We start from the raw sequence: 56,463 nt of genomic DNA, 5'->3' as shown, positions 1-56,463 counted from the left end.
GCCACCGTGCTCGGGGGACGGTCGGGGCTGGTCTGGGGACCGGTCAGGCCCGACGGGAGCAGGCGCGCCGGACGGGACCGCAGCGCCGTCAGGCAGGCGTTGGTCGCGATGGTGTGCAGCCAGGTGCGCACCGACGACCGGCCCTCGAACCCGGCGTACGAGCGCCACGCCCGCAGGTAGGTCTCCTGCACGAGGTCCTCGGCGTCGTGCGCCGAGCCGGTCATGCGGTAGCAGTGCGCGACCAGCTCGCGGCGGAACGGCTCGGTGTCGGCCGCGAACCGCTCCTGCTCGGACGCCGCGTGCGAGGTCACTCCCGGAGGCTAGGACGGCAGCAGGGCCAGCTTGCCGACGGTGGCCCTGGCCTCCAGCTCGGCGAGGACCTTCGGCCCGTCGGCCAGCGGGTGCGTGGCCGGCCGGCCGGGCGCGATGACCCCGGCCGCGATCAGGCCGACCATCTCCCCGATCAGAGCACCGAACATCTGCGGGGCGGCCTGCGCGAGGACGCCGATGTTCAGGCCGACGACCTGGACCTGGTGCCGGTAGACCAGCTCCCAGGCGCTGATCGACGCGTCTCCGGCCGCCGTGCCGAGGACGACGACCCGCCCGGTCACCCGCCGGGTCGCGGCCAGGCTGGCGGCGAGCCCCGCACCGCCGACCGACTCCAGGACCAGGTCGGCGCCGACGTCCCCGGTCCGGCGCCGGACCTCGGTGGCCAGGTCGTCGGCGCGGGCGTCGAGCACGTGGTCGGCCCCGAGCGCCCGGACGGCGTCGTGCTTGGCGGCCGAGGCGGCGGCGATCACCGTCGCGCCGCGGTGCTTCGCGAGGGTGACCGCAGCCTGTCCGGTGGCGCCGGCGGCGGCGTGGACGAGGACGGTCTGCCCGGCCCGGAGCTGTCCGAGGGGTCCGAGCGCCGCGAGCGCGGGCGGCCAGTTCACGACCAGGCCCAGCGCCTGCTCGTCGGTCCAGCCGGCGGGCACGGGGAGCGCGCCGGCCGCGGGCAGCACCAGGTACTCGGCGAAGGCGCCGCCCGCGATGCCGACGCCGACGACGTGGGCGCCCGGCCCCACGCCGCTCACGGCGTCTCCGACCGCGACGACCTCGCCCGCGCCCTCGATGCCCGCCAGGTACGGGGGCCGCGGGCCGCCGGCGAAGGTGCCGCGCGCCTGCGCGACGTCGACGAAGTTGACGCCCGCGGCCGTGACGCGGACGAGCACCTCGTCGGGGCCGGGTTCCGGCACCGGGGCGTCGTCGACCGACCGCAGGTCGCACGGGCCGTTCAGGGACGTCTGCTGCAGGGCGCGCATGGTCGGCGGAACGCTCACGGCTCGGACTCCTCGGCGGATGTGGCGCCGCCTCCTGGCGAGGGGCGCCGGTGAGGAGGTAGACCCGCGCCGGGGCCGAGAGGAATCGCTACCTGCCGCGTAGCCGGTCGATCACGGCCCGGGGTGTACCGCGGCGGACGGTGGTGACCGCGTCACCGGTCCTGGACGCTGGAGTGCGTGACCGCCGAGCTGGGCCCCTACCGCGTGGGCCCGTCGCTGGGCAGCGGCGGCATGGGCGAGGTGTTCCGGGCGTGGGACACCCGCCGCTCGCGGTGGGTCGCCCTCAAGCTGCTGCACCCGCGGTTCAGCGCCGACGCGGGCTACCGGGAGCGGTTCCGGCGCGAGGCCGAGGCCGCCGCCGACCTCCGCGAGCCGCACATCGTGCCCGTGCACGACTTCGGCGAGATCGACGGCCAGCTCTACCTCGACATGCGGCTGATCGACGGCACCGACCTCGGCACGGTGCTCCGGGCCGGCGCGCTCGAGCCCCGCCGGGCGGTCGGGCTGATCACGCAGATCGCCGCCGCGCTGGACGCCGCCCACGCGGCCGGGCTCGTGCACCGCGACGTCAAGCCCTCGAACGTCCTGCTCGGGCCGGGCGACTTCGCCTACCTCGCCGACTTCGGCATCGCCCGCCCCGCGGGGTCGGTGACCGTCTCCGAGGACGGCGCGGTGATCGGCACGCTCGCCTACATGGCGCCCGAGCGCCTGCGCGCCGAGCCCAGCGACGGTCGGTCCGACGTGTACTCGCTCGCCTGCCTGCTGCACGAGTGCCTCAGCGGGCGGCCGCCGTTCGGCGACGACGACGCGGCGGGGCTGATCGGCGCGCACCTGCACCGCGCGCCCCCCGACCTGGGCGAGGACGACGTCCCCGTCGCGCTCGCCGACGTCGTCGTGCGCGGCCTGGCGAAGGACCCCGAGGATCGCTACGCCACCGCGGGGGCGCTCGCCGCCGCGGCGGCCGCGGCTCTGCGCCACCGCCCGACCGCGCGCCTCGCGCCGGACCCGGAGCCCCCCGAGCGGATCGTGGCGGTCCACCGGTGGCGGTGGTCGCCGAGCCGGTGGGTCCGGCGGACGCTGGTCGTCGGGCTCGTCGCGCTCGTGCTCGTCGCGGGCGTCGTCGCCGTGCGCCGCTACGTGGGCGACGGGATCTCGATCGGGATCAGCCCGGTCGCGGTGGCCTTCACCGCGGGCGGTGACGCCGTCATCGCCAACGCGGGCGCCCGCACGGTCTCGGTGTTCGACACCCGCGGGCGCACGGTGATCAGGGAGATCCCGCTCGGCGGCGGCCGGGTCGTCGGCGCCATGACCGACGCGGCGGGCGAACGGCTGTTCGTCGCCACCACCCGCGGCTCGCAGGACGCCCTGGTCGTCGTCGACCTCGCCCGGTCGGCGCTCGCCGCCACCGTCCTGCTCCCCGAGCCCCCGGTCGCGGCACCGGCCGTCGACCCGCGGGGCACCCGGGTGTTCGTGCCGGTCGCCCGGGGCCTGCTGGTCATCGACGCGGCGGCCGCGCAGATCGTCGGCAGGCTCGACCGCGGCGGGGTCGGGCTGGCCGCGACCGCCGACGGCACGCGGCTGCTCACCGTGGACGACCGCCGGCCCGGCGCGGAGGTCGTCGACGTCCGCACCGGCGGGGTCGCGACCTCGATCCGGCTCGGGGCGCCCGCCCGTCTCGCGGTCGCCGGCCCGGACGGCGACGCGGTCTACCTCGGCGGCTCCGACCCGGAGCACGCCCTGACCGTCGTCGACCCCGACCGCACCACCCCGACCGCCACGGTGGCGCTGCCCGGGCCGGTCTCGGGCCTCGCCGTCTCGCGCGACGGCGCCCGGGTGTTCGTCGCGCTCGCCACCGACCCGCCGGTCCTCGCCGCCGTCGACGCCCGCACGCACGCGGTCCGCACCGGCTGGTTCATGGAGGAGTTCACCGGCGACGTCGCCCTCGCCGTCTCGCCGGACGGCGGCGAGGTCTACATCGCCAACACCGACCTGGGCACGCTGACCATCGACGACGTCTCCCGCGACCCGGCGTAGGTGCTCAGGGCGCCGTGCGGGGACCGTCCGGCGGGGCGGGACGCTCGGGCGACGGCGCCGGGACGTCGTACACCGCGGCGGCCACGGTCGGGTCCGCCAGCGCCGCCCACTTCTCCGCGCGATGGCTCGCGTCCACCATCGCCTGGTGGGTCTGGTCCTGGTTCGCCGAGCCCGCCTGGATGCCGAAGTAGGCGCCCGTGATCGTGCCGATGGCGGCGACGAAGGGGGCCGTCGCCGTCGCCGCGTCGGCGGCGACCGGGTAGCGGATCAGGGCGACGACCGCGATCAACGTGATCAGCAGGGCGCCGCCGAGCACGGCGTAGAGCCCGAGCCGCCACCGGTCCGAGCCCGAGCCGCCGGGGTCGCTGGGTGGAGGATCGGTGGGACCCGTTGCGGCCACAGGGGACTCCTCGTGCCGGGACGACAGGGAGCCCGAGTATCCCCCGCCTACCGGCGCCGCAGGGCGTACCGCGCGCCCGCGAGCAGCCCCGGGAGCACCGAGGAGCGCAGCGCCGATCCGGGTCGGCGCGCGTAGCGCGGCGGGAGCCCGAGCAGCACGAAGCGGTCGACGAACGACGCATGCCCCCGGCCCGCGACGAGCGCCTCGAAGTCCTCGCCGTCGAGGCGCTCCCCCGGCGAGGTGTAGCCGAGCATCGCCGCGTTCTCGAACGCGTACCAGGTCGACGGGAACGAGAAGGCGAGCACGACGTCGTCGCCGTCGCGGCGCACCGCGTAGACCGGGTTCACCCCCAGGGCGCCGGCGGCGTGGGGCGGCGCGGCGAACGTGCCGTGGTCGACGAACAGGCTCTGGTCGCGGCTCGAGAACAGCGCGAGCCACTTGCTGCGTCGGAGCTCGCCGGGGTGGCGGCGCGCGGCGAGGCGGGGCCCGTGGCCGTCGTGGTAGTCGCCGACCACCTCGTCCTCGCTGGTCAGACGCCACGGCGCGCCCCGGAGGAGCGCGACGTAGCCGGCGGCGTCCTGCTCCCCCGCGGCGTCGCGGGGCTCCACGGCGCGGTTGCCGACGCGGTCGACGAGGACGGTGTCCGCGCGGGCCACGCGGCGCAGCTCGTCCATGGCGCCCTGCTGGTCGTCGAAGTAGTGGAACGCGTCGGTGCAGGTGGACGCGGCGAAGACGTCGTCGGGGAACGGGAGCGCGTCGACCCGGTCGGCGCACACGAACGTCTGCCCGGGTGCGATGTAGCGGCGACCGACCCAGAGCTGGAAGAAGTTGCGGTCGACGCCGACCGTGGGCAGCGGGCGCTTCCGCGCGCCGAGGTGGTACATCGTGTGCCCGAACCCGCAGGCGAGGTCGAGCACCGGCGCGTCCGACGCGGGCAGCGCTCGCAGCAGCGAGATCGACGCCAGGTAGCGGGGCTGGCCGTACCGGACGAAGAAGTAGCCGAACATCTCCTGGTCGATCCGGTCGGACGAGCGCAGGTAGGCGAGCTCCATCCAGTCCTGCGCGGTCAGCGCGTCGACGTCGTCGAGCATCGCGCGGACCTCGGCGCGGCGGGCCGCGAGCGCGAGGCGCGCCGCAGGACCCCGGCGGGCCGGGAACCGGCGCGGGAGCCGGGGCGGGAACGCGAGCATCGCGACGAGCGCGTCGACGCCGCGGCCGTCGCGCAGCAACTCGACGAGCCGGCCGACGGTGGGCCCGTCGACCTCGGTGCGGCCGGTCGCGTGCTCCTGGACGTCGACGCGGCCACGGCGCAGGACCGGGATGCCGTCGAGCACCGGGTACTCGTCGCACCCGCAGGACAGCACGCCGAACTCGCCGTCGAAGGATTCCACGGGCGTCGGGGTGTAGGCGAGCGCGCCGCGGCAGCGGGGGCAGATCAGGGGCACCGGGCCGTCGAGCCGGGGCAGGTCGGGAGCGGAGACAGGGAAGGACAGGGTCACGCGGCAGCCTTCGGGGTGGTCGAGCGGTGTCGTGGGCGCTGCGGGCCGTGCCGGTGCGGGATCCCCCGCCGGGCGGGCGGGTGGGTCAGACGACGGGCACGGCGGCCGGCGGCGGACCCCGGTGGGGACGGCACCGCACGAGATCGACCCGGTGCACCACCGCGTCCGCGGGCGCCGGCGCACGCCGGTCGGGCCCGCTCGAGGAGGGGACCGGCGGGAGCCCGAGCACCACGCGCAGCAGCTGCAGGTGGGCGTGCCCGCCCGCGACGAGGAGCGGCTCGCTGCTCGCGACCACGACGACGAGCAGCGTGATCGCGAGCTGGAGGGCCAGCGCGGTCAGCTCCTCGGGGACGACGTGGTCGTGCTGCAGGCGCGCGGCACCCGCCTGGGTCACCGTCGTCAGCGCGTGCGCGGCGGGCTGCACGAGCACCGCCAGGTTGATCACGACGAAGAGGCTCTGGAGACGACCGCGCAGCGCGAGGCGGACGGCGCCGACGGCCGCGGCGACCAGCGCGACCCCGAGGACGTGCAGGAGCGTCTCGTCGGCGAGGAGGTCGAAACCACCGGCGGTGAGCACGACCGCGAGCACCGAGACGACCCGTGAGGAGGACGGCCGGAGGCCCGCACGCAGCGGGTACCGCACGGCTCCGATCACTGCCACGACGCTATCAGCCGGTCCGTCCCGGTCATCACACTCGTGTCATTCGCCGGGTTCCCTGCTCGCGAGGACGGCGTCGACCGCCATCCCCAGGACCTCGGTCTCGGCCTCCAGGACCGACGCCTCGCCGGGCATCGCCCGCTCGACCGACAGGCCGCCGACGACCGTGTTGAGGAACCGCGCCCGGCGGGTGTTGTCCCCCGCGGCCAGCGCACCCTCCTCGACGAGGACGGACAGCCAGTACTCGACGCGGCGCAGGCCCTCGCGCGCGGTGGCGAGGTAGGTCGCGCGCAGCTCCTCGGTGGGCTCCGGGGCGATGAACCGCTCGTATACGGTGCTCCACGCCTCGCGGGAGGGCTTCCCGGGGGCCGCGGGCGCCAGCACGAGGCGCAGGCAGGCGATCAGGCGGTCGCGCGCCGGGAGCGACGTGTCGTGGATGACGTGGTCGTCCGGGATCACGAGGTCGTAGATCGCGGTGAGCACGGCCTCCTGGAGCGCGCGCTGCGTCGGGAAGTGGTGTCGCAGCGAGCCCGTGCTCACGCCGGCCCGCGCCGCCACCGCCCGCACGCTGAGCCCGGCGCCCAGGTTCTCGCCCGTCATCGCCACGGCCGCCTCGAGGATGCGGTCCTTCGAGCTCTTCGCCTGCTGCGTCACACCCGTCATCGTACTAGCACGCTGTGCTAGTACGCCGTGCTAGCTTCACTGGTACAGCGTGTTGGTGACGACGTCGGGGAGTGGGCGGGGATGTTCCAGGAGCAGCGGAGACGGTGGGCCGAGAAGCGTCTGCAGCCGGGCGACGGGAGCGCACTCGAGCGTTTCCGCTGGTGGCAGACGGGCGGCCGGTCGCTCTTCTACCTCCGTGCGCCCGACGCCGAGTACGCCGTCGACGTCCGGCACTGGAAGAACCAGAACGCCGGCGTGAACAAGGCGCAGTTCTACGTCGACGGGCGCCAGCAGGTCGAGTCGAAGCTCCCGGCGGCGTTCCCGGTGCCGGGCGGCACCATCGAGGTCGCGGTGAGCACCTTCGGGATCCAGCGCGCCCACTTCGTGACCCCGGACGGCGCGGAGCACGTGCTCACGCCGGACGCGCGGTCGGCCGAGGCCCGCCGCGCCCGGCTCGACCGCCGGCACCCGGCCCTGAGCAGGGGCATCGGCGTGCTGTCGGTGCTCCTGCTCGTCGTCGGCGTGGGGCTGATGCTCCTGCAGGTCGCCGAGCCGATCTCACGGATCCCCCCGATCGCGATGAACCTGGGGATCTTCCACTCGCCGGTCGACCTCCCGCTGTGGCTCAACGTCGCGCTCGGTGTCGGGGCCGCGCTGGGCAGCATGGAACGGGCTCTCCGGATGCGCTACCACTGGCTGCTCGACGCCCTCGGGAACTAGGCCCGGACGGCCGACAGGACGAGATCGATCCCGCCGCCCGCCACCTCCTGGAACGACCCCAGCGCGTCCGGGTCGCGGACCCAGCGGAAGACCACGCCCATGTACACGTCGGACAGGGTCCGCGCGGCCTCGGCGACGTCGACCGTCGCCGCGACCTCCCCGCGCTCCTGCCCCTCGCGCAGCAGCGGCCGCAGGTCGGCCAGCAGCTGGGACTCGTAGCGGATCGGGCCGGTGGCCGCGGTCCAGCCCAGCATCATCTGTCGGGTCAGCTCGGGTTCCGCCTCGACCAGGCCGCTGATCAACCGGAAGTAGGCGCGGATGCGTTCCGGGGCCGGGTCGCCGGCGGACCGAGTGATCACCTCGACGGCGACGTCGGCCATCCGCCGCGTCCACAGCATCGGGATGTCGCCCTTGCTGGGGAAGTGGTTGAACGCCGTGCGCCGCGACGTACCGGCCCGCGCCGCGATGTCGGCCATCGTCGTGTCCTCGTAGCCGCGCTCGACGAACAGCGCCGCCGCCGCCCCGTAGAGGACGTCCCGTGTCGACGACCCGCGACCGGTCCCGACGCCGCTCACCACCGCTCCTCCTGCGTGACGCTTGACACCCACTGCACTCGGGTGCAACTGTTTCGACACCGCCACCTGCACCCGAGTGCAACCCTCTCACCAGGGAGAAGTATGTCCAACGTAGCTGCGTCGCTGCGGCCCGGCGATCTCGACCTGTACCGCCCCGAGGCCCTGCACGACCCCTACCCGCTCTACGCCGAACTGCGCGGCCGCGGGCCCGCGCTCCACGAACCGGAGCGCGACATCTGGCTCGTGCCCGGCTACGCCGAGGCCGCCGCGGTCCTGCGCAACCACCGCGAGTTCGTCTCCGGCGACGGCGCGACGTACGAGAGCGCCCTCGGCCGGGCCGAGCGCTACCCGCTGATCGAGACCGATCCCCCGGAGCACACCCGCATCCGCCGTGCCGTCCAGCCGCCGTTCGCCCGCGCCGAGATCGAACAGCTGCGCCCGGGGATCGAGTCCGCGGCCACGGCGATCGTCGAGCAGGCGCTCGCGCTCGGCGAGGTCGACGCCGTCCCGAGCCTCGCCCAGCCGATGCCGGACCGGGCCATGGCGCTGCTGACGGGTCTCGTCCCGCCGAGCTGCGCGAAGCTCGTCGACTGGAGCGACGCCGTCGTGCGCGCCCAGGAGCCCGCCGCGGACCCCCTCCACACCGAGCTGCTCCTCGAGGCGCTGACCTGGCTCGGCCAGGACGGCATCCCCGGCCTGCCCGCCCACTGCCTCGGCCGCCTGATCATGGAGTCGGGCGGCACGACGGGCGGGCTCGCGGCCGACGGCCCGGAGCGGCTGATGACGCTCGCGTCCATCTGGCTGGCCGGCGTCGACTCCACCGGCGCCCTGCTGGGCAACGCGATCGACGCGTTGATCGAGCAGCCCGAGCAGTGGGAGCTCCTGCGCGCCCGCCCGGACCTCGTCCCGAACGCGGTCGAGGAGCTGCTGCGCTTCGAGGCGCCGTTCCGCGTCTTCTACCGCCGCACGCGGGCCGAGGCCGAGATCGGCGGCGTGACGATCCCGGCCGGCGCCACCGTGTGCGCGGTGCTCGGGTCGACGGGCCGCGATCCCCGTCAGTTCCCCGACCCGGACCGCCTCGACGTGACCCGCGAGAACGCCCGGACGCACCTGGCGCTCGGCACCTCGATCCACCTCTGCCTCGGCGCCCCGCTGGCGCGGATGGAGGCCACGTCGATGCTCACCGAGCTCACCCGCCGCGTGGCGCGCTTCGAGCGCACCGGCGACCCCGTCCGCAGCCCCAGCGGGACCATGCGCAAGTTCGACGCCCTGCCCGTGCGACTGGTGGGCGCGTGATGGCGGGCTACGCGAAGGGTCCGCACGACCTCGGCGGCGACTGCCACGCGTGGCTGGTCCCGGAGGGCCGGTGGGGCGAGAGCAACACCGGGCTGGTGCGCGGCGCGGGGACGTCCCTGCTGGTCGACACCCTCTACGACCTCCCGCACACCGCGGAGATGCTCGACGGGTACGCCCCGCTCACCGCGCAGCACCCGATCCGGACCCTGGTCAACACCCACTCCGACGGCGACCACTGGCACGGCAACCAGCTGGTCGCCGGGCCCGGTGTGGAGATCGTCGCCTCGGAGGCGGCCGCCGCGCTGATGACGCCGGCGGCGGTGTCGGAGATGGCGGGGCTGTCCGACCGGCAGGACCGGGTCGGCGAGTTCATCCGCGCGATCTCCGGCCACTTCGACCTCGCCGGGATCGTCGCCACCCCGCCCACCCGCACGTTCGCCGGCGAGCTCGACCTCGACGTCGGCGGCCGGCAGGTGCGGCTGATCCAGGTCGGCCCGGCACACACCCCCGGCGACGTGATCGTGCACGTGCCGGACGCCCGGGTCGTCTACACCGGCGACATCCTGTTCATCGGCGGGGCGCCGCTGGTGTGGACCGGCCCGGTCGCGCGCTGCATCGCCGCCTGCGACCGCATCCTCGACCTCGACCTCGCCGCCATCGTCCCCGGCCACGGCCCGCTCACCGACAAGGACGGCGTCGGGTGGGTCCGCGACTACCTCGTGTTCGTCGAGGCGGAGGCGACCAAGCGGTTCGAGGCGGGCCTGGACGTCGACGAGGCCGTCGCCTCGATCGACCTCGGCCGGTTCGCCGCGATGTCCGAGCAGGGCCGGATCGCCGCCAACGTGCTCAACGTCTACGAGGAGCTCGACCCGTCGCGACCGCGGTCGGACCGCCTGGAGCAGTTCGGCCGCATCGCCGCCTTCGAGCTGGGAGAGCCCGCGTGAAGATCGCCCGCATCGAGGTCGACGGCGAGACCCGGGTGGGGATCGTCGACGGTGACCAGGTCCAGCCGCTCTCGGTCGGGGTCGACGAGGTGCTCGCCGCGGACGACCGCCCGGCGCTCGTCGCCCGGACCGCCGACGGCGACCCGCGCCCGCTGTCGGCGGTGCACCTGCTCGCGCCGGTGCAGCCGGGCACGCTGCGCGACTACATCACCTTCGAGGAGCACCTCGAGGGCAGCCTCAAGCTGCTCGGCCGCACGGCGCCTCCGCCGGAGTGGTACGAGCAGCCCGTCTTCTACTTCTCCAACACGAACGCGGTGATCGGGCCGGACGAGCCGGTGGCGGTGCCGCCCGGGTGCCGGCGGCTCGACTTCGAGCTCGAGCTCGCGGCTGTGATCGGCAAGCCTGGTCGCGACCTGACCCCGGAGCAGGCCGCCGACCACATCGCCGGGTACACGCTGTTCAACGACTGGTCGGCCCGGGACCTCATGCCGCCGGTGATCCCGGTCGGCCTGGGCCCGGTGAAGGGCAAGGACTTCGCCAACACCCTCGGCCCGTGGATCGTCACCGCCGACGAGCTGGCGGCCCACCGCCGCGACGGCCGCCTGGCGCTGGAGATGCACGCGGAGGTCAACGGCGTCCCGCTGCCGGGCGGCGGCGACACCTCGGCGAGCATGTCGTGGTCGTTCGAGGAGATCGTCGCCTACGCCTCGCGCGGCGCGGAGCTGCGCACCGGCGACGTCCTCGCCTCCGGGACCTGCGGCGCGGGGTGCCTGCTCGAGTACTGGGCGCACCTGGGCGACGACGCTCCCCCGCCGCTGGTGCCGGGCGACGTCGTGACGCTGGTGGTCGAGGGCATCGGGTCGGTGTCGAACCGCGTCGTCGCCGGCGTGGAGCCGGTGGACCTGCCGACGGCGCGCGTGGGGACGGCGCGGCGGCCACGGCCGTGGACGGCGGCGGGCGCCGTTCCCCGGTGATCACGGGCGACGTGGTGCACCAGTCGATGCCGATGCGGTGCCTGACGTCGCCCGTGATCTCCACAGATCGGGCCACGTTCAGCGCAGCAGCGCCCGCACCGCCGCGGCGTCGGGGCACGCCAGCGCAGCGGCGGCGAGCTCGCGGGCCTTCGCCAGGTCCACGTCGCGCACCGCCTGCTTCACCGTCGCCACCGACCCCGGCGCGACGCTGAGCTCGCGCACGCCGAGCCCGACCAGCAGCGCCGCGGCCTGCTCGTCGCCGGCGAGCTCGCCGCAAACCGCGACGAGCACGTGGTCGCCGGCGCCGTCGGCGGTGGCCTTGATCAGCGCGAGCACACCGGGATCGAGGGCGTCGGCGAGCGCGGCGACGGCGTCGTTGCCGCGCTCGGCGGCCAGCGTGTACTGGGTGAGGTCGTTGGTGCCGATCGAGAAGAAGTCGACGTCCGGGGCGAACGCGGCGGCTTTGAGCGCGGCCGCCGGGACCTCGACCATGATCCCGACCCGGAGGTCGGCGGGGCGGCCCCGGCCCACGGTCTCCACCGCCTCGTCGAGGGCGCGACGGGCGGCGGCGAGCTCGTCGACGCCGGCGACCATCGGGAACATGACGTCGACCGGGTGGTCGTGGGCGACGCGCACGATCGCCTGGAGCTGGTCGGCGAGCAGCTGCGGGCGGGCGAGCGCGAGGCGGATGCCGCGGACCCCGAGGAACGGGTTCGCCTCGACGGGCATCGGCAGGTAGTCGAGGGGCTTGTCGCCGCCGACGTCGAGGGTGCGCAGGGTGATGCGCCGCCCGTCCATCGCCTTACCGATCGCCCGGTAAGCAGCCTCCTGCTCGTCGACGGAGGGCGCCTCGCGGCGGTCGAGGAAGCCGAACTCGGTGCGCACCAGCCCGGCGAGGTCGGCCCCGACACCGGCCGTCGCGTCGGCGGGCGAGCCGACGTTGACGCCGACGAGCACCGTGGTCCCGTCCCGGGTGACCGCCGGCTCGTGGACGAGACGCGACGCCTCCTCGCGGTGGCGGCCCAGCGCCTCGGCACGAGCCCGGAAGTCAGCGAGCGTCGCCGGGTCGGGGTCCACGACGACTTCACCGGCGCTCCCGTCGACGGCGAGGACGGCGGCCTCGCGGGCCCGCCCCGCCAGCGCCGCGCCGACCCCCACCACCGCCGGCACGCCCCGCGCCCGCAGCAGGATCGCCGCGTGCGCGGTGGGGCTGCTGCCGGCGAGGACGACGGCCGGCGTGCTCGCGGGGTCGAGCACCGCCGCCTCGGCGGGCGTGAGCTCGTCGGCGACGAGGATCCCCTCGCCGGCTCCCTGAGCAGCGGCCACCCCGCCCAGCGCCCGCAGCACCTGGTCGCGCACGTCGCGCACGTCCGCCGCGCGGGCGCGCAGGTACTCGTCGGCGGCACCCGCCAGCCCGCCCGCGACGTCGTCGAGCGCATCCGCCCAGGCCCGCGCGGCGTCGGTGCCCGCGTCGAGGCGGGTGCCGACGTCCGCGAGCACCTCGGGGTCGTCGAGCAGCAGCACCTGCGCGTCGAAGATCGCCGCCTCCGCCGCGCCGATCTCGCGGGCCGCCCGGTCGCGCACGGCCCGCAGGTGATCGCGGACGCTCGACCGCGCGTCGTCGAGGCGACCGTGCTGGTCCCCCGGCACGGGCTCCGGCACGGTCACGGACACCGTGCCCGTCGCCCGCACCGGGCCGATCCCGATCCCGGGCGACGCCGGGATCGGGTGGCCCACCGGTACGGGCGAGGGGACGGCCACGGGAAGAGCGGACTCCCCGAAGTCGTCCGCCGCGAGCGCGAGCAGGCGGCGCACGGCCTCGGCGGCGTCGGTGCCGGCGGCCCGGACGGCGATCTCGTGGCCCTGGAGCGCGCCGAGCGTCGCGACCCGCGACAGGCTCGCGCCCGACACCTCGGGCCCGTCGAGCGAGACGTTGCGCAGCCGCACGTCGGCGTCGAGGCCGCGCAGCGCGCCCACGAGCTGCGCAGCCGGGCGCGCGTGCAGCCCGTGCGGCATCCCGACGGTGAAGGTGCCGGTCTCCTCGGTGTCCGTGACGACCTGCTCGGGCGCCGCCTCGTCGGGAGCTGCACCGAGGTGCCCCGACTTCGCCAGCAGTGCGTCCGACGCCTCCTGGGCCACCTCGGTGGCCGGGGCGCCGCCCGCCGCGCTGACGACGGCGACGATCAGGCCCTCGACCAGCGGCGCGGGGCAGAGCACGACGCGCCCGCGGACGTCGTCGTCGACCATCTCGAGCGCGAGCTCGGCCGAGAGGACGGCGCTGCCGAGGTCCATCAGCACGACCACGCCGTCGCCCGCGTCGGCGGCGGCCACGGCCTCGCTGATGGCCACGGCGTCGGTGCCGAAGCCGCCGCCGTCGAGTCCGGCGGCGACCTCGAGCGGCCCGCCCCCGCCGTGGAGCATCTCCCCGGCCAGGGCCACCGCCGCGTCGGCGAGGGCCCGGCTGTGGGAGACGACCACGATCCCGACCGTCACGCGGCCCCCTGCTCCGCGACGGCCGTGGCCGCCGCGGCGACGAGGAGGGCGGCCGACGTGGCGCCCGGGTCCTGGTGCCCGGCGCTGCGCTCGCCGAGGTAGCTCGCACGGCCCTTGCGGGCGACGATCGGCGTCGTGCCGTCGCGGCCCTCGTCGGCGGCCGCCGACGCCGCGCGCAGCGCGTCCGCCAGCGACTGCCCGGAACCCAGGGCGGCGTCGAGCGCGTCGAGCGCCGGGGTGAGGGCGTCGACCATGGTCTTCTCACCGACCTCGGCCTTGCCGCGCGCGACCACACCCTCGAGCCCCGCCCGCAGCGCCTTCGCGAACGTCTCGGGGTCGAGGCTCGCCGCCCCGCCGGTCGCCGGGGCCATGCGCAGGAACAACGTGCCGTACAGCGGCCCGCTCGCGCCCCCGACCGACTTGACCAGCGTCATCCCGGTCTGCTTGAACAGCGCGGCCGGGTCCGCGGGCGTCGCGGCCAGACCGTCGACGACGGCCTGCATCCCGCGGTCCATGTTCGCGCCGTGGTCGGCGTCGCCGATCGCGGCGTCGAGGGCGGTCAGCTCGTCCTTGTGCTCGGCCACGGACGCGGCGAAGACCCGCAGCCAGCGCTGGAGGGTGTCGGTGTCGACATCTGCCATCACATGCCCCACCGCAGGCCGGAGGTGGCGACCGGAGCGTCCCAGAGGCGGAGCATCTCGTCGTCGAAGCGGGTGATCGACACCAGGCAGCCCGCCATGTCGAGGCTGGTGACGTAGGGCCCGACGAGCGTGCGGACCGGGACGATGCCCGCCTTGTCCAGCAGGGCGGCGATCTCGTTGTACATCAGGTACAGCTCGAGGTTCGGCGTGGCGCCCATGCCGTTGACGAAGACGAACACGCCCTCGCCGCCGGTGAAGTCGCGGTCGGCCAGGATCGGGTCGACGAGCATCTCGGCGATGTCGTGGGCGGAGGCGAGCGGGACCCGGCGCCGGCCCGGCTCGCCGTGGATGCCGATGCCGATCTCGATCTCGTCGTCGGGCAGGTCGAATGTCGGGCTGCCCTTGGCCGGGACGGTGCACGACGTCAGCGCCATGCCCATGCTGCGCGAGCTGTCGTTCACGCGGCGGGCCAGGTCGGCCAGCTCGGAGAGGCTGCGGCCCTGCTCGGCGGCGGCGCCGACGATCTTCTCGACGGCGATCGCCGCACCGGTCCCGCGACGGCCCGCGGTGAACAGACTGTCCTCGACGGCGACGTCGTCGTTCATGACGACGGCCTGGACCTCGGTGTCGGTCTCGGCCGCGGCGAGCTCGGCGGCCATGTCGAAGTTCATGACGTCGCCGGTGTAGTTCCAGACGAGGTGCAGGACGCCCGCGCCGCCGTCGATCTTCTTGGTGGCCTCGGTCATCTGGTCCGGGACGGGCGAGGTGAAGACCTCGCCGGCACAGACCGCGTCGAGCATCCCGGGGCCGACGAACCCGGCGTGGGCCGGCTCGTGGCCGCTGCCGCCGCCGGAGAGCAGGCCGACCTTGCCGGACACCGGCGCGTCGGCGCGGTAGACGATGCGGTTCTCGTGATCGACCCGCAGCTCGGGGTGGGCACGCTCCACCCCGCGCAACGACTCCGCGACGAGGTTGGCGGGGTCGTTGAGAAGCTTCTTCATGGATCCGCTCCAGGACTCTCGGACAGGGCGATGGCGGATCCCGATTCTCGCCCCGCCGGACCGAAGTCGGTCAAGGGAATGCTCACCGGGTGTCACCCGTGCTGCGCATCATTGGACCGAACGGGTCAGCCGAGCGCCACCTCGGCCGAGCCGGTGATGACCGGACCGTCGTCGTCGATCTCGACCCACAGCGCGAGGCGTGCCCTCCGTTCGCCGTCGACCTCGACGATCTCCTCGACGCGACCGTGGCAGCGCGGTCGTGCGTGCACCGGGGTGATCCGCCGGAACCGTCCGCCCAGCGAGCGGACCTGCTCCTGCGGGAACCACGCGACGAGCGCGCGCCCCAGGTAGCCCATCGCGACCATGCCGTGCGCGAAGACGTCGTCGAACCCCGCGGCGCGCGCGACGTCGGTGTCGATGTGGATCGGGTTGTGGTCGCCGGACGCGCCGGCGAACAGCGACAGCATCGCCCGGGTGATCGGACCCGCCTCGACCGGCGGGAGCTCGGTGCCCACCGCGGTCACGCCGACACCTCGGCGTTGACCACGACGACGGTGTTCCGCAGCTCCGCCACCGGCTCGCCGGAGCGCGTCACCGCCGTCTCGCGCACGAGGAACTCGAGACGCCCCTCGCCGCGGGCGTAGACGTCGGCGACCCGGGTGGTGAAGACGATCTCGTCGCCCGCGTGCAGCGTGCAGTGGTACGTGAAGTGCTGCTCGCCGTTGAGGACGGTGGCGAGGTCGACGCCGACGTCGTCGAGGGTCCGGTAGATCGCCCCGGTCTCGGTCTCGAGGCCCGCGAGGTAGGTCGGCGGGACGACGAGGTCCGGGTGGCCCGCCGCGCGCGCCGCCGCGAGGTCGCGGTGCACGCCGTCGCGCGGGTAGCCCAGGAGCTGGGCGAACAGGCGCACCCGGCTCCGCTCGACCGTGACCACCTCGCTTGCTGTCTCGCGCCCGACGACCGATCTGTCGATCATGTGACCTCCACACCCAGCAGCGTGCGGGCGGCGACGGCCGACATCAAGGGTCCGGCGCGCTCGTGCGCCAGACTCGTGCCGTGAGCTCCTTCGCCGATCTCCACCACGGCCCTTCCCCGCTGCTGCTGCCCAACGCCTGGGACGTCACGTCCGCGCTGGCGTTCGCCCGGGCCGGGCACCCGGCGGTGGGGACGACGAGCTTCGGGGTCGCCGCGTCGCTGGCCCGGCCCGACGGCGACCGCGCGAGCGCCGAGGCCAACGTCGCGCTCGCCCGGGCGCTGCACGCCCTGCCGGTCCCGCTGAGCGTCGACGTCGAGGACGGGTACGCCGACGACCCGGGCGCGGTCGCCGACTACGTCGCCCGGCTCGCGGACGCCGGCGCCGCCGGGATCAACATCGAGGACAGCACGGCCGAGGCCCTGATCGACCCCGAGGCCCACGCGGCCAAGGTCGCGGCGATCAAGCAGCGCAGCCCCGCGGTGTTCGTCAACGCGCGGGTCGACACCTACTGGCTCGGCCAGGAGGCGACCGCCGACGCCACCCTCGCCCGCGCCGAGCGCTACGTCCGCGCCGGCGCCGACGGCATCTTCCTGCCCGGTCTGCGCGACCGCGACGTCCTGCGCGCGGCGACCGACGCGCTCCCGGTGCCGGTCAACGCGCTGATCTCCCCCGACCTCGGCCTCGCGGACCTCGCCGGGCTCGGCGTCCGGCGCGTCAGCACCGGCTCGCTGCCCTACCGCGCCGCGCTCCACGCGGCCCTCGACGTCGCCGCGGCCGTGCGCGACGGCGCACCCCTGCCCGCCGGCATCCCCTACCCGGAGCTCCAGGCAGTGCTGCGGGGCTGAGTCAGCCCGCGTCAGCCCGCGTGGTGGTAGGCGTGCACCACCGCGTGGCCCCGCCCGCGCCCGATCATCCAGCGGTTGACCGGCACGGTGACGACGAACGCGATCGCCAGCGAGACCGCGAGCGAGCCCCAGAACAGGACGCTGGACAGGCCCGCGTCCATGGCACCGGGGATGCCGACCATCAGCCCGTTGTCGACGATCTCCATGACGGCGATCGACACGGTGTCCGCGGCGAGCGCCACGCGCAGGGCCTGCCGGAACCCGACCCCGGCGCGCAGCACGCCGCGCATGGTCAGGGCGTAGCCGAACACGAAGGCCAGCGCCACGGACAGCGCGACGGTGGCCGCCCCGTGCAACCCGAGCGCCGTGCCGACGACCATGCCGAGCACCTCGCCGATCGCACACCCGGTGAGGCAGTGCAGCGTGGCCTGCGCGGCGACCGGCCAGGGCACGGACGCCCAGCCGCGGGTCCCGCTCGTCGAGTGGTCCATGGCTCGCAAGATACCCCCAGGGGGTATGAGGTCAAGGGCGGATGGGCGCCCCGATCCCCGGGCTGGGAGGCTTGACGGATCCCGTCGTCGACGGTCAGGAGACCGCGTGCAGAAAGACGCCAACGCCGACTGGGTGCACGTGCGGATGAAGATGATGGACTTCAAGGCGCCGCACGCCGCACCCCTGATCGCCTACGCCGACGAGGTCGCCGAGGCCCTGGAGCTCGGACCCGGCGGCATCCCGTACCCCGACCCGGTCCACGGCGGCACGGGGGCCGAGGTGCTGTTCCTGTTCTCGCACCCCGGCGACCAGGCGATCCGCGACCGCGGCGGCTCCGGGCTGCTCTCGCTCGAGAACAAGGACGTCGCCTCGCGCAACTGCCTCGACGAGTGCGTGCGCATCGGGCTCGACGTCGACCGGGTCACCCTATGGAACGCGGTCCCCCAGCCGCTCCCGAAGGGGAAGAACCCGGGCGTCGAGGACCTCCGCGGCGGTGCCCGCTGGCTGCCCGGCCTCCTCGACCTGCTCCCGAAGGTGCAGGTGGTCGCCCTGCTCAGCCGCAACGCCGAGACGACGTGGGACGCGGCGCTCCCGAACCCCTCGCTCGACCACTTCGACCCGGTGCGCGGCCCGGGACCCGGTCAGCAGGGCACGGCCACCCGCGGCGCGCGCCAGCGGCTCACCGACGTCTTCGACGAGATCGCCAAGCGCCTGGACACCACCCCGCCGACGTAGGTCACCGGGCGCCGCGGGGCGGCGAGGAGGATGATGGTTGTACCGACAACCATTCGGAAGGACGTCGCACCCATGACGCAGGCCGACCGTCGCCCCCTGCTGCAGATCATCGTCGCGAGCACCCGCCCCGGGCGCGTCGGCGAGCCGATCGCGCGCTGGTTCGCCGAGTACGCCCGGGAGCACGGCGCGTTCGACGTCGAGATCGTCGACCTCGCCGAGGTCGACCTGCCGATGTTCGCCGAGCCCCACCACCCGCGCCTCGCCACGTACACGCTCGACTCGACGAAGGCGTTCAGCGCGACGATCGCCCGCGCCGACGCGTTCGCGATCGTCCACCCCGAGTACAACCACAGCTACAACGCCGCACTGAAGAACGCCCTCGACCACCTCAATCAGGAGTGGGCGGACAAGCCCGTCGCACTGATCGGGTACGGCGGCGTCGCCGCGGGGGCCCGGGCCGCCGAGGCGCTCCTGCCGGTGCTGGTCGCCCTGGGCATGTCGCCGGTGCGGGCCACCGTGCCGATCCCGTTCGCGATGAAGAACATCTCCGGCGAGGGTGAGGACCGCACGTTCAGCCCGGCCGCCGAGACCGAGGCGGGCGGCAAGGCGGCCCTCGACGGCATCGGCGCGTGGCTCGACGTGCTGGGGCTGAATGGCGCGCGCGCCACGTGAGTGATCTGGGTCGCCCTGGCGACCCAGATCACTCACGTGGGCGGCAGCCCCTCACCAGGTGTCGATGTTCGGCCGGGTCGGCTCCGGCTGCGCGCCGACCGCGCGCGGCACGAACGACGCGGTGATCCAGCGGCGGGTGTCGGCGGGGTCGATGACGTCGTCGATCTCGTACACGCCGGCGACGGCGAGCGCCTTGCCCTTCTCGTACTCGGCGGCGACGTAGCGCTCGAAGAGTGCCTCGCGCTCGTCCGGGTCCTCCACGGCCTCGAGCTCCTTGCGGTAGCCGAGGCGCACGGCGCCCTCGAGGCCCATGCCGCCGAACTCCCCGGTCGGCCAGGAGACGGCGAACGCCGGCGCCTTGAGGCTGCCGCCCATCATCGCCTGCGCGCCGAGGCCGTAGCATTTGCGTGTCACGATCAGCCCGAGCGGCACCGAGAGGTTGCCGCCGACCGAGAACATGCGGCTGAAGTGGCGCACGGTCGCGTGGGTCTCGGACTCGGTGCCCACCATGAAGCCCGGGGTGTCGCACAGCGAGACGATCGGCAGGCCGAAGGCGTCGCAGAGCTGGAGGAACCGGGCCGCCTTGTCGGCGGCGTCGTGGTCGATGGCGCCGCCGAGGTGGGCCGGGTTGTTGGCGATCAGCCCCATCGGCCGGCCCTCGACGCGCACGAGCGCGGTGACGATCCCCGGCGCGAAGTCCCGGCGCAGCTCCAGCACCGACCCGACGTCCGCGAGGCCCTCGACGACCGCGCGGACGTCGTAGACGCGCACCCGGTTCTCGGGCACGACGTGGCGCAGCAGGCGCTGGTCGGGCGCCTCCCAGTCGGCCACCGGGCCCTGGAAGTACGACAGGTACTGCCGCGCGACCCGCGTGGCCTCCTCCTCGTCGGCGACCAGGATGTCGACCACCCCGTTGGCGACCTGCACGTCCATCGGACCGACGTCGTCGGGCGCGACGACGCCGAGCCCGCCGCCCTCGATCATCGCCGGCCCGCCCATGCCGAGGCTGGCGCCCTCGACGGCGATGATCACGTCGCAGAGCCCGGCGAGCGCGGCGTTGCCCGCGAAGCAGCGCCCGGCCACGACCGACACCAGCGGCACCCGCGCCGAGAGCCGCGAGAAGATCTCGAAGGTCGGGACGTCGAGCATCGAGGCCCAGCTGCCGTCGGTGTCGCCGGGCCGCCCGCCCCCGCCCTCGGCGAAGACGACGAGCGGCCAGCGGCGCTCCGCGGCGATCTGGACCGCGCGGTCCTTCTTGCGGTGGTTGGTGAACCCCTGGGTGCCCGCGAGGACCGTGTAGTCGTAGACGAGCACGACGGCGTTCGCGTGCTCGGCGCCGACGAGGTCCGCGTTGATCGTCGCCGTGCCCGCGAGCATCCCGTCGGCGGGCGTGCGCTCGACGAGGTCCTCCAGCGAGCGCCGCGCCCGCTGCGCCGCGATCGCGAGCGGGCCGTACTCGACGAAGCTGTCGGTGTCGCAGAGCTGGGCGACGTTCTCCCGCGCGGTGCGCAGGCCGGTGCGGCGGCGCTTCTCCACGGCGGCCGGACGGCGCTCGTCGGTGCCGATCGCGTGGCGCTCGATGACCTCGGCGAGGTCGGGGCGGATGTGGTCGGGGTCGACGGTCGCGGCGTCCTCGGCGTGGTCGTCCGCGCCCTCGTCCGGCGCCACGACCAGCAGCGCGTCGCCGGCCGCGACGGTGTCGCCCGCCGCCACCGCGACCGTCCCGACGGTGCCCGAGGCCGGCGCGGCGACGACGTGCTCCATCTTCATCGCCTCCAGCACGAGCAGGGTCTGCCCGGCGCGCACGACGTCGCCCTCGGCGACCTCGACGCCGACGACGGTGCCCGGCGCGGTGGCGTGGACGGCGTCCTGGCCAGGGTCGGGTCGCCGGGTCGGCTCCGTGGGCGCCTCCTCGGCCGCGACGAACCGGTGCGGGCGCACGGCGGCGAGGATCGCGGCGCGGTGGTCGTCGAGGAAGTCGGTGGTCAGCGCGCCCGCGGCGAAGGCGGGATGGGAGACGATGCCGGCGAGGACGTCGACGTTCGTCCCGACGCCCGCGATGTTGACCTCGGAGAGCGCGCGGGCGGTCCGTGCGGCGACGACAGCGAGGTCGGCGTCGGGGTCCGAGACGATCAGCTTCGCGAGCAGCGGGTCGTAGCGCAGGCTCGTCCGGAGGCCGACGTGGCCGGCGCCGTCAACGCGGATGCCGCGGCCGGAGGGCAGCTCGTAGGCGGTGAGGGTGCCGGCGGTCGGGGTGGTGGTGCCGTCGGGCCCGGTGTCCTCGAGGGTGATGCGCGCCTGGATCGCGGTGCCGCGCGGGGCCGGCGGGTCGTCGAGCCCGAGGTCGGCGAGCGTCGCGCCGGCCGCGAGGCGGAACTGCGCGCGGACGAGGTCGACGCCGGTGACCTCCTCGGTGATCGTGTGCTCGACCTGGAGGCGCGGGTTGACCTCGATGAACGCGAAGCGGTCACCGCTGACGAGGAACTCGACGGTGCCGAGGCCCCGGTAGCGCACCGACGCGCCGAGCCGCACCGCCGCCGCGTGGAGCCCGGCGCGCACGTCCGCGTCGAGCCCCGGTGCGGGTGCCACCTCGACGACCTTCTGGTGGCGGCGCTGCACCGAGCAGTCGCGCTCGCCGAGCTGGACGACCGCGCCGGTGCCGTCGCCGACGATCTGGACCTCGACGTGCCGGGCGGGAGCGAGCAGCTCCTCGGCGTAGACGCGGTCGTCGCCGAACGCAGCGCCCGCCTCGGAGGCGCAGCGGGCCAGGGCGTCGTCGAGCGCCGCGGGGTCGGTGACCCGGCGCATGCCGCGCCCGCCCCCGCCCGCGACCGCCTTGACCATCACCGCGCCGGTCTTCTCGAGCAGGCCCGCCGCCCCGTCGCGGTCGGCCGCGGCGAGCACCGGCAGCCCGGCGGCCTCGGCGAGCGCGCGGGCGCGGGTCTTGTCGCCGAGGTCGCCCAGCACCTCCGGCGACGGCCCGACGAACACGATGCCGCGCCCGGCGCACGCCCGCGCGAACGCCGGGCTCTCGCTGAGGAAGCCGTAGCCGGGGTGGATCGCGTCCGCGCCGACCTCGGCCGCGGCGCGGAGCACGTCCTCGGCGTCGAGGTACGCGGCGACGCCCGAGCCCGCGAGCGCCACCGCGGCGTCGGCCTTGGCGACGTGCGGGGCGTCGGGCTCGTCGGTCGCGTGGACCGCGACCGACGCGATCCCGAGGTCGGCGGCCGCCCGGGCGACGCGGACGGCGATCTCGCCCCGGTTCGCGATGAGGACGCGCGAGAACACCTGGTCCGTGGACATCGTCGCCAGTGTCGGTGACAGTGGCGCGAATGGCGATCTCCGTGGCGCACGTCGCCGGGGTCGCCGTGACCCCGTTCGGCCGGCAGCCGGGGCGCACCGCGCTCGACTGGCAGGCCACGGCGGCGGTCGCGGCGCTCGCCGACGCCGGGCTGGTCGCGCCCGAGATCGACGCCGTGATCTGCGGCTACGCCACGACCGCGGGGCACCTCATGCCCGCCGACCTGCTCGCGGAGCGGCTCGGGGCCCGTCCGGCGATCGCGCACGGCACGAGCGCGGGCGGGGCGACGGGGCTGGTCATTCTCGCGCAGGCGGCGCGACTCGTGCGGGCGGGCGACGCCCGGGCCGTGCTCGTCGTCGGCGGGGAGGACCGGGCGAGCGGGCAGAGCGGCGAGACGTCCACCCGCACGCTGGCGCAGGTGGGGCACGCGGAGCTCGAGGTGCCGCTGGGCGGGACCGTCCCGGCGTACTACGCGCTGCTGGCATCGGCGCACCTCGCGGCCCGTGGGCTCTCCCCCGCCGATCTCGCCCCGCTCGCCGTCCAGATGCGCGCGCACGCGGCGACGACCCCGGGCGCGCACCTGGCGAAGCCGATCACCGTCGACGACGTCCTCGCCTCCCGTCCGATCGCCGAGCCCCTGCGTCTGCTCGACTGCTGCCCGGTCTCCGACGGCGGCGCGGCGGTCGTGGTGACCGCGGCACCGGCGGCCGTGGCGGTCACCGGCGTCGGCGAGGCGCACCGCCACCAGCACCTCACCGAGGCCGACCTCGCCGACCTCGGGGCGCTGAGGTCGGCCGACACGGCGTTCGGGCAGGCGGGCCGGTCGGTGGGCGACGTCGACGTCGCCGGGGTCTACGACAGCTTCACGGTCACGCTCGCGATGCTGCTCGAGGAGATCGGGTTCTGTGCGCCGGGCACGGCGGGCACCGACGCCGCGGCCGGCCGGTTCGCCCGCGACGGCGCGCTGCCGCTCAACACCCACGGCGGGCTGCTGTCGTACGGGCACTGCGGGGTCGGCGGCGGGATGGCGCACCTCGTGGAGGTCGTGACGCAGCTGCGCGGGGCGGCGGGCGCGCGGCAGGTCCCCGGCGCGCCGCGCGTCGGGTTCGTGCACGGCGACGGCGGCGTCATGTCGGCACACGCGAGCGCGGTGCTGGAGGTCGCATGACCCTCGCCTACGACGAGTGCCCCTCCTGCGGCCGGCGCTGGACGCTGCCGCGGACGGGATGCCCGTCGTGCGGGGCGGAGCCGCGCCGGTGTGCCTCGGCGGGGCTCGGGACGGTGGCCGCCGTCAGCGTCGTGCACCCGTCGTCGGGTGACCCGTACGTGCTGGTGCTCGTCGACCTCGACGACGGCGTGCGGGCGATGGGGCGCGGTGCGCCCGGGCTCGCCGTGGGGCACCGGGTGCGCGCCCGGCCCGACGCCGGGATCCCGACGTTCCGGGCGGACTGACCTCGGGGTCGGGCAGGACGGCGAGGAGCCGCGGGCGGTAGGTGTACCAGCCTCGGCTGACCCACCACCCGGCCCCGACGGCCCGCCACACCAGGCCCGCGGGCAGGACGGCGACACAACGAATGCTCATCTGACCCCCGAGTATGCCGACTTCGGCGCACTGCCTACCGCCCGCACGTCCGCGGTGTGGGGACGGACACCCGCACGGGCGATGTCGGGCGGGTGACGGTCGGGTGCGCGCTCGGGTGCCCGAGGCCCGTCTTCACCGAGCGAAGGTGCCCTTCGCTCGGACGGCGGCCCGTCTATCCGGGCGACGGTGCCCTTCGCTCCGATACCTCGGACGCGGCGTCGGTGAGGACCGCCGCCAGCGCCCGGGCCGCCGGTGAGAGCTCGCGGTGCAGCAGCCCGATCGGCGGGTGGCGCAGCGCCGGGCGGACCCGGTGCACCGTCGCCGACCCGGTCACCGTCGACGCCGCCAGCAGCGCCACCCCCAGCCCCGCCGCGACGAGCGCCTGCACCTCGCCCGGCGTCGACACCTCGAACGGCACGTGCGCCCGGAACCCGGCGTCGTCGGCGGCATCGTCGAGCACCTGGCGCAGGCCGCTGTCGGGCGGCAGGCAGACGAAGGGGTCGTCGCGCAGGTCCGCGAGGGCGATCGACCGGGACCGCGCGCGCCGATGACCGGGCGGGGTGAGCAGGACCAGCTCGTCGTCGAGCAGCGGGGTCGCGGTGCGGTCGCGCGTGCGGTACTCGTCGTGGATCGGGCCGAGGACGAGGTCGACGGCGCCCGCGTCGAGGTCGGCGAGCAGCCCCGCAGTGATCCCGCCGCGCAGCGTCAGGTGGACGCCGGGATGGCGCGCGGCGAAGGCGGCGAGGACGGCCGCGAGGTCGAGGCCCGCGAGCACCGGGGAGGCGCCGAGGACCACGCGACCGCGGAGCACGGCGGCGAGGTCGGCGGCCTCGTCGCGGGCGGCGTCGAGCTCGCCCAGCACCCGCCGGGCGCGGACCAGGAACAGCTCGCCCGCCTCGGTGAGCCCCACCCGCCGGGTCGTGCGCGCGAGGAGCCGCACGCCCAGCTCGTCCTCGAGCCGCCGGACCTGCGCGGAGATCGCGGGCTGGGCGACGTGCAGCGCCCCGGCGGCCCGGCTGAACCCGCCGTACCGGACGACGGCGTCGAAGTACACGAGCTGACGCAGCTCCACGCCATTCATCGTGCAGCGCTATCAATGACCGCTCAAGCCTGTCTTGGACTTCTCGATCCGGCGGGCCGACGGTGGAGCCATGGCACCGATCACCCTCTCCGTCGCCTCGGCCCGCTACGACCACATGCGCGCCCTGTTCGACGGCACCGTCACCTTCGACGGGGTCGACGCGACCCTGCACAGCGCCGACCTCGTCTCCGACATCTTCGACCGCATGGTCCGCGAGCAGGCCTTCGACGTCGCCGAGCTCGGCCTGACGTTCTACCTGCGCACCCTCGACCTGCCCGACCCGCCGTTCGTGGCGCTGCCCGTCTTCCCCGCTCGCCACTTCCGGCACTCGGCGATCTGGGTCAGCACCGCGAGCGGCATCGAGAAGCCCCAGGACCTCGCGGGCCGCACCGTCGGCGAGTTCGCGGTCTACGGCACCGATCCGGGCGTGTGGCTCAAGGGCATTCTCGCCGAGGAGCACGGCGTCACACCGGACCGGTGCCGCTGGGTCGTCGGGGGCGTGGACGCGCCGATGCCGCCCTTCGACTTCGTCCCGTTCCGGCACCCGTCGGCCGTCGACGTGAGCGCCGCCGACGGGCCGCTCGGCCCGATGCTCGAGGCCGGCGAGATCGACGCGCTGATCTCCGCGCACCCGCCGCGCTGCGTCCTCGACGGCTCACCGCGCGTCGCCCCGCTGTTTCCCGACACCGCCCGGGTCGAGCAGGACTGGTACGCGCGCACCGGGATCCTCCCGATCATGCACACGGTCGTCGCGCGCCGGGAGCTCCTCGACGAGCACCCCGGCCTCGCCCGCACCCTGCTCGACGGCTTCACGGCCTCGCGCGACGCCGCGATCGCGCACTACGAGTTCCGCCGGGAGACCCAGCAGATCGACGTCATGGTGCCGTGGTTCGGCGACCTCTACGAGCGCGCCCGCGCGCTGATGCCGGCCGAATGGTGGCCCTACGGCGTCACCGGCAACCGGGCGACGCTCGAGGCGTTCCTGCGCCACTTCCACGACCAGGGCCTCTCCGACCGCCTGCGCGGCGTCGAGGAACTGTTCGTCCCGGAACTGCTCGACACCTGAGTCTTGACTCCCGGCCCGATCGCTCTAACCTACCGTCCAGACGGTTGGTACGAGGTCGAGGAGGACCCGGGATGCGGCTCGTGCGCTATACCCCCGCCACCGGCGGGCCGGTCACGATCGGGCTCCTGCGCGAGCGGGCGGTCGAGCCGGTCGCCCGGCCCGCCGGGGACGGTGACGCGGAGCTGCTGGCGATCGCGATGTCGCGCACGGAGCCCGCGGCGATCGGCGACGCGGTCGGCCTCGACGCGGTGCGGCTGCTGACGCCGCTGGCACGTCCGACGACGATCCGGGACTTCCTGACCTTCGAGCAGCACTACCGGAACTTCCTGCAGCGCAGCCGCGGGACCGACGAGGTGCCGGCCGAGTGGTTCCGGACGCCGGTCTTCTACTTCACGCACCCGAACAACATCTTCGGCGACGGGGACGAGATCCCGCGGCCCGACACCGACCAGCTCGACTACGAGCTCGAGGTCGCCGCGGTGCTCGGCGCCGACGGCCGCGACGTCACGCCCGAGCAGGCGCCCGACCTGATCGCCGGCTACACGCTCTTCAACGACTACTCCGCGCGCGACATCGCCGGCCCGGAGATGTCGCTGGGCCTCGGGGCGTCGAAGTGCAAGGACTTCGCCAACGTCATCGGCCCCTGCCTCGCGACGCCCGACGAGCTCGGCGGCACATCCGGGCGACCGGACACGACCCTGTCGGCGCGGGTCAACGGCAAGCCCCACGGCGGCGACCGACTGGCCTCGATGCACCACTCGTTCGCCGACATGATCGCTCACGCCTCGACGAACTCCTGGGTGCGTGCGGGCGACGTCCTCGGCTCGGGCACGTGCGCGACCGGCTGCCTCTTGGAGCTCTCGAGCCTGCACGGCGAGGACGCGTTCCCGTGGCTCGAGCCCGGCGACGTCGTCGAGCTCGAGGCCGAGGGCATCGGCACGTTGACCACCACCGTCGGGCCGCGGCCGGCCCGCCGGTCCTGACGAGCGGCGAGAGGTGATCATGGACGGCGACCGGTCGATCCTCGCGAAGTACATCGAGCAGTACTCGAACTGGGGCCGCTGGGGCGACGACGACCAGCTCGGCACGCTCAACTTCGTCGGGCCCGACGAGATCACCGCCGCGGCCGCACTGGTGCGCCAGGGCCGCACGGTGTCGTTGTCGCTGCCGTACGACCTGCGGGGTCCGCAGAACAGCCCGTTCCGCATCAACCCGCAGCTGTTCATGTCCGCGACCGGCGCCGACCACGTCGCGGGGCGCCAGGACGTGCTGCCCGGGGACTGGGGGCCGGCGCACGGGATCGGGTTCGCCGACGACTACGTCGTCATGCCCAACCAGGCCGGCACCCAGTGGGATGCGCTGGCGCACGTGTTCTACGAGGGCAGGATGTACAACGGCCGGTCGGCAGCCGAGGTCGACAGCAACGGCGCGGCCAGCAACGCGATCCAGAACTACACCGGCCGCATCGTCATGCGCGGGGTCCTGCTCGACGTCGCCCGCCACGTCGGCGTCGACTCCCTCGAGCCGGGCCGTCCGGTCACCGCCGACGAGCTCGACGCGACGGCCGCCGCGCAGGGCGTCGAGGTCCGTCGCGGCGACGCCGTGCTGGTGCGCACCGGGTTCCTCGGCGCGCGCCGGGACGACTGGGGCGGTTACGCCGGTGGCGACGCGCCGGGACTGTCGCTGCACACCGCGCCGTGGCTGTACGACCACGACGTCGCGGCCGTCGCCACCGACACCTGGGGCGTCGAGGTCCGACCCAACGAGATCGACCAGTTCCAGCCGCTGCACATCGTCGCGCTGACCTACATGGGCATGGCGATCGGCGAGATCTTCGACCTCGACCCGCTCGGCGAGGACTGCGCCCGCGACGGCGTGTACGAGTTCTTCTTCGTCGCCTCCCCGTTGCCGCTGACCGGGGCCGTCGGCTCGCCGGTCAGCGCGCTGGCGATCAAGTAGGGCCCGGGGATGACGACCTCCACCGACGTCCTCGCCGGGCACACCCCGCTGCCCGGCACCGAGGACTGGGAGCCCGCGCTGCGCCTGCGGGCCGGGATGCTCGCCGACGCCGTCGCCATGAGCCGCCGGGACCGGGTGGCGCCGGGGGTGCTCGACCTCGCCCTGCGCCACGGCGCCGGGCACCCGGTCGGGCCCTGCGCGGTGATCGACGACCTGCCCGCCGCGCGCCGGGCGTTCCTGACGGGTGACGCGGCGCTCGCGGATCCCGAGGCGACTCCGGACCCCGAGGTCGCAGGCTGGACCGGCGAGGTCGGCGTGCTCGGCACTGGGCTGATGGCCTCGGGCATCGTCGAGGTGATCTCGCGCAGCGGCCGGCCCGTCACCGTCCTCGGGCGCACGGAAGCCTCGCTCGACGGCCTCCGGACCCGGATCCGGGCGAGCACCGACCGGGCGGTGGCGAAGGGACGTCTCGACGCCGCGCACGCCACGGCGATCCACGACCGCATCCGGACCACGGTCGACGACGCCGACCTCGGGCGCGCCGAGGTGGTGATCGAGGCCGTCGCCGAGGACCTCGCCGTCAAGCAGGCCCTCGTCGGGCGGCTCGACGCGGCGCTGCCGGCGGGCACCCCGCTGGCGACCAACACCTCGTCCTACCGGGTCGCCGACGTGTGCGCGCCGGTCACCTCGGGCCGGCCCACGCTCGCGCTGCACTTCTTCAACCCCGCACCCGCGATGAAGCTGCTCGAGATCGCAGGGGCGGACCGGACGCTGGCCGCCACCGCGTCCGCCTGGGGCCGCGACCTCGGCAAGGTCGTGGTCGAGGCCGCCGACCGCCGGGGCTTCATCGTCAACCGGCTGCTCATCCCCTACCTGAACGACGCCGCACGCGCGGTCGCGGCCGGCGCCGACCCACGGGCCGTCGACGCCCTGATGACCGCCGACGCGAACCACCCGATGGGCCCGCTGGCGCTCATCGACCTCATCGGCCTCGACGTCACCGTGGCCGCCCTGGCGTCCATGGCCGAGGTCGAGCCCGACCCGCGTCTCGTGCCCGCCGAACCGCTCGTCGACCTGGTCGGCCGGGGCCGGCTGGGCCGCAAGAGCGCCGCCGGGTTCCACGAGTACTGATCACCGAGGACACCGATGGACCCCACCGACCTCATCACCCGCTACTACGACGGCTGCTCCGACGGTGACGTCGACGCACTGCTCACCACGCTGCACCCCGACGTCGTGCACTACTTCCTCGCGCCCAACCTCGGCTCGACGCCGGTGGCCGGGGCCGAGCACCTCGCCCGCTACTGGCGCAAGGTCACCCGGGTCATCGAGGCCCGCTGGGTGGTCGACCGGCTGGTCGCCGACGGGGACGAGGCGGTCATCGAGTGGACGATGTTCTGGCTCCCGACCGGCGCCCGGGAGCGCGTCGCGACCCGGGGGGCGGAGTGGTTCGTGCTGCGCGACGGACTGATCTCCGAGATCCGGTCGTACTACCAGCAGCACGAGGCCACCACGGAGCTGGACGCGTTCCCCTACGCTGCGCGGGGCTACTCGCTGCCCGGGCAGGAGTACAGCGCGCTGCACCGCCCCCCGTCCTCGGAGGGATCGTTCTCGTGACCCAGCGCCCCGCGACCCAGCGCATGGACGGCACCGCGCGCCGCGCGCAGATCCGTCGCGTCGCCGCCGAGCTCTTCGACGCCTCGGGCTATCGCGAGACCTCGATGGACGACATCGCGGGTGCGGTCGGGATCAAGAAGGCCTCGCTCTACTACTACTTCCCCGGCAAGGACCAGCTGCTCGTCGAGCTGCACGAGGAGATGATCGACCTGATCATCGCCCAGCAGCAGGAGCGGATCGACGCCGGCGGGCACACCAACCAGCAGATGCTGCTGGCGATCATGACGGACCTGATCAGGCTCCAGGAGACCCACCCGGGCCACCTGAAGATCTTCTTCGAGCACTTCCGCGAGCTCCCGCCGGACGTCCGCGCCTCGGTCCGCCAGAAACGTGATCAGTACCGGGACATGCTGGTCACCGTGCTCTCCGACGGCACCCGGGACGGCAGCTTCGGCGACATCGACGTCGACCTGACCGCCATGGCGGTGCTCGGGATGGCCAACTGGACCTACCAGTGGTTCCGGCCGGGCGGGCGACGCGGCGCGGCCGAGGTCGCCGAGTACTTCTGGTCGCAGATCCTCACCGGCATCGCGCCGGCCTGAGTCTCCTCTCCTCACCCACCCACCGACCGGGCCGCCGGTCGTCGCTGGAGGTACCCATGGGTTCGATCGACGTGTCCCGCGACGACGCCGTCGCGACCGTCACCATCAACCGCCCGGACCGGCTCAACGCCCTCGACGAGACGACCCGGATCGAGCTGGCCGACCACCTCGCCGCCCTGGCACGCGACCGCGACGTCGGGGCGATCGTGCTCACGGGCTCCGGGCGGGCGTTCTGCGTCGGCCAGGACCTGGCCGCCGTCGACGAGCTCGACGACGCCCACGACACCGTCGACCGCACCTACAACCCGCTGGTGCGCCTGCTCGCGGGCATGGACACCCCGGTCGTCGCGGCGGTCAACGGTGCCGCGGTCGGCGCGGGCATGGGCCTCGCGCTCGCGTGCGACGTCGTGCTCGTCGGACGCGGGGCGAGCATGTCTTGCGCGTTCGGGCGCATGGCGCTCGTCCCGGACAGCGGGGTGGCGTGGGCCCTCGCCCGCCAGGTCGGCCACGCCCGCGCGTTCGATCTCGCCCGCACCGGCCGCCGCGTCGACGCCGAGGAGGCCCTCGCGCTCGGTCTGGCGACGCGGGTCGTCGACGACGCCGAGCTCGCCGCGACGGCCGCGAGCGAGGCCGCCGCGCTGGCCGCCGGACCCACGACGTCGCTCGCCCTCACCAAGCGACTGCTCCGCGCGGCCGCGGACCTTCCCCTGGACGCCGTCCTCGACCGCGAGGCCCTCGGCCAGGGCGTCGCCGCCCAGCAGCACGAGCACGTCGCGCGCCGCACGGCGTTCCTCGAGAAGTCCTGGTGAGCGCTCTTGACAGCACATGACCCACACCACACTCTGACTCCCTACCGCCTGGACGGTAGGCAACGACGCCCGGGGAGCTCGCGATGACCACCACCCCCACGCCGCCGCACTCCCTGCGCACGGCGGCCGAGCCGGACACGGTCCCCGACCCGCCTCCGGGCGCCCCGGACCTGCACGAGACCGACGGTCACCAGCCGCTGCGCCGCGACGGGGACCTGCTGCTCACGGGCCGGGCCCGGTTCGTCGACGACATCGCGCCCCGCGGGCTGATGCACGCCGCGATCCTGCGCAGCCCGCACCCGCACGCGCTCATCCGCGGGGTGGACGCCACCCGGGCCCGGGAACGGGCGGACGTCGAGGTCGTGCTGACCGGCGCCGACGCCGTCGACCTCGCGACACCGCTGCCGCACTTCTTCGAGCCCTCGATCGTGGGGTGCAGGACTACCGAGTTCCGCTGCCTGGCCACCGACCGGGTGCGCTGGGTCGGCGAGCCGGTCGCCGCCGTCGTCGCCACCAGCCTCGCCGCGGCCGAGGCCGCGCTGGACGACATCGTCGTCGACTACGAGCCGCTGCCGGCCGTGCTCGACGCCGACGAGGCCCTGCGCGAGGACGCCCCCGTGCTCTTCGAGGAGTGGGGCGACAACCGCCTCGGGCTCTTCCCGTTCGCCGAGGGCGACGCGGCCGCGAAGATCGCCGCCGCGCCGCACGTCATCCGCGACGAGTTGCGGGTCGGGCGCCAGCACGTCGCGCCGATGGAGACCCGCGGCTACGTCGCGGAATGGGAGCCGGGCGGACGGCTCACGCTGTGGGCGTCGACCCAGAACCCACACCCGCTGCGGACCAACCTCGCGACGACCCTCGGGGTCCCCGAGGACCGCGTCCGCGTGGTCGCGACCCGCATGGGCGGGGGCTTCGGGCACAAGTTCAACGGCTACGGCGAGGAGCCGCTGGTCTGCCTGCTCTCGAGGCTCGCCGACGCGCCGGTGAAGTGGATCGAGACCCGCAAGGACTGCCTGCTCGTCGGTGCGCGCGAGTTCACCCACCGCTTCGAGGTCGGTTTCGACGACGACGGCGTCGTGCTCGGGCTGTCCGACAGGATCGTCGGCAACATCGGCTGCCTGGCCCCCTGGGGCGGGTGGAGCATGACGTTCCCGGCCGGGATGACGTTCCCCGGGCCGTACCGGATCGCCGACTACGCGATCGAGTCCGTGCCGGTCGTGACCAACAAGGCGCCCTGGAACGGGTTCCGCGGCTACGGCAAGGAACAGGCCGCGATGGCCCTCGAACGGATCATGGACCTCGTCGCCGAACACCGCGGGATCGACCCCGCCGAGGTGCGCAGGCGCAACTTCATCCCGCCCGAGGCCTTTCCGTTCTGGACCGCCGCCAAGCACCTCGACTCCGGCGAGTACGCGGCGGCGCTGGACAAGGCGCTGGCGCTCGCCGGCTACGACGCCCTGCGCGAGCGCCAGGCGGCCGCGCTGGCGCAGGGCCGCCACCTCGGCGTCGGGATCGGCTTCGAGCTCACGCCCGAGGGCGGCGACTTCGCCGGCAGCTTCGTGCGCGGCTTCGACACCTCCACCGTGCGCGTGCACCCCAGCGGTGCCGTGTCGGTGCTGACCGGCGTGACCAGCCCGGGCACCGGCAACGAGACCTCGATCGCCCACCTCGTCGCCCGCGAGTTCGGGATCGCGGTCGAGGCCGTCGGCGTCACCCAGGGCGACACCGACTCGTGCCCCTACGGCTTCGGCAACTTCACCAGCCGCAGCCTCGCCACCGGCGGCGCCGCGGCGGTGCTCGCGGCCCGTGAGCTGCGGGAACGGATGGCCGACGCCGCGTCCGCGCTGCTCGACGCCGACGCCGCCGACTTCGAGTTCCGCGACGGCGCCGTCGTCTCGCGCACCGCCCCGGAGACGTCCCTGACGTTCGCCGAGCTCGCCGAGACGATCTACCGGCGCGGGCTCGCGGCGCCCGGGCTCGACCAGCCGCTGCTCGAGGTCACCCGCATCGACCTGCCGCACAACTTCCACCACGTCCCCGACGACCAGGGGCGGTTCTCGGCCTATCCGAGCTTCCCGTACTCGGCGCACGTCGCCCTGGTCGAGGTCGACGCCGAGACCGGGGTCGTCGAGGTCCTCGAGTACTCGGCGATCGACGACTGCGGCGTGGTGATCAGCCCGGGGTTCGTCGCCGGCCAGCTCTACGGGGCGATCGCGCAGGGCATCGGCGGCGCGCTGTGGGAGGAGGTCCCCTACGACGAGGACGGCGCGCCCGCGGCCGAGACCTTCAAGCACTACCTCACGCCGCGCGCACCCGACCTGCCGTCGTTCCGGCTCGAGCACCAGCACACGCCCTCGCCGTTCACCCTGCTCGGCACCAAGGGCGCCGGTGAGAGCGGCGTCGGCGGCGCGATGGCCGCCCTGCTCAACGCCGTCAACGACGGCCTGCGCCCGCTCGGCGTGCACGCCCACCGGGTGCCGCTGACCCCGCCCGTCGTGCTCGACGCGATCGTCTCCGGAGGTGCCCCGTGATCCGCACCCATCTGCGCTACCACCGCCCGGACACCCCGGACGACGCCGCCGCACTGCTCGCCGAGCACCACGGCCGGGTCGCCGTTCTCGCCGGCGGGAGCCAGCTGCTGCCGCGCATGCACCGCGGCGAGGTCGACCTCGACCACGTCGTCGACCTGCGCGGCCTGGGTCTGCGTGCCATCGAGCGCACCGGCGGTCGCGTGCGCCTCGGCGCGATGGTCACCTATGACGACGCGCTCGCCTCGGCGCTGCTCGCCGAGGCCGTGCCGCTGCTCCCCCGGGTCGCGCGCGGGGTGACCGGCGGGCGCCAGCTCACCGGTCACGCCACGCTGGTCGGGGCGCTGTGCCATGCGTTCCCGGGCACCGACATGCCGGGCGCGCTGTCCGCGCTCGGCGCCACCGTCGAGCTGCACGGCCCCGACGGACCCCGCGAGTGCCCCGTCGACGAGTTCCTCCTCGGTGCGCAGTCGATCGACCGCCGTCCCGGCGAGTTCGTCGCCGCCGTGACCGTCGACGGCGTCGCGCGCAGCGGGTACTGCAAGGTCAAGCACGCCACCGGGTCGTGGCCGATCGCGACCGCGAGCGCGATCGAGGACGGCGATGCGCTGACGGTGACCCTCGGCGCCGTGCAGGCCCGGCCGCTGCGGATCGTCATCCCCGACCCCACCCGATCCGCCGTCGACGACGCGGTCGCCGCCGCCGTCACCGCGCCCTGGACCGATGTCCTCGCCCCCGGCGACTACCGCGCCCGCATCGCCCCGGTCGTCGCCCGGCGCGCCCTCACCGAACTCCGGGAAGGAGCACACGCATGACCGCCGTCGAGCCCGACGCCGCCCCCGAGCGCGACCTCGCGCTCACCGTCAACGGCCGCCGGAAGCGCGTCCGCATCGAGGACCGCCAGCTGCTCGTCGACGTGCTGCGCGACAACCTCGGCATGACCGGCACGCACATCGGCTGTGCCAACGGCGACTGCGGCGCCTGCACGGTGCGCATGGACGGGCAGATCACCAAGTCGTGCCTGGTGCTCGCGGCGTCCGCCGAGGGCGCCGACGTCACGACGATCGAGGGCTACTCGCCGCGCGGCACCCTCGACCACGTCCAACAGGCGTTCTGGGACCTCGACGCCTTCCAGTGCGGCTTCTGCCTGCCCGGGCACCTGTTCGCCGTGCGCGACCTGCTCGACCGCGACCCGGACCCCGGCGAGGACGACATCCGCGAGGCGCTGCGCGGCAACCTCTGCCGCTGCACCGGCTACGTCAACCTCGTCGCGGCGGCCGGGGAGGCGGCGCGGCGGGAGCGGGAGGATCAGAGCCCGTAGGTCTCGAGCAGGCGCAGCCAGACCTCGCTCATCGTCGGGAACGACGGCACGGCGTGCCAGAGCCGTTCCAGCGGGACCTCGCCGACCACGGCGATCGTCGCCGCGTGGACCATCTCCGCGACGTCCTGGCCGACGAAGGTCGCGCCGACGATGACGTTCCGGTCGGTGTCGACGACGATCGAGGCGAAGCCGTCGTACCCGTCGGCCTGCAGCGAGCCGCCCGCGACGCTGCCGATCTCGTAGGACACGGCGCGGACGGTCAGGCCGGCGTCGCGCGCCGCGGCATCGGTGTGCCCGACGGCGCCGATCTGCGGATCGGTGAAGATCACCTGCGGGACGGCGGTGTGCTCGGCGGTCGTGGCGTGGTGCGAGTAGCGGCCACCGAGCTCGGCGCCCTTCGACCGCGCGACGACCACGTCGCCGCAGATGCGCGCCTGGTACTTGCCCATGTGCGTCAGCTGGGCGCCGGTGCTCGCATCGCCGACGGCGTAGAGCCAGTCGCCCTGCACCGTCGTCGTGTCGTCGGCCGCGAGGTGCGTGCCGGGCTCGAGCCCGACGGTGTCGAGGCCGATGTCCGACGTCGCCGGCTTCCGCCCGGCGGCGACCAGCAGCTCGGCGGCCCGGACCTCGGTGCCGTCGTCGAGGGTCGCCACGACCCCTCCTCGGGTCGAGCTCCGCTCCGCTGCGTCTCCCGGGCCGCCCTCGCGGCGCACCGCGGTCATCGAGGTGGACAGGCGCACGTCGACGCCGGACGCAGTGAGCGAGGCGTGCAGGCGCCGGCCGGCCTCGGGCTCGGTGGTCGGGACGAGCCGGTCGGAGTGCTGGACGAGCGTCACGCGCGCGCCGAGCCCGCGGAACGCCGTCGCCATCTCCACGCCCACGACGCCGCCGCCGAGGATCACCAGGGAGTCGGGGACCTCCTTGGCCTGGGTCGCCTCCTGGTTCGTCCAGGCGTTGACGCCGTCCAGGCCGTCGACCGGTGGGTACACCGGCACCGAGCCCGTCGCGACGACGACGGACCGGGCGGCGACCGAGGTCGTGGTGCCGTCGTGGTGGGTCACCTCGACCGCGCGCTCGCTGGTGATCCGCCCGTGCCCGCGCAGCAGCGTGATGCCGGCGCCGGAGAGCCAGTCGGCCTGGCTCGAGTCGTCCTCGCCGGCGAACTCGTCGCGCCGTGCGAGCACCTTCGCGGCGTCCACCGTTCCGGACACGGCCTGGGCCACGCCGGGCATGCGCTGCGTCGCCGCGTACAGGTCGACGGGGCGGAGCAGCGCCTTCGACGGGATGCACGCGTAGTACGAGCACTCGCCGCCGACGAGCCGTGACTCGACGATCGCCGCGGACAGGCCCTGCTGGTGCGCCCGGTCGGCGACGTTCTCGCCGACCGGCCCGGCGCCGATCACCACGACGTCGACCTCGAGGTCGCTCATCGGTTCGTCTCCTCCTCGCGGGCGGTGCACGTCGGCAGCATCCTCCGGCCCCGGGGGCCGTCGGCGCCAACACTGACCGCGACGGTTACCCCCATCGGACCGGGTGCCCACACCCTCCCGGCGCCACGGGCGGGTGCGCCACCCGCACGGCTAGCGACGCTGGGCACCGTCCAGGTAATCGCCGACGCCCGTCGCGACCGCCTCCCCCAGCGCGTCGGTGCCGCCCGGGCCGGCGATCGCCGCGAGATCGTCGGGATTGGTGAGGAACAGCGGCTCGACCAGGGCGCCCGGCATCGCGCTCGGCTGGTCGATGTAGCCGGGGATGCGCGGCCCGAGCAGCACGAGGTGCCCGCCGCCGGACTCCGCGCCGGACGAGTCGTCGGCGATCCCGCGGTCGAGCGGCGTGTGGCCACCGGCGGTCAGCCGCGCGCGGATCGCGCCCTGCAGCGACTGCGCGAGCGCGCGGTTCTGCCGGGCGAAGGTTCGCTCGGGCTCGTAGAGCGTCTCGGTGCCGCCGACCTCCGCGTCGGCGAACGAGTTGAAGTGCACCGACACCAGCGCGTCGGCGCGGGCGACGTTGGCGCAGCGCACGCGGCCCAGCAGGTCGAGCTGGCTCGCGTCGGTGGTCAGCGCGCCGTCCTGCACCGCGCCGCGGGCGAGCGGGGTGCCGAGCGCGTCGGTGCTGCGGGTCAGCACGACGGTCGTCCCGCGGGCGCGCAGGCGCTCGGCGGCGGCCCGGGTGACCGCCAGCGTGAGGTCCTTCTCGCGGCGCACGTCGCCGTCAGCGGTGGTCCCCTCGCTGCCCGGGTCGGGGCCGCCGTGCCCCGCGTCGAGCGCGACGGTGGCCGCCGGGCCGGGGCCGCTCGGAGCCAGCCGCACGCACCCGCCCGCCGGGAACGCGGCCGGGTCGACGGCGACCGGATCGGGTGCGGGCGCGGCGGTCGCGCCCCCGCCCGGCCCGTCCGGGGTCGGCGCCTCCTGCGACACGACCCCGAGGACGAGCGACGCGGCGGCGAGGAGCCCGACGACCAGGACCTCGAGAACGCGGCGCCGCCCCTTCCGGACGGCCCGCTCGTCGGGGGTGAGAGTCTGGTGTCGCCCCACGGCTCACGCCCTCCAGGGGCGTGCCGTCACGCCGGCTCGTGTCCGTCTGCTCACGGCGCGTGAGGCTAGGGAGCGGCCGCCGGCGGGCCCGGCGAGCCTGAGAACCCCCGGCCGCGACGTGCGACCGGCGGCGCCCCGGACACGTCGAACGACATGCCCTCTCAGGTCACGCCCCGACGAACGCCTCGATGGCGAGCCAGCCGCCGAAGACGAAGAAGAGGACGGCCGCGCCGATCCGGATCGCCTTCTCCGGCAGGTTCCGCCCGAGCCAGCGGCCCACGACGATCGCGAGGCCGTCCGCCGCGACCATGCCGACCGTCGAGCCGACCCACACGCCCGTGACCCCGGCGGTGCCCGGGTACTGGGTGGCGAGGGTGATGGTGGCGAGCATCGTCTTGTCGCCGAGCTCGGCGAGGAAGAAGGAGATGGCGACCGCGATGAACGCCGACCGCGTGGTGGCGCTGCTCCTGTTCTTCTCCTCGTCGGTGAGCTTGTCACCGCGCAGCGTCCAGAAACCGAACACGACGAACGCGACGGCCGCGACCAGCGCGATCCAGAACGTCGGCAGCGTCGCCCCGAGCAGATAACCGACACCCACCGAGACGGCGTGCGTGACGGCGGTCGCGGCGGTGATCCCGAGCAGGACGGGCAGGGCGCGGAACCGCGTCGCGAACGTCAGCGCCATGAGCTGCGACTTGTCGCCCAGCTCGGCGACGAAGATGACGGCGAAGCTGATGGCGGTGGCGGCGAGGAAGCCGGTCACGGGGGTTCGTGCTCCTCTCGGTCGGCCGGACCGAGGGCGCACTCTTCGGCCCGACCCGCGTCAACCGGTCGTCGCCGAAGGTCTCGCTCGCCGCCGGGAGCCGGCGGCCGCCGTGGCCGGACGCCCGGGGCGTCAGTGTGTCGACCGCGGTGTTGGGAGCTACTCCCCTTCGCTGGTGTCGACATTAGCGAATGGCGCGCGGCATTTCCATCAATGGGTGACCGCACTCACGGAGTAGGGATACGTCGGCACTCCGCACGAATTGTTTCGGCGCGCCGAACTCGCATTCTCGGGCACCCGGAAAATCTAGTCCGGCGGGGCGAGGTGGGCCTGCACGGTCCGCCCGTCGTCGGACACCCAGCCCTTGCCGATCGCGTGGTCGATCATCGTCCGCCAGGCGTCGTCCCAGTCCTCGCGAGTCGCCGCCGCACGGGCCAGGTCGCGCAGCGCGGTCACGTCGAGGCGCGCGGTGCCGTCGGCGTCGACGTCGCCGAGCCCGGCGCCACGCAGCGCCGCACCGGCCGTGCCCGGGTCGAGATCGGTGGCGACGTGGAGTCGTTGCAGGTCATCCGCTTCCCGCACGCCCGTCCCGTCCGTGGACACGCTGACGAACACCGTCACACCTCCGAGGGCCGTTCGGCCGCATGGATACACACGCTGTGACGTACGTCAACCCGTTGATTGCGCGGATGATCACCTTCACCATCTCCTGCGACGCGATCTCTCTGCGACATCGGCGTACGCGAGGAGCTGTGGTGCCGTGATCCCCATCATCGAGTTCGTGCTGGGCATCGCGGTGCTCGTGTACAGCGCGGAGAAGCTGATCGGCTACCTGGTCGGTGTGGCCAGCCGGTGGGCCGTGTCGCTGTTCCTCGTCGCGGTGGTGTTCACCGGGATCGAGTTCGACGACCTCGCCTTCGGGATCGCGCTGAACCTCGAGGACCTCAGCGAGGTCGCCCTGGGCACCGTGATCGGCACGACGATCGCGATGACCGGCATCGTGCTCGCCCTCATGGCGATCGTCGCGCCGTGCGAGATCGACGTACCGAAGAGCTACCTCGTGCTCTTCGCGGCGGCGCCGGTCGTGATGTACGCGCTCGCGCTCACCGGCGCGCTGTCGGTCGGCGTCGGCGTCGCGCTGCTGGTCCTGTTCGTGGCGTTCGTCGGCTGGATCGCCTACCGCGAGTACTCCGCGCGCCGCCCGGTGTTCCGCAACGCGGAGCTCTACGAGCAGCTCGAGAAGGCCGGCGTCGGCGCGGGCGGCGGCACGGCCACCGCCACCCTGACCCGCGAGGGCGACGAGGGCCCCGTTTCCACGCCCACCGACGGCGGTGGCGACCATCCGCACCGCTTCGAGCTGCCGCCCGACCTGCGCGTCGACCAGGGCTTCCTCAAGGCCCGCGCGACCTCGCCCGCGGGCACGATCGTCCTCGCGGTCATCGCGCTGATCGGGCTCGTCGTCGGCGCCCTGATCGCCGGGCAGGGCACCGAGGGCATCCTCGAGGAGTTCGCGATCGAGGGCACGGTCTTCGGCGTCACGATCGCCACGCTCGCGCTGACCCTCGAGGACATCCTGCTCTCGGTCGAGCCGTCGCGGCGCGGGGCGCCGGAGATCGGCATCGCCAACGTCATCGGCAGCGTCGTGTTCTCGGTGACCGGCAAGCTCGGGATCATCCTGCTCGTCGGCGGCGCGATCCTCGTCGACGACGACACGCTGGTCTGGCACCTGCCGGTGCTCGTCGGCATCACCATCCTCTCGGCGATCTTCCTGGCCACCGGGAAGCTGCGCCGCTGGCACGGCTACGTCCTGCTCGCCATCTACGTCACCTACTTCGTCCTGAGCCTCGTGCTCTTCGGCGAGGTCCCGGTGGACGACTGATCCCGGCCCGGTGAAAGGAACGAGGAGATGACGAAGGATCGGGTCGGAGCGGGCCTCGCGGTCCTCGCCGCGATCATCGGACTGGTGCTGGTCTTCAGCTTCCCGCAGTCCGAGGGCGGCGGTGGCGACGACGACGATGACGGCGGCGGCCCCGGCACCAGCCAGGTCGTGCCCGCCCAGCCCGCGCCCGGCCAGCCCGCACCGGCGCCGGGACAGGTGCAGCAGCCCGCACCCGGCGGCCAGGTCGAGCAGCCGGCGCCGCAGCAGCAGGCGCCCGCGGACACCGACGGGGACGACGATGATGACGACGGCTGAGGTCTAGGAGAGCCGCTCGCGCAGGGTCTCCAGGCCGGGGCCGTCGAGGTCGTCGAGGTGCGCGGCGCGCCCGGCCATGACCATGACGAGCGCCAGCGTCGGGCCGGTGACCTCGGGTCCGTCGCCGCTGGTGAACGGGCCGTCGGTGGCCGCGAGGTGCAGGCCCTCGGACACCGTCCTGCCCGCCACGGTGAAGTCGCGGCTCGCGAAGAAGCGGGCGACCTCGGTCGTGGACTCGACCGGCGGGGTGCGGACGAGCCCCAGGGGCCGACGGACGTCCTCACCGTGCACCACGACCTCGCCGAGCCACGCCTGCTTCGGGCCCCACGTCGAGGTCGTGCTGTCGGTGATCGCCCGGAACCGCGCGAGGGTCTCGACCGGCGTCGCACCGCGGTGCTCGGCGAGGCGCCGGTCGTTGTGCAGGTCGAAGTCGAACCGGGCGCCCAGGACGCTGCGCATCCAGCGCCACGGACCGATGCTCGCCGCCGCGGTGAGGTGGGCGACGGTCTCCTCGACCGTCCAGCGATCGCACAGCGACGGCGTCGCCCACTGCGCGTCCGAGAGGCCCGCGAGATCGTCGACGAGCGCCGCGCGTTCGACCCGGGTCGCGGCGAAGATCGTGGCGGTGTCGGCGGCGGTCATGGCCATCAGGATTCCTTCCTCGCGGGAGTGCGTCGGGAGGTGGACGGGCGCGGAGCCCGGAACTCATCGCTCTCGGTCGGCCACGCCGCGAGCGCGGCGCGGTACGGGGCTTCGACGACCGCGGCGCCCTCGGGCGAGCTGTAGATCGTGATCGCGACCCTGCCCGACGGGGACGACCGGGCGCTGCCGATCAAAGGGGCGAGCCCCGCGATGCTGAGCGAAGGGCACCTTCGCTCGAAGAGGGCGGGCGAGGGGCGCCCTTCGCCGGAATCACTCATTCCGCGAGGGGCACGTTGCACATGATCGACAAGGTGGTCCGGCTGCGAGAAGTGCTGGTCGCGGAATTCGCTGAGGCGATCTCAGCGAAACCGGCCCGGCGTTGTCGGGGGTCGGGTCTACATTCGAACACATGAGCGAATACGTGGCGGGGGTGGCAGAGCGCGACGCGCTCGGCCGCGCTTCGGCCAGCGTGCTCGCTCAGCGTCGGGCCTACTTCCAGCGCCTCGAGAGCATCGCCGCGCTCGACGAGCTCGGCGTCGCCGAGCACACGAGGTATCGGTCCACGGAGTCGCTGATCGCCGATCGGGACAACCTCGACTTCGCCGACGCCAAGCGGCTGGTGGCCGAGGCCGAGGACCTGTGTGCCCGACGCTCGCTGCTGGGCGAGGCGCTGCCCGCCCGGCTCCCGTGCACCGGGGCGGCGCTGGCGGCGGGGGTGATCGACCCGGCGCACGTCAAGATCATCCGGGACACGATGGAGCACCTGTCGGGGCTCTCGACGCCACCACCACCCGATGAGCTGGCCGGGGTGGAGGCGACCCTCGCGGAGAAGGCGCAGGAGCTGCCACCGCAGATGCTGCGCAAGCTCGCCAAGGCCTTCGTCGACGGCTACGACCCCGACGGCGCCGCCCCACCCGAGGGCGAGAACACCCGCGACGAGCTGCGGTTCCTGCGCCGCAAGGACGGCTCGCTGACCTTCAAGGGCACCCTGCACGACCCGCTCGACGCCGAAGCCACCGTCGAGGTGTTCGGGGTGCTCTCCGCGCGAGCCGGCGCCGACGACGAACGCTCCCTCGAACGGCGTCAGGCCGATGCGTTCAAGGACCTCACCCAGGACGCGCGAGGACCGCGCGGCCTGGCCACCGACGCCCGCCGAGAACACGACGCCCCGGAGGGGGCCGACGACGACGACCCGGGCGCGCCGGCCAACGCCGCCGACGGCTCAGCGCCACCGAGCGACACGCCGGCCGATCCCGCCCCCGAAGCGAGCGACGCCGACGCCGACGCCGCCGGTGACGAGACGGGCGAGGCGCCGCTGGCGTTGATCCCCGAGCCGCGGCGTCCCGAATCAGCCGAGACCTCCCCGGGCTGGACCGAGCGCCCGGGACGCGCCCTGCTCACCATCACCATCGACCACCGGTGGTTGTGCGAGGCACTGAGGGACAAGCGTGGCTACGGCACCCTGGACTCCGGCCACCACGTCGACGCCGCCACGGTCCGACGATGGGCCTGCGACGCCGAGATCATCCCCATGGTCCTCGGAGCGAAATCAGAACCCCTCGACGTCGGACGCACACAACGCACCGCCCCCGACGCCATCCGCCGCGCCCTCAACCACCGCGACGGCGGCTGCGCCTTCCCCGGCTGCACACGCCGACCGCGACGCTGCGAAGCCCACCACGTCCGAGAATGGCTCCAGCACCGCGGAGCGACCGCGCTCGACAACATGTGCCTCTTGTGTCGCCACCACCACCAGCTGCTCCACCACGGCCACTGGACCATCCAGATGATCAACGGCCGGCCCTGGTTCACCCCGCCCTGGTTCATCGACCCGGCCCGACGACCTCGCCCCGGCGGACGACCACGGGTGCCCACGTGACGGGTCCTGGCGCACGTTGTCCCAGGACAATGGCAGTCTGGGCGCATGCCCGACCTCAGTCTCGACGCGACGTCGGACACCCCGGTGTACCGGCAGATCGTCGAGCAGATCCGCTCACTGGTGGACGGCGGCGGGCTGCCGGCCGGCGAGCGCCTCCCGACGGTGCGCCGGCTCGCCGACAGCCTCGGGGTCAACCGCAACACCGTGTCCCGGGCCTACGCCACGCTGCGGGAACTCGGCGTGCTCGAGACCCGGGCCGGCGGCGGGACGGCGGTCGCGCAACAGCCACCCCAGCCGGCGCGCCGCCCCCGAGCAACAGATCTCGCCGACGCCGTCCGTGCCGCCGTGCGCACCGGCCTGTCCCCCGAGGAGGTCCGCGATCTCGCCTTCGACCTCGCGCGCCGGGCGGCGACCGAGGTCCGCGCCGTGTTCGTCGAGTGCAACCCCGAGCGCGCCGAGGCCTTCGCGAAGGAGCTGAGCCGGCGCCTGCACACCGAGGTCCGTCCGAGCCTGATCGACGAGCTCGACGCGACGACCGCCGACCGCGACCTCGTCGTCACCACGTTCTTCCACCTCGCCGAGGTCCGCCGCTGGGCCCACCTCGCGCAGCGGGACGTCGAGACGGTCGCCGTCGTCGTCGCGCCGCACGTCCGGACCCTGGCGCGGGTCGCCGACCTCCCCGCGGGCGCGCGGGTCGGCGTGCGGTACTCGACGGCCCACCAGGCCGAGCAGGTCCGCGACTGGCTCCGCTCGGCGGGCCTCGCCGACGTCGTCGTCGTGCCCCACGACGAGGAGGTCCCCGCCGACCTCACGGTGCTCGTCGTGCCCAGCGAGGACCCCGCGCTCGGCCGGGGCGCCGCCGAGGACACCACGGTCGTCGAGTTCGGCAACGTCCTCGACGAGGGCTCGATCCGCATGGTCGGCGAGGTCATGGAGGAGATGGCGAGCCGAGGTGAGCAGCCGGTCCACCCCTTGACCTAGGACAAGACGGCCCTCACGCTCGACGGCGTGTCGGACTTCAGCGAGCACCTCGTCCGCTACGGCGTCCCGTTCGCGGCGGACCTCGTCGAGCGGGCCGCCGGTTCGCGGGTGACCACCCGCGACGGCGCCGAGATCCTCGACTTCACCTCGGGGCAGATGAGCTCGGTGCTGGGCCACTCGCACCCCGAGGTCGTCGAGACGATCAGCCACGCCGCCGCGACGCTCGACCACCTGCACAGCGGCATGCTCAGCCCGCCGCTGCTCGAGTTCGCTGCGGCCCTGGCCGGCACCCTGCCCGCCCCGCTGTCCAAGGTGATGCTCGTCAGCACCGGGGCGGAGTCCAACGAGGCCGCTCTGAAGATGGCCAAGCTCGCCACCGGCCGCTTCGAGATCGTCTCGTTCGACCGCTCCTGGCACGGGATGACCTCGGGCGCCGCCGCGGCGACGTTCTCGGCCGGCCGCCGCGGGTACGGCCCGCCGATCCCCGGCAACCTCGCGCTGCCGACGCCCGACGCCTACCGCTCACCCTTCCGGCACGCCGACGGCACCCACGACTGGGAGACCGAGCTCGACTTCGGCTTCGAGCTGGTCGACCGGCAGTCGGGGGGCAGCCTCGCGGCCTGCATGGTCGAACCGATCCTGTCCTCGGGCGGCATCATCGAGCTCCCGCCCGGCTACCTGGCGCGGCTGCGCGAGAAGTGCGACGAGCGGGGCATGCTGCTGATCCTCGACGAGGCCCAGACCGGGGTCGGGCGCACCGGCACGATGTACGCGTTCGAGCGCGACGGCGTCGCCCCCGACCTGCTGACCCTGTCGAAGACCCTCGGCGCGGGGCTGCCCGTCGCCGCCGTGGTGACGTCGCCCGAGATCGAGCAGACGTGCCACGAGCGGGGCTTCCTCTTCTACACGACCCACGTCTCCGACCCGCTCGCCGCGTCGGTGGCGCACACGGTGCTGCGGGTCGTCACACGCGACGGGCTGGCCGAACGAGCTCGCGTGCTGGGCGACGACATGACGCGGCGACTGCGGGAGCTCCGCGCCCGCCACGAGCAGGTCGGCGACGTGCGCGGACGCGGCCTGCTCCAGGGCGTCGAGCTGGTCCGGGACAAGGCGAGCCGCACACCGGACCTCGCGCTGAACCACGAGCTCACCGCCGAGTGCCTGCGCCACGGCCTGCACGTCAACATCGTCCAGCTGCCCGGGCTCGGCGGCGTGATCCGGATGGCGCCGCCGCTGACGATCACCGAGGCCGACCTGCACCTCGGGCTCGACATCCTGGCCGACGCCCTGGAGACGACGACGGGCTAGCCGCTCGATCCGTCCGGTTCGTCCCGAACGGCGGCGTGCGCCATGATCGTCGGCGTGGACCTCACCGCTCGCGCGATCGCCGCGGCCACCGCCGTCGCCGCCGAGCACGGCGTGCGCTGCGACGACCCGGTCGTCCTCGCCGACGGCTACAGCACCGTCGTGCACCTGCGGCCGAGCCCGGTCGTCGCGCGCGTCCCGACGCTCTACGCCGTGCTGCGCCCGGGCACGGCGTGGCGGGCCCGCGAGGTCGAGGTCGTGCGGCACCTGCAGTCGGTGGGTGCCGCCGTCGTCCCGCTGAGCGGCGATCTGCCCCCGGGTCCGCACGTCCGGGACGGGCTGACCGTCACCTTCTGGGAGTACGTGGCGGCGCGACCGGACGCGGAGGTCACCGAGCGGGACCTCGCGCCCGCGCTCGCGGAGCTGCACGCGGCGCTGGCGACGTTCCCGGGCGAGCTCCCGGTGCTCGCCGGACCCACGCACGACATCCCGCTCTGCCTCGACGTGCTCGCCCGCGACCCCGGCCCGCTCGACGCGGTGCAGGTCCGGACGCTGCACGACGCCCACGAGCGCCTGCGCCCGCTGATCGCCCACCCGCCGGAGCCGTGGCAGCCGCTGCACGGCGACGTCTTCGCCGGCAACGTCATCCCGACCCGCGACGGCCTGCTCTGGGCGGACCTCGAGGACACCTGCCGCGGGCCGCGGGCGTGGGACGTCGCCAACCTGCGCCCGGACCCCGCCGACCGCCGCGCGCTCGACCTCTACCCCGACGCCCCGTCCGACGAGGAGCTCGACGCGATGGCCGAGCTGCGGACGCTGCAGGTCGCGACCTGGGTGGCCGCCGCCCCGCGGCCGCCGGACGTCTCCCCCGCCGACCAGGCCTCGTTCCTGGCGATGCTGCTGGCCGCGCTCTGACCTCAGAGACGCGCTTCCGGACGGGTCGGTTCGAAGAGCTCGACGGGGTTGCCGGAGGGGTCCTCGACGAGGATCTGGCGGCCGCCGACGCCGGTGACGATGTCGTTGTGGAACCGCGCGCCCGCGCCGCGCAGCTCCGCGACGAGGCCCTCGAGGTCGTCGACCTCGAGCGTGAAGCGGTTCCACCCGCCCGGGCGCGGCACGGTTCCGTCGGGCATCGCCTGCCCGCCGCCTCCGCCACCGCCGGGCGCGGAGAGGACGAGCCGGAGGTCGCCCCGCGAGAGCATCGCGAACGCCGGGGCGGGGTGCATGTCCTCGTGGAAGCCCAGTCGTCCGCAGTAGAACGCGATGGCGGCATCGACGTCGTCGACGATGTACCGCACGCTGACCGTCGCCATGTCCGGGGATGCTCCTCCGGCGCGCGGTCTCGTTCCAGCGCCCGCGGGGACCTCTCTCAGAGGCGGCCGTAGTCGATGATCGCCGGGAAGTCGAGGCCGCGCAGGGTCCCGTAGCCCGGCCCCCAGCCGGAGCCGAGGCGGGAGGCGATGAACGCCTCGGCGACGACCGTCGGCGCCTCGCGCACGAGCAGCGCCGCCTGCGTCGCGAGCGCGATCTTCGTGACGAGGTAGCGGGCGGTGTCGTCCGGGGTCATGACGAGCTCCTCGATCTCGGCGAGCGCGTCGGCGAGCAGCGGGTGCTCGGCCGCCGCGGGACGGATCTCGTCGACGACGGGCTCGATGGCCTTGGGCTCACGGGCCAGGACGCGGCCGACGTCCATGACCATCATGTTCGAGGTGCCCTCCCAGATCGCGTTGAGCGGCGCCTCCCGGTAGTAGCGCGGGCAGTCGTGCTCCTCGATGTAGGCGTTGCCGCCGATCGCCTGGATGACCTCCTCGGTGACGCCCGCGACCCGCCGGCAGTTCCAGAACTTCGCGACGGGCGTGAGCAGGCGGCTGACCAGGCGTTCGGAGACGTCGTCGTGGGAGTCCTCGGCGCGGGCCACCCGGAACGCGAGGTGCGCGGCGCCGGCCCACTCGAGCACGAGGTCGGCGAGCACCGGCGCCTGGATCGGCAGCGCCGCGAGGGGCGCGCCGAAGGCGGTGCGCCGGTCGTTGTGGTGCAGCGCCTGCGACAGGGCCGCCCGCATCAGGCCGGCGGAGCCGACCGCGAAGTCGAGGCGCGTGTACTCCGCCGACGACAGGATCGTCCGGACGCCCTTGCCCTCCTCGCCGACGAGGACGGCCTCGGCGTCGTGGTACTCGATCTCCGACGAGGCGTTGGCGCGGTTGCCCAGCTTGTCCTTGAGGCGCTTGACCGTGACGCCGTTGAGGCTCCCGTCCGCGCGCCGGCGCGGGACGAACAGGCAGGACACGCCGCCCTCGGTCTGGGCGACGGTGAGGTAGCAGTCGGCCATCGGCACCGAGGCGAACCACTTGTGCCCGTTGACCAGGTACGTCTCGCCGGGACCCCGCCGGCCGACGGGACGCGCGACGGTGACGTTGGCGCGCAGATCCGACCCGCCGTGCTTCTCGGTCATGAAGTAGCCGATGGTGCCGGCGGACTTGGCGGTGATCGGGACGTCGGCGGGGTCGTAGCCCTCGACGGCCACCGCGCGGGCCCACGGCGCGAGCTCGGGCTGGCTCCGCAGGACCGGGATCGACGCGTACGCCATGCCGAGCGGGCACGCGGTGGACCCGTCGATCTGGTTCCAGAGGTACGACAGCACGGCGCGGGCGGCGTGGGCACCCGGCTGTTCAGCGGTCCAGGCCAGCGAGTGCACGCCGGAGCCGAAGCCCAGCGCCATGAGCTCGTGGTAGGCGGGGTGGAAGTCGACGTCGCCGACCTCGTGGCCGAGCCGGTCGAGCGTGCGCAGCTCGGGGACGTGGCGCTGGGCGTCGCGCGCGGCCTTGAGCACGCGCGGGTCCCACACCCGCGCGCCCAGCGCCTCCGCCCGCTCCCGGGCCCAGGGCGCGTGGCGGTCGACGACGCCCGCCGCCGCCTTGTCCCCCGCGAAGGCGTTCACCCCGGTGAGGTCCGGGACGAGGTTGTCGGGGACGGGGCGCGGGCGGGCGAAGTCGTCGACGAGCGTCATGGTCGTCAGGAAACACGATGGGGCAGGGTGAGGGCATGAGCCAGGGAGACGGAGCGCAGCGGAGCTCGACCATCGACGCCCGCCCCTCGAGCTCCGCGGAGCCCCAGGCGGTGCTGACCCCGCTCACCGAGGCGTCCATCTTCCTCACGCTGGTGATCGAGCCCGGCGGTGAGGACGGCGTGCGCGGCGTGCTGGGCGACGTCTCGGGCCTGCGGCGCTCGGTCGGGTTCCGGCTCCCCGAGGGCGAGCTGACCTGCGTCATCGGGATCGGGTCGGCCGCGTGGGACCGCCTCTTCGACGGTCCGCGGCCGCGCAGCCTGCACCCGTTCCGCGAGCTGCACGGCGCCCACCACGCGCCGTCGACGCCCGGTGACCTCCTCGTCCACCTGCGCGCGCACCGCCTCGACATGTGCTTCGAGCTGGCGCACCTGCTGCGCAACCGGCTGCGCCCGCACGCGCGGGTGGTCGACGAGGTGCACGGCTTCCGGTTCTTCGACGAGCGCGACCTGCTGGGGTTCGTCGACGGCACCGAGAACCCCGAGGGCAACGCCGCGCGCACGGCCGTGCTCATCGGCGAGGAGGACCCGGCGTTCGCGGGCGGCAGCTACGTCGTCACCCAGAAGTACCTGCACGACATGGACGGCTGGGACGCGCTCTCGACCGAGGAGCAGGAGGACGCCATCGGGCGGACCAAGCTCCAGGACATCGAGATGTCCGACGACCGGAAGCCGCCGAACTCGCACATCGCGCTGAACGTCATCGAGGACGAGAACGGCGACGAGAAGGAGATCCTGCGGTTCAACATGCCGTTCGGGCACGTCGGCACCGACGAGTTCGGCACCTACTTCGTCGGCTACACCCGCGACCCCGCGGTGCTCGAGCAGATGCTGCAGAACATGTTCGTCGGCACCGCCGAGGGCCACCACGACCGGATCCTCGACTTCTCCACGGCGATCACCGGCAACCTGTACTTCGTCCCGACCGCCGACTTCCTCGACGACCCGCCGGGCGCCTGACCTCGAGCCGTCACGCGGACGACTTCTCGGCGCGCTCGCGCAGGAAGCGCGGCATGCGCCCGGCGCCGAAGTCGTAGAAGCGCGCCCAGGTCGGGGTGATCGCGATGCGCGCCATCTGCTCGTACATGCCGCGGACGGCCTGCTCGAACGCGGCGGCCGCGTCGGGGTCCATCGTGAGCCGCGACATCTCGAGGTACTCCGGGACGACGCCGTCGACGATCGTGACCTCGGCCCGCCCGCGCAGCGACAGGGCCCGCGCGCCGCTGGGTGTCATGCCGGCGTCGATGGAGACGGCGACGTCCGGGCGGGCGGCGAGGGCCGCGACCTTCGGGGACGTGGTGGCCGTGGCGATGACGACCTGGGAGCCGGTCCAGTGGAAGCCGACGGGGATCACCCGCGGCGTGCCGTCCTCGCCGACGTAGGCGAGGTGGGCGGCGGCCGTGGTCGTGAGCAGCTCCTGCGCTCCGGTCGCGGCGAGCTCCTCGTCGATCTCGTGCTGGTCCATGGCGGTCTCCGGTGCTGTCGGTCGCGACCCGCGTGGTCGCGCACGCCCCGGGGACGGAGCCGATCCCGGGTTCTCGACAGCCGTTTGACAAACCCTTCCCTCCTGAGGATCGTTACACTTTGTCACGATTACACGGGAGACGGAGATGGTCACCATGGCCACGACGGCGGCCGACACGTCCGCGGCGACGACGGACCGGCGGGGCACGGGCGGCCCGCCGCTGTGGATCCCGGCGCTCGCCTACGGGGTGCTGACGGTGGTCGGCGCCGCGCTCTACGCCGGACCGCGCCCCCGAGCCGCGCCCGAGACGGCGCTCGCCCTCCAGCAGGCCAGCGGCGTCGGCGGGGCGATCGCGACGGTGCTGCTCTTCGCGTCCGCGGCGCCGCTCGCGGTGTGGACCGCGGCCGTGTACCAGCGCCTCCACGTGCTCGGCGCGCGCGTCGCCGGGCCGGTGATCGCGCTCGCCGGCGGGCTGCTGGCCGCGGGGGCGATGCTCGCGAGCGGGGCGGTCGGCGCCACGGCGATCGCGGTCGCGCCCGCCGGGGACGCGGGGGTGGCCGGGGCGCTCGCGCAGCTGGGCTTCGCGGCGGGCGCCGCCGGGTTCGCGACGCCCTTCGCGCTGCTCGTCGCCGGGGTGGCGGTGCCCGGGATGGTGCTGGGCCTGCTGCCGCGCTGGCTGGGCGTGGTCGGGCTCGTGATCGCCGTGCTCGGCGTCGTCGCGGCGCTCACGCTGGTCGTGCCCGCGGTGTCGCCGGTGCTGCCGGTGGTCCGCTTCGGCGGCCTGCTCTGGATGCTCGCCGTCAGCGTGGTGCTGCCGAAGCACCGGACGCGGCGCTGAGCGCTTCCTAGGGTGGGCGGGTGGCCACCTCCTGGCGGGCGTTCGCGCGGGACCTCGTGCGGCTGCGCGAGGGCCGGTTCGACTGGTGGGACGCGGTGCGCGCCGGCGCATGCGCGGGCGGGGTGGTCCTCGTCGGTTGGTCGGTGGGCGCCGTCCCCGCCGGCCTGACCGCGAGCATCGGCGCCTTCACCGCGCTCTACGGCAACGGGCGGCCCTACCGGTACCGGGCGATCGAGCTGGCCACGATCGCGCTCGCGTTCGCGCTGGTGGTGACGATCGGCGCGCTGGCGGAGTCGTCGGTGTGGGTGTCGATCGTGGTGGTCGCGGTCATCGCGGTCGTCGCCACGGCCCTCTGCCAGGCCTTCGACACCGGCCCGCCCGGCGCCTACATGTTCGTGCTCGCCGGGGCCACGAGCACGGCGATCCCCGGCGCGGCCGCCGAGCCGTGGCGTCTCGGGCTGCTGGTCCTCGCCGGCGGCGCGCTCGCCTGGGTGGCGCACATGGTCGGCGCCCTGGCGGGCCTGCGGAGCCCGGAGAAGGCGACGGTCGCCGCCGGCGCGGCGGCGGTGTCGGCGCTGCTCGACGCCGTCGGGACCGACCGCTACCCGGAGGCACGGGACCGCGCGGCGCGCGCGATGCACGCGTGCTGGGTCGTGCTCGTCGGCCAGCAGCCCCTGCGGGCGCGCACCCCCGGCACGCTCGAACGCCTGCGCGCGCTCGCCCTCGACCTGCACGGCCTGCTCGCCGAGGGCATCCGCGCCCACGACGAGGGACGCCCCGTCGACCCGCACGCCGCCGAGCGGCTCCGGACGCTCGCCGGCACCGTCGCGCACCCGCCGGCCGTGCCCCGCCCGGTCGGCACCGCCGACGTCCCCCTGGGCGGTCCCGGCATCCGCCGGGTGCTCCGCGACATGCTGGCGCCGGGGTCGCCGTGGCGCTCGGTGCTCGCGCGGGTCGGGATCGCGGCGCTGGTGGCCGGTGCGGTCGGGTCGCTCGCGGGCCTCGACCACGCGTACTGGGCGGTGGCCGCCGCCGTCCTCGTCCTGTGCCAGGGCCTCGGCTGGACCGGCACCCTCGAGCGGGCCGCGCTGCGCCTGGCCGGCACGTGGATCGGGCTCCTGCTCGCGGCCGCCGTGCTGTCGGCGCAGCCGTCCGGGGTCGCCCTGGCGCTGACCATCGCCGTGCTCCAGGCCGCGATCCAGCTGGCGATGCCGCGCAACTACGGGCTCGGGGTCGTCGTCGTCACCCCGATCGCGCTGACCATCGGCAGCGCCGGCCACCCGTCCGACCTCGGCGCGCTGCTCCTCGCCCGCGGCCTGGACACCGCCGTCGGCGTCGCGATCGGCGTCCTCGTGTTCCTGCTGGTCGTGCCCGGGGCCGCCCGTCCGGGCCCGGCCACCCTCATCGCCGCGACGCTGCGCGACGTCGCCCGCGTGGTCCCGCACCTCGCCGACGCGACCACCACGAGCCCGGCCGCCCGCGAGGCGCGCCGCGACCTCAACCAGCGGATCCTCGCGCTCGCCGACGCCCACCACGACAGCGACGCCGCGCCCGTCGGCCACACCGTCGACACGACCGTCTGGTGGCCCGCGCTCGACGCGACCCGCGGCGTGGCGCACCGGGCGCTCGCGGCGTGCTGGGCGGTCGACGCCACGCGCACCCCCGAGCACCCCGCGACGCCGTGGATCACCGGCGAGCGGGCGGACGCGATCCTGGAGGCACTGACCGACCTCGACGACCCCGGAGACGGCTTCCTCGCCCCCGAGCTCGACGCCCTGCGCCGCGCGCTGCCTCAGGTCGCGACGTAGAGGGCGATCACGACCAGCGGCGCGACGATGTCGAACCAGAAGATGAAGCCGGTGTTGCCGGGCTCGGTGTTCTTCGCGCGGAACCGCTGGACCACGTGCCCGACCGCCGCACCCAGGAAGAAGATCGAGAACGCGATGACCGTCGCGAGCTGGAAGCCGCGGTCGAACCCGGGCGCCAGCACTCCGAGGACGCCGATGAGCAGGCCGGCGAGCCCGACCTCCCACTGGAACGGGCTCCCGCGCGGCCAGCCGATGGAGTCGGCGATCGGGTCGGGCATCACGAGGTGCCCGGAGCCGGTGATGATCGCGTTGACGCCGACGATCCACGCCAGGGCATTGAGCAGCGACGCCGCGAGCAGGCCCTCGGTGCCGTACTGCGCGATCTGCACGATCTCGGCGACGACGAAGCCGACGATGCCGACGTAGGTCGTCATGCTCAGCAGGCGCAGGACCCAGGGCGGCGGGCCCCCGGTGGTCGTCGCCGGCGAATCCTTCGTGGTCACGGGCTCATGGTCAGGTGCGCTCCGCGCCCAGTCCATCCTTCTGTCCGGTAGTGGCCCAGCGCGCGGTGGGCACCACGGCGCCGAACGGGAAGAAGTGCACCGCCGCGATGAGGCTCTCCGGGTCGGCGGCGACGGCGCGGGCGAGCCCGCGCACGGTGTCGGTCGGCCGGTAGGTCGCCGTGGCCAGCTTCAGCACGCTGCCGGTCTGCTTGCGCAGCACCGCGAGCGAGGGCCCGACGCCGCACGACAGACCGAACTTCACCAGTCGCGCCGGCGACGTCAGGCCCGGGAGCCCGACGCGCACGGGCAGCGTGATCCCCGCGTCGCGCATCCGGCGTTCCCACCCGAGGACGGGGTCGGCGGCGAAGCCGAACTGGGTGACGACGTAGAGCGGCAGCCCGTCCTCGCGGGCGAGCTTGTCCTTGCTGGCCAGGGCGAGGTCGACGGCGCCCTCGTCGACGCCCGGGTTGCCCTCGGGATGGCCGGCGACGCCGATGCTCGCGAACGCGCGCCGCGCGAACACCTCGGACTCGAGGACCTGTGAGGTGTTCTCGAGCTCCCCGGCCGGCTCGCGCGACCCGGCGATGAGCAGGAGATCCTCGACGCCCGCGTCGACCAGGCGCCCGAGCGCCCGGTCCAGCGCCGCGAGGTCCGGGATGGCACGGACGGCCAGGTGCACCACCGGCCGCAGGCCCCGCTCCCGGATGCGCGCGGCCGCGTCGAGCGCGCGCTGCAGGTCGACGCCCGCGAGGTCGGTGACGTACACGCGCGTGCCCGGCGCGAGCACCGTCGCCGCCTCGTCGAGCGCCGCGGTCTCGCGCGGGGTCACCTCGATGCTGAAGTCCGCCAGGAGCCGGCGCACGGCGTCGTCGTCGTCCATCAGACCTCCGGGAGCATCAGGGGATGTCCGCGAGTCTCGCGGGCGGAGGCGCCCGGATGCTTCGTGCGCGACCACAAGGCTGAGTGGCCGTTTCCTGTCGTCGACGACGATGACGCGCGTCACTCCCGGGCAGGAGGCTGCCAAGCAGACGGCCCCTGTCCGAGGAGACGCGCATGCTCGTCGACTTCCGCCCGCACGCCCGCCTGAGCAGCCCCACGAGCCCGGTGACGATCGACGAGTCGCTCGGCCCGGTGGTGGGCGCGCTCGGCGAGAGCGGGACCGACCTGTCCCGGGTGCGCGTGGTCTGCGACTGGGTGCAGTACAAGCAGAACTTCCGCGACGTCGTGGAGGTCCGGCCCATCCGTCGGGAGACGGAGCGAAGCGGAGCTCGACCCATCGAAGAGGGCGAACCGGACGCCCCCGTGCCCGAGGGCGTGCGCGACGACGACGTCGAGGTCGCCGTCGACGTGCGCCGCGCACCGGGAGTCGACCTGCGGGAACGCACCCGCGAGGTCTTGTCTGGCCGGACCGCCGGGGACGTCTTCCTCGAGGACTGGGCACCGACGCGGCAGAGCTGCATCTGGGGCTTCAACGCCCTGTACTGGACGGCGCTCGAGCAGTGGGAGAAGGCGACGGGCCAGACGTACGAGCAGGCCCTGCCGGGCGGCGAGACCGACGCCCGCAACCGCGACGCCGCCCGCGGGATCATCGGCGAGCTGTTCGCCGTCTGGGACGGGCTCGCCGACCGGGGCGCGCTCCCGCCCGAGCTCTACGTCGTCGAGATCGGCGTCGGCAACGGCGCGCAGGCCCGGGTCTTCCTCGACGAGCTCCGGGAGATGGACGCCCGCCACGGACGCGGCTACTACCGCCGCCTGCACTACCTCATGTGCGACTACTCGCAGCACGTCCTCGACCTCGCCCGCGAGACCGTCGCCGACCACGCCGAGCACGTCAGCGCCTTCGTCGTCGACGCCTGCAAGCCGCGCTCGGTGCTGGCGTTCCTGCAGTTCCGGGTGTTCCTGATCTACATCTCGAACGTCTACGACAACCTGCCGACCGACGAGGTCGCGCAGCTGGGCGGGCGCACCTACGTCGTCGAGTCGCGGGCCTACCTGCCCGCCGACGACGCCGCCGAGATCGCCGCCTCGGTCAACGCGCGGTCCGACCAGCTGCCCGGCCTGGTGTCGACGCTGCTGCGCCTCGGCCCGACCCTGCTGGCCGAGGCGCGCCCGGACCACGTCGCGAGCCCCGACGCCGCCGTCGCGTTCTGGCGGCGGGTGTGGTCGGCGGTACGCCTCGCCGAGCGCTACGCGGGCCTGGCCGGCCTCGACCTCTACGAGCTCTCGCCCACCGTCACCGGCGAGGCGCTGCGCCCGCTGCTGGAGTCCGGCGCCGACGTCCGCATGCACGTCAGCAACGGCGCGGTCGCGAGCTTCACCGAGACCATCGGGCTGCTCCACCCCTTCGGCAAGCTCGTCTGCCACGACCTGTTCGCCCGCGACGTCGGCGCCTACCGCAACGGGTTCCGCGGGCCCGGCAAGTACGACGGGTCGGTCGTGAACTGGGTGAACGGCCCGCTGCTCGCCCACATCGGCCGGCGCCGCGGCTTCGACGTCTCCTACGCGCCGTTCGCCCACCGGACCGGCACGAACATCGTCACGATGACCGCCCAGGTGAGGGACTGACCATGGACACACTCCTCCCGACCGCCGTCGTCGGCTCCTGGCCGGTCCCCGACTGGCTCGAGCGCCTCAAGACCGACTGGTTCCGCAGCCGCATGAGCCGCACCCAGCTCGACGAGATCCACGACTGCGCGGTCACCGCCGCGATCAAGGAGCAGGAGCTCGCCGGGATCGACATCGTCTCCGACGGCGAGCTGCGCCGCGACAACGACGTCGACTACCTGCTCGCGCGCATCCCCGGCATCGCGATCCCGCAGACCGGCAAGGACTTCTACTACGACTACTACGACGCCCGCGTCGCGGCGACGCCCCGCCCGCCGGCCACCGCGCCGGGCCTGGGCCTCGACGCCGACTTCGCGTTCACGCGCGCCCGCACCGACCGGCCGGTGAAGTTCTCCTTCACGGGGCCGTTCTCGCTGGCCCGGCGCGTCACCACCGATGGCGGGCACGCCGACCTCGTGCGCGCGATCGCCCACGTGCTCGCCGAGGCCGCCGGCGCCCTGCGCGACGCGGGCGCGACGCTGCTGCAGATCGACGAGCCGTTCCTCGCCGGCTACCCCGAGCAGGTCGGGCTCGCCGTCGAGGCGATCAACATCGTCACCCGCGACGTGGACGTGAGCTGGGCGCTGCACGTCTGCTACGGCAACCGCTACGCCCGCCCGCTGTGGGAGGGGCACTACGACTTCCTGTTCCCCGCGGTCCTCGACGCCCGCGTCGACCAGCTCGTGCTGGAGTTCGCGCGCAAGGGCGACGAGGATCTCCCGGTGATCGAGCGCTCCGGGTGGGACCGCGCGATCGGGCTGGGGGTCGTCGACGTCAAGTCGCGGACGGTCGAGACGCCCGAGACCGTCGAGGCGCGCATCCGGCGCGCGCTCGAGTTCGTGCCCGCCGAGCGGCTGGTGATCAACCCCGACTGCGGGCTGCGGAACCTGCCGACGGCCGTCGCGACGGCGAAGCTGCGGGCGATGGTCGACGGGGCGGCGAAGGTGCGGGCGACCCTGACCTGAGCGTCAGCGCGTCCTAGTTGTACTGACCGGACAGGTTGGTCAAGCGGGTGATCGGGGGTCGCCGCTCGGTGGCGCTGTGGGGCCGGTGGTGGTTGTACTCGTGCAGCCAGCCC

56 protein-coding genes (1 of these 56 only partly in view) are annotated in these 56,463 nt (G+C 74.3%); 31 read left to right on the top strand and 25 right to left on the bottom strand.

All coding sequences use genetic code 11. The annotated features are described in order from the left end of the window. Together EV188_RS00280 and EV188_RS00275 are read right to left on the bottom strand one after the other, a co-directional pair. Positions 1-311: the 5' end (the start) of an RNA polymerase subunit sigma-70 gene (locus EV188_RS00280; protein ID WP_133824267.1), read on the bottom strand. It extends 679 nt beyond the left edge of the window; the window shows 311 of its 990 coding nt (coding positions 1-311); its start codon is at positions 309-311; its stop codon lies beyond the left edge, outside the window. Between the two features lie 9 nt (positions 312-320). Next, entirely contained in the window at positions 321-1,322 is a 1,002-nt protein-coding gene (locus EV188_RS00275; protein WP_133824266.1) for a zinc-binding dehydrogenase, read from the bottom strand. A 177-nt stretch (positions 1,323-1,499) separates the two neighbouring features. Between EV188_RS00275 and EV188_RS00270 the strand changes: the two genes are divergently transcribed. Continuing rightward, positions 1,500-3,356 carry a serine/threonine-protein kinase gene (locus EV188_RS00270; RefSeq protein WP_133824265.1) on the top strand — a complete coding sequence of 619 codons (1,857 nt, stop codon included), beginning with the start codon at positions 1,500-1,502 and terminating at the stop codon, positions 3,354-3,356. 4 nt (positions 3,357-3,360) lie between these two features. On the opposite strand, the gene EV188_RS00265 is transcribed toward EV188_RS00270, so the two are convergent. From EV188_RS00265 to EV188_RS00250, 4 genes are all read right to left on the bottom strand, one after another. Continuing rightward, the gene (locus EV188_RS00265; protein ID WP_133824264.1) at positions 3,361-3,756 is read right to left on the bottom strand and encodes a hypothetical protein; all 396 of its coding nucleotides are present in this window, start codon (positions 3,754-3,756) and stop codon (positions 3,361-3,363) included. 47 nt (positions 3,757-3,803) lie between these two features. Continuing rightward, on the bottom strand, positions 3,804-5,255 hold the full coding sequence (locus EV188_RS00260; RefSeq protein ID WP_133824263.1) for a class I SAM-dependent methyltransferase: 1,452 nt from the start codon (positions 5,253-5,255) through the stop codon (positions 3,804-3,806). An 85-nt stretch (positions 5,256-5,340) separates the two neighbouring features. Continuing rightward, positions 5,341-5,910 (bottom strand): hypothetical protein, encoded by a 570-nt coding sequence (locus EV188_RS00255; RefSeq protein ID WP_133824262.1) that lies wholly within the window; start codon positions 5,908-5,910, stop codon positions 5,341-5,343. 45 nt (positions 5,911-5,955) lie between these two features. Then, a complete protein-coding gene (locus EV188_RS00250) occupies positions 5,956-6,567 on the bottom strand; it encodes a TetR/AcrR family transcriptional regulator (protein WP_133824261.1) in 612 nt (203 codons plus the stop codon). A gap of 90 nt (positions 6,568-6,657) precedes the next feature. On the opposite strand from EV188_RS00250, the gene EV188_RS00245 reads away from it, so the two are divergent. Continuing rightward, the gene (locus EV188_RS00245) at positions 6,658-7,296 is read left to right on the top strand and encodes a hypothetical protein (protein ID WP_133824260.1); all 639 of its coding nucleotides are present in this window, start codon (positions 6,658-6,660) and stop codon (positions 7,294-7,296) included. On the opposite strand, the gene EV188_RS00240 is transcribed toward EV188_RS00245, so the two are convergent. Then, entirely contained in the window at positions 7,293-7,871 is a 579-nt protein-coding gene (locus EV188_RS00240; RefSeq protein ID WP_243741374.1) for a TetR/AcrR family transcriptional regulator, read from the bottom strand. The two genes, EV188_RS00245 and EV188_RS00240, sit on opposite strands and share 4 nt — an antisense overlap. Positions 7,872-7,973: 102 nt before the next feature. On the opposite strand from EV188_RS00240, the gene EV188_RS00235 reads away from it, so the two are divergent. The 3 genes from EV188_RS00235 to EV188_RS00225 are packed head-to-tail and all read left to right on the top strand — an operon-like array spanning position 7,974 to position 11,085. After that, a complete protein-coding gene (locus EV188_RS00235; protein ID WP_243741372.1) occupies positions 7,974-9,167 on the top strand; it encodes a cytochrome P450 in 1,194 nt (397 codons plus the stop codon). Continuing rightward, positions 9,167-10,111 carry an MBL fold metallo-hydrolase gene (locus EV188_RS00230; protein WP_133824258.1) on the top strand — a complete coding sequence of 315 codons (945 nt, stop codon included), beginning with the start codon at positions 9,167-9,169 and terminating at the stop codon, positions 10,109-10,111. Before EV188_RS00235 ends, EV188_RS00230 begins: the two co-directional genes overlap by 1 nt. Beyond that, positions 10,108-11,085 (top strand): fumarylacetoacetate hydrolase family protein, encoded by a 978-nt coding sequence (locus EV188_RS00225; RefSeq protein ID WP_133824257.1) that lies wholly within the window; start codon positions 10,108-10,110, stop codon positions 11,083-11,085. The genes EV188_RS00230 and EV188_RS00225 overlap by 4 nt, the downstream gene beginning before the upstream one ends. A gap of 78 nt (positions 11,086-11,163) precedes the next feature. Here EV188_RS00225 and ptsP read toward each other — a convergent pair whose 3' ends face one another. The 5 genes from ptsP to EV188_RS00200 form a co-directional block, all read right to left on the bottom strand. Beyond that, on the bottom strand, positions 11,164-13,578 hold the full coding sequence (gene ptsP, locus EV188_RS00220) for a phosphoenolpyruvate--protein phosphotransferase (protein ID WP_133824256.1): 2,415 nt from the start codon (positions 13,576-13,578) through the stop codon (positions 11,164-11,166). Then, on the bottom strand, positions 13,575-14,219 hold the full coding sequence (gene dhaL / locus EV188_RS00215; RefSeq protein ID WP_133824255.1) for a dihydroxyacetone kinase subunit DhaL: 645 nt from the start codon (positions 14,217-14,219) through the stop codon (positions 13,575-13,577). The genes ptsP and dhaL overlap by 4 nt, the downstream gene beginning before the upstream one ends. Next, the gene (gene dhaK, locus EV188_RS00210; protein ID WP_133824254.1) at positions 14,219-15,220 is read right to left on the bottom strand and encodes a dihydroxyacetone kinase subunit DhaK; all 1,002 of its coding nucleotides are present in this window, start codon (positions 15,218-15,220) and stop codon (positions 14,219-14,221) included. Before dhaK ends, dhaL begins: the two co-directional genes overlap by 1 nt. A gap of 125 nt (positions 15,221-15,345) precedes the next feature. Next, on the bottom strand, positions 15,346-15,744 hold the full coding sequence (locus EV188_RS00205) for a MaoC/PaaZ C-terminal domain-containing protein (protein ID WP_133824253.1): 399 nt from the start codon (positions 15,742-15,744) through the stop codon (positions 15,346-15,348). Continuing rightward, a complete protein-coding gene (locus EV188_RS00200; protein ID WP_133824252.1) occupies positions 15,741-16,196 on the bottom strand; it encodes an FAS1-like dehydratase domain-containing protein in 456 nt (151 codons plus the stop codon). The genes EV188_RS00205 and EV188_RS00200 overlap by 4 nt, the downstream gene beginning before the upstream one ends. A gap of 80 nt (positions 16,197-16,276) precedes the next feature. On the opposite strand from EV188_RS00200, the gene EV188_RS00195 reads away from it, so the two are divergent. Beyond that, positions 16,277-17,041: an isocitrate lyase/PEP mutase family protein gene (locus tag EV188_RS00195; protein WP_133824251.1), complete on the top strand. Its 765-nt coding sequence runs from the start codon at positions 16,277-16,279 to the stop codon at positions 17,039-17,041. Positions 17,042-17,052: 11 nt separating this feature from the next. Here the strand turns inward: EV188_RS00195 and EV188_RS00190 are convergent, their stop codons facing one another. Further along, complete coding sequence (locus EV188_RS00190; protein WP_133824250.1) at positions 17,053-17,532, bottom strand: DUF4396 domain-containing protein; 480 nt, start codon at positions 17,530-17,532, stop codon at positions 17,053-17,055. Between the two features lie 106 nt (positions 17,533-17,638). Here EV188_RS00190 and EV188_RS00185 point away from each other — a divergent pair, with 106 nt between their 5' ends. Both EV188_RS00185 and EV188_RS00180 read left to right on the top strand, forming a co-directional pair. Beyond that, the gene (locus tag EV188_RS00185; protein WP_133824249.1) at positions 17,639-18,268 is read left to right on the top strand and encodes a uracil-DNA glycosylase family protein; all 630 of its coding nucleotides are present in this window, start codon (positions 17,639-17,641) and stop codon (positions 18,266-18,268) included. A gap of 72 nt (positions 18,269-18,340) precedes the next feature. After that, positions 18,341-18,940: an NADPH-dependent FMN reductase gene (locus tag EV188_RS00180; protein ID WP_133824248.1), complete on the top strand. Its 600-nt coding sequence runs from the start codon at positions 18,341-18,343 to the stop codon at positions 18,938-18,940. 51 nt (positions 18,941-18,991) lie between these two features. On the opposite strand, the gene EV188_RS00175 is transcribed toward EV188_RS00180, so the two are convergent. Further along, complete coding sequence (locus tag EV188_RS00175; protein ID WP_133824247.1) at positions 18,992-22,243, bottom strand: acetyl-CoA carboxylase family protein; 3,252 nt, start codon at positions 22,241-22,243, stop codon at positions 18,992-18,994. Positions 22,244-22,272: 29 nt separating this feature from the next. Between EV188_RS00175 and EV188_RS00170 the strand changes: the two genes are divergently transcribed. Together EV188_RS00170 and EV188_RS00165 are read left to right on the top strand one after the other, a co-directional pair. Then, on the top strand, positions 22,273-23,409 hold the full coding sequence (locus EV188_RS00170; RefSeq protein WP_133824246.1) for a thiolase family protein: 1,137 nt from the start codon (positions 22,273-22,275) through the stop codon (positions 23,407-23,409). Beyond that, positions 23,406-23,693, top strand: a complete 288-nt coding sequence (locus EV188_RS00165) for a Zn-ribbon domain-containing OB-fold protein (RefSeq protein WP_133824245.1) — start codon at positions 23,406-23,408, stop codon at positions 23,691-23,693. Before EV188_RS00170 ends, EV188_RS00165 begins: the two co-directional genes overlap by 4 nt. Positions 23,694-23,995: 302 nt before the next feature. Here EV188_RS00165 and EV188_RS00160 read toward each other — a convergent pair whose 3' ends face one another. Then, entirely contained in the window at positions 23,996-24,895 is a 900-nt protein-coding gene (locus EV188_RS00160; protein WP_133824244.1) for a LysR family transcriptional regulator, read from the bottom strand. A 79-nt stretch (positions 24,896-24,974) separates the two neighbouring features. Between EV188_RS00160 and EV188_RS00155 the strand changes: the two genes are divergently transcribed. The 10 genes from EV188_RS00155 (at position 24,975) to EV188_RS00110 (ending at position 34,806) form a co-directional block, all read left to right on the top strand. Then, positions 24,975-25,970 carry a substrate-binding domain-containing protein gene (locus tag EV188_RS00155; RefSeq protein WP_243741370.1) on the top strand — a complete coding sequence of 332 codons (996 nt, stop codon included), beginning with the start codon at positions 24,975-24,977 and terminating at the stop codon, positions 25,968-25,970. A gap of 71 nt (positions 25,971-26,041) precedes the next feature. Continuing rightward, the gene (locus tag EV188_RS00150; protein ID WP_133824243.1) at positions 26,042-26,953 is read left to right on the top strand and encodes a fumarylacetoacetate hydrolase family protein; all 912 of its coding nucleotides are present in this window, start codon (positions 26,042-26,044) and stop codon (positions 26,951-26,953) included. 19 nt (positions 26,954-26,972) lie between these two features. Then, entirely contained in the window at positions 26,973-27,929 is a 957-nt protein-coding gene (locus EV188_RS00145; protein ID WP_133824242.1) for a cyclase family protein, read from the top strand. A gap of 9 nt (positions 27,930-27,938) precedes the next feature. Continuing rightward, the gene (locus EV188_RS00140) at positions 27,939-29,060 is read left to right on the top strand and encodes a 3-hydroxyacyl-CoA dehydrogenase family protein (RefSeq protein WP_133824241.1); all 1,122 of its coding nucleotides are present in this window, start codon (positions 27,939-27,941) and stop codon (positions 29,058-29,060) included. Positions 29,061-29,075: 15 nt separating this feature from the next. Then, complete coding sequence (locus EV188_RS00135) at positions 29,076-29,546, top strand: nuclear transport factor 2 family protein (protein WP_133824240.1); 471 nt, start codon at positions 29,076-29,078, stop codon at positions 29,544-29,546. Beyond that, positions 29,543-30,148, top strand: coding sequence for a TetR/AcrR family transcriptional regulator (locus EV188_RS00130; protein WP_133824239.1), 606 nt, complete (start codon positions 29,543-29,545; stop codon positions 30,146-30,148). The genes EV188_RS00135 and EV188_RS00130 overlap by 4 nt, the downstream gene beginning before the upstream one ends. A 56-nt stretch (positions 30,149-30,204) precedes the next feature. Continuing rightward, on the top strand, positions 30,205-30,957 hold the full coding sequence (locus EV188_RS00125; RefSeq protein WP_133824238.1) for an enoyl-CoA hydratase/isomerase family protein: 753 nt from the start codon (positions 30,205-30,207) through the stop codon (positions 30,955-30,957). An 83-nt stretch (positions 30,958-31,040) separates the two neighbouring features. Then, positions 31,041-33,488 carry a xanthine dehydrogenase family protein molybdopterin-binding subunit gene (locus EV188_RS00120; protein WP_133824237.1) on the top strand — a complete coding sequence of 816 codons (2,448 nt, stop codon included), beginning with the start codon at positions 31,041-31,043 and terminating at the stop codon, positions 33,486-33,488. Next, the gene (locus EV188_RS00115; protein ID WP_133824236.1) at positions 33,485-34,300 is read left to right on the top strand and encodes an FAD binding domain-containing protein; all 816 of its coding nucleotides are present in this window, start codon (positions 33,485-33,487) and stop codon (positions 34,298-34,300) included. Before EV188_RS00120 ends, EV188_RS00115 begins: the two co-directional genes overlap by 4 nt. Continuing rightward, a complete protein-coding gene (locus EV188_RS00110; RefSeq protein WP_133824235.1) occupies positions 34,297-34,806 on the top strand; it encodes a (2Fe-2S)-binding protein in 510 nt (169 codons plus the stop codon). The genes EV188_RS00115 and EV188_RS00110 overlap by 4 nt, the downstream gene beginning before the upstream one ends. Here the strand turns inward: EV188_RS00110 and EV188_RS00105 are convergent. The 4 genes from EV188_RS00105 to EV188_RS00090 all read right to left on the bottom strand — a co-directional run bounded on the left by EV188_RS00105 (position 34,794) and on the right by EV188_RS00090 (position 38,718). Further along, on the bottom strand, positions 34,794-36,236 hold the full coding sequence (locus EV188_RS00105) for a dihydrolipoyl dehydrogenase family protein (RefSeq protein WP_208113923.1): 1,443 nt from the start codon (positions 36,234-36,236) through the stop codon (positions 34,794-34,796). The two genes, EV188_RS00110 and EV188_RS00105, sit on opposite strands and share 13 nt — an antisense overlap. A gap of 150 nt (positions 36,237-36,386) precedes the next feature. Further along, positions 36,387-37,340 (bottom strand): N-acetylmuramoyl-L-alanine amidase family protein, encoded by a 954-nt coding sequence (locus tag EV188_RS00100; protein ID WP_133824234.1) that lies wholly within the window; start codon positions 37,338-37,340, stop codon positions 36,387-36,389. A gap of 166 nt (positions 37,341-37,506) precedes the next feature. Continuing rightward, the gene (locus tag EV188_RS00095; RefSeq protein ID WP_133824233.1) at positions 37,507-38,103 is read right to left on the bottom strand and encodes a TMEM165/GDT1 family protein; all 597 of its coding nucleotides are present in this window, start codon (positions 38,101-38,103) and stop codon (positions 37,507-37,509) included. A gap of 306 nt (positions 38,104-38,409) precedes the next feature. Next, entirely contained in the window at positions 38,410-38,718 is a 309-nt protein-coding gene (locus EV188_RS00090) for a hypothetical protein (protein ID WP_208113922.1), read from the bottom strand. Between the two features lie 145 nt (positions 38,719-38,863). Between EV188_RS00090 and EV188_RS00085 the strand changes: the two genes are divergently transcribed. Continuing rightward, complete coding sequence (locus tag EV188_RS00085; RefSeq protein WP_133824231.1) at positions 38,864-39,982, top strand: sodium:calcium antiporter; 1,119 nt, start codon at positions 38,864-38,866, stop codon at positions 39,980-39,982. Positions 39,983-40,009: 27 nt separating this feature from the next. Then, positions 40,010-40,297: a hypothetical protein gene (locus tag EV188_RS00080; protein ID WP_133824230.1), complete on the top strand. Its 288-nt coding sequence runs from the start codon at positions 40,010-40,012 to the stop codon at positions 40,295-40,297. A gap of 3 nt (positions 40,298-40,300) precedes the next feature. Here EV188_RS00080 and EV188_RS00075 read toward each other — a convergent pair whose 3' ends face one another. Next, positions 40,301-40,945, bottom strand: coding sequence for a maleylpyruvate isomerase family mycothiol-dependent enzyme (locus tag EV188_RS00075; protein ID WP_133824229.1), 645 nt, complete (start codon positions 40,943-40,945; stop codon positions 40,301-40,303). Positions 40,946-41,348: 403 nt separating this feature from the next. Between EV188_RS00075 and EV188_RS00070 the strand changes: the two genes are divergently transcribed. Genes EV188_RS00070 through EV188_RS00055 form a run of 4 tightly spaced genes read left to right on the top strand, consistent with a single transcriptional unit; the run spans position 41,349 to position 46,019 of the window. Then, positions 41,349-42,818 (top strand): HNH endonuclease signature motif containing protein, encoded by a 1,470-nt coding sequence (locus EV188_RS00070; RefSeq protein ID WP_133824228.1) that lies wholly within the window; start codon positions 41,349-41,351, stop codon positions 42,816-42,818. Positions 42,819-42,863: 45 nt separating this feature from the next. Then, positions 42,864-43,799, top strand: a complete 936-nt coding sequence (locus EV188_RS00065; protein ID WP_133824227.1) for a GntR family transcriptional regulator — start codon at positions 42,864-42,866, stop codon at positions 43,797-43,799. Positions 43,800-43,826: 27 nt separating this feature from the next. Further along, entirely contained in the window at positions 43,827-45,107 is a 1,281-nt protein-coding gene (locus tag EV188_RS00060; RefSeq protein ID WP_133824226.1) for an aspartate aminotransferase family protein, read from the top strand. Positions 45,108-45,161: 54 nt separating this feature from the next. Beyond that, positions 45,162-46,019 (top strand): phosphotransferase family protein, encoded by an 858-nt coding sequence (locus EV188_RS00055; RefSeq protein WP_133824225.1) that lies wholly within the window; start codon positions 45,162-45,164, stop codon positions 46,017-46,019. A gap of 2 nt (positions 46,020-46,021) precedes the next feature. Here the strand turns inward: EV188_RS00055 and EV188_RS00050 are convergent, their stop codons facing one another. Both EV188_RS00050 and EV188_RS00045 read right to left on the bottom strand, forming a co-directional pair. Further along, positions 46,022-46,417, bottom strand: coding sequence for a VOC family protein (locus tag EV188_RS00050; RefSeq protein ID WP_133824224.1), 396 nt, complete (start codon positions 46,415-46,417; stop codon positions 46,022-46,024). Positions 46,418-46,473: 56 nt separating this feature from the next. Continuing rightward, positions 46,474-48,111 carry an acyl-CoA dehydrogenase family protein gene (locus tag EV188_RS00045; protein ID WP_133824223.1) on the bottom strand — a complete coding sequence of 546 codons (1,638 nt, stop codon included), beginning with the start codon at positions 48,109-48,111 and terminating at the stop codon, positions 46,474-46,476. Between the two features lie 35 nt (positions 48,112-48,146). Here EV188_RS00045 and EV188_RS00040 point away from each other — a divergent pair, with 35 nt between their 5' ends. After that, positions 48,147-49,127 carry a Dyp-type peroxidase gene (locus EV188_RS00040; RefSeq protein WP_133824222.1) on the top strand — a complete coding sequence of 327 codons (981 nt, stop codon included), beginning with the start codon at positions 48,147-48,149 and terminating at the stop codon, positions 49,125-49,127. 10 nt (positions 49,128-49,137) lie between these two features. Here EV188_RS00040 and EV188_RS00035 read toward each other — a convergent pair whose 3' ends face one another. After that, positions 49,138-49,632, bottom strand: a complete 495-nt coding sequence (locus EV188_RS00035) for a pyridoxamine 5'-phosphate oxidase family protein (protein WP_133824221.1) — start codon at positions 49,630-49,632, stop codon at positions 49,138-49,140. Positions 49,633-49,786: 154 nt separating this feature from the next. On the opposite strand from EV188_RS00035, the gene EV188_RS00030 reads away from it, so the two are divergent. Together EV188_RS00030 and EV188_RS00025 are read left to right on the top strand one after the other, a co-directional pair. Then, complete coding sequence (locus EV188_RS00030; RefSeq protein WP_133824220.1) at positions 49,787-50,470, top strand: DUF4386 domain-containing protein; 684 nt, start codon at positions 49,787-49,789, stop codon at positions 50,468-50,470. 20 nt (positions 50,471-50,490) lie between these two features. Continuing rightward, positions 50,491-52,278 carry an FUSC family protein gene (locus EV188_RS00025; protein WP_133824219.1) on the top strand — a complete coding sequence of 596 codons (1,788 nt, stop codon included), beginning with the start codon at positions 50,491-50,493 and terminating at the stop codon, positions 52,276-52,278. On the opposite strand, the gene EV188_RS00020 is transcribed toward EV188_RS00025, so the two are convergent. Both EV188_RS00020 and EV188_RS00015 read right to left on the bottom strand, forming a co-directional pair. Next, positions 52,263-52,781 carry a DUF6790 family protein gene (locus EV188_RS00020; RefSeq protein ID WP_208113921.1) on the bottom strand — a complete coding sequence of 173 codons (519 nt, stop codon included), beginning with the start codon at positions 52,779-52,781 and terminating at the stop codon, positions 52,263-52,265. The two genes, EV188_RS00025 and EV188_RS00020, sit on opposite strands and share 16 nt — an antisense overlap. Positions 52,782-52,791: 10 nt before the next feature. Next, entirely contained in the window at positions 52,792-53,661 is an 870-nt protein-coding gene (locus tag EV188_RS00015; RefSeq protein ID WP_133824218.1) for a methylenetetrahydrofolate reductase, read from the bottom strand. 173 nt (positions 53,662-53,834) lie between these two features. Between EV188_RS00015 and EV188_RS00010 the strand changes: the two genes are divergently transcribed. Together EV188_RS00010 and EV188_RS00005 are read left to right on the top strand one after the other, a co-directional pair. After that, positions 53,835-55,346 carry a hypothetical protein gene (locus EV188_RS00010; protein WP_133824217.1) on the top strand — a complete coding sequence of 504 codons (1,512 nt, stop codon included), beginning with the start codon at positions 53,835-53,837 and terminating at the stop codon, positions 55,344-55,346. Between the two features lie 2 nt (positions 55,347-55,348). Beyond that, on the top strand, positions 55,349-56,350 hold the full coding sequence (locus EV188_RS00005) for a uroporphyrinogen decarboxylase/cobalamine-independent methonine synthase family protein (protein WP_133824216.1): 1,002 nt from the start codon (positions 55,349-55,351) through the stop codon (positions 56,348-56,350). The last annotated feature ends 113 nt before the right edge of the window (positions 56,351-56,463 follow it).

It is taken from the genome of Actinomycetospora succinea, from assembly GCF_004363095.1.
Classification (GTDB): Bacteria; Actinomycetota; Actinomycetes; order Mycobacteriales; family Pseudonocardiaceae; genus Actinomycetospora; species Actinomycetospora succinea.
This window is presented reverse-complemented; position numbering and strand designations above follow the sequence as displayed.

Coding starts and splice junctions, on each gene's coding strand:
- EV188_RS00005 (WP_133824216.1), top strand. CDS start 55,349: ATGGACACACTCCTCCCGACCGCCGTCGTCGGCTCCTGGCCGGTCCCC.
- EV188_RS00075 (WP_133824229.1), bottom strand. CDS start 40,945: ATGGCCATGACCGCCGCCGACACCGCCACGATCTTCGCCGCGACCCGG.
- EV188_RS00190 (WP_133824250.1), bottom strand. CDS start 17,532: ATGGACCACTCGACGAGCGGGACCCGCGGCTGGGCGTCCGTGCCCTGG.
- EV188_RS00180 (WP_133824248.1), top strand. CDS start 18,341: ATGACGCAGGCCGACCGTCGCCCCCTGCTGCAGATCATCGTCGCGAGC.
- EV188_RS00080 (WP_133824230.1), top strand. CDS start 40,010: ATGACGAAGGATCGGGTCGGAGCGGGCCTCGCGGTCCTCGCCGCGATC.
- EV188_RS00045 (WP_133824223.1), bottom strand. CDS start 48,111: ATGACGCTCGTCGACGACTTCGCCCGCCCGCGCCCCGTCCCCGACAAC.
- dhaK (WP_133824254.1), bottom strand. CDS start 15,220: ATGAAGAAGCTTCTCAACGACCCCGCCAACCTCGTCGCGGAGTCGTTG.
- EV188_RS00070 (WP_133824228.1), top strand. CDS start 41,349: ATGAGCGAATACGTGGCGGGGGTGGCAGAGCGCGACGCGCTCGGCCGC.
- EV188_RS00175 (WP_133824247.1), bottom strand. CDS start 22,243: ATGTCCACGGACCAGGTGTTCTCGCGCGTCCTCATCGCGAACCGGGGC.
- dhaL (WP_133824255.1), bottom strand. CDS start 14,219: ATGGCAGATGTCGACACCGACACCCTCCAGCGCTGGCTGCGGGTCTTC.
- EV188_RS00015 (WP_133824218.1), bottom strand. CDS start 53,661: ATGGACGACGACGACGCCGTGCGCCGGCTCCTGGCGGACTTCAGCATC.
- EV188_RS00135 (WP_133824240.1), top strand. CDS start 29,076: ATGGACCCCACCGACCTCATCACCCGCTACTACGACGGCTGCTCCGAC.
- EV188_RS00040 (WP_133824222.1), top strand. CDS start 48,147: ATGAGCCAGGGAGACGGAGCGCAGCGGAGCTCGACCATCGACGCCCGC.
- EV188_RS00140 (WP_133824241.1), top strand. CDS start 27,939: ATGACGACCTCCACCGACGTCCTCGCCGGGCACACCCCGCTGCCCGGC.
- EV188_RS00245 (WP_133824260.1), top strand. CDS start 6,658: ATGTTCCAGGAGCAGCGGAGACGGTGGGCCGAGAAGCGTCTGCAGCCG.
- EV188_RS00030 (WP_133824220.1), top strand. CDS start 49,787: ATGGCCACGACGGCGGCCGACACGTCCGCGGCGACGACGGACCGGCGG.
- EV188_RS00165 (WP_133824245.1), top strand. CDS start 23,406: ATGACCCTCGCCTACGACGAGTGCCCCTCCTGCGGCCGGCGCTGGACG.
- EV188_RS00145 (WP_133824242.1), top strand. CDS start 26,973: ATGGACGGCGACCGGTCGATCCTCGCGAAGTACATCGAGCAGTACTCG.
- EV188_RS00010 (WP_133824217.1), top strand. CDS start 53,835: ATGCTCGTCGACTTCCGCCCGCACGCCCGCCTGAGCAGCCCCACGAGC.
- EV188_RS00155 (WP_243741370.1), top strand. CDS start 24,975: ATGGCACCGATCACCCTCTCCGTCGCCTCGGCCCGCTACGACCACATG.
- EV188_RS00105 (WP_208113923.1), bottom strand. CDS start 36,236: ATGAGCGACCTCGAGGTCGACGTCGTGGTGATCGGCGCCGGGCCGGTC.
- EV188_RS00125 (WP_133824238.1), top strand. CDS start 30,205: ATGGGTTCGATCGACGTGTCCCGCGACGACGCCGTCGCGACCGTCACC.
- EV188_RS00120 (WP_133824237.1), top strand. CDS start 31,041: ATGACCACCACCCCCACGCCGCCGCACTCCCTGCGCACGGCGGCCGAG.
- EV188_RS00170 (WP_133824246.1), top strand. CDS start 22,273: ATGGCGATCTCCGTGGCGCACGTCGCCGGGGTCGCCGTGACCCCGTTC.
- EV188_RS00200 (WP_133824252.1), bottom strand. CDS start 16,196: ATGATCGACAGATCGGTCGTCGGGCGCGAGACAGCAAGCGAGGTGGTC.
- EV188_RS00150 (WP_133824243.1), top strand. CDS start 26,042: ATGCGGCTCGTGCGCTATACCCCCGCCACCGGCGGGCCGGTCACGATC.
- EV188_RS00230 (WP_133824258.1), top strand. CDS start 9,167: ATGGCGGGCTACGCGAAGGGTCCGCACGACCTCGGCGGCGACTGCCAC.
- EV188_RS00035 (WP_133824221.1), bottom strand. CDS start 49,632: ATGGACCAGCACGAGATCGACGAGGAGCTCGCCGCGACCGGAGCGCAG.
- EV188_RS00110 (WP_133824235.1), top strand. CDS start 34,297: ATGACCGCCGTCGAGCCCGACGCCGCCCCCGAGCGCGACCTCGCGCTC.
- EV188_RS00050 (WP_133824224.1), bottom strand. CDS start 46,417: ATGGCGACGGTCAGCGTGCGGTACATCGTCGACGACGTCGATGCCGCC.
- EV188_RS00235 (WP_243741372.1), top strand. CDS start 7,974: ATGTCCAACGTAGCTGCGTCGCTGCGGCCCGGCGATCTCGACCTGTAC.
- EV188_RS00065 (WP_133824227.1), top strand. CDS start 42,864: ATGCCCGACCTCAGTCTCGACGCGACGTCGGACACCCCGGTGTACCGG.